Below are 57,671 nucleotides of genomic sequence, written 5' to 3' on the forward strand. Positions count from 1 at the left end.
ATGACTTTATAAAAATATCAATTGGTGAAAATATTTGCTTCTCAATAGTTATATTAGAGATTTAATTTCTACATTTCATTTCAATTAGAGACAAAAAGACAAATTTTTTCTCCGACTACCTCCTTATACTGTGCCACGTCATTAAGGCGCTACAAGCCTATGATTTAAAATAATTATTAATGAGTAGTCACCATGAATTCGAAGTCGCTAACTATCTTGCTTTTTGTCTCTGTTTGCTTAATTTGGGGAACCACTTGGTTCGCTATGGAAGTAGCATTGCATTCTATCCCACCTATTTTTGCTACTGCGTTGCGCTTTTTACTTGCAGCCCCTCTGCTTGCGGTATTGGCGAAAGTCTTCAACCAACCACTGCTGTTCCCTAAAGGTAAGCGCCAATGGCTGCTTATTGTTGCGCTGATGTATTTCGCGATTCCGTTTACGTTGATGATCTATGGCGAGCAATACATCTCTTCAGGTTTAGCGTCGATCATCTTCGCCAACATGCCTGTCGCTGTGATGCTGATGTCTGGCTTATTCTTAGGTCTACGACTGGCGAAGCACCAGATATTCGGTTTGATTACTGCTGTTGTGAGCCTATGTTTGATCCTTGGTAACGAAATGCAGATGGGCGGTGATGACTACTTTATCGGTACAGTTTGTCTGGGGCTCGCGGTTGCGATTCACGCGGTAATGTACGTATTGGTTCAAAAACACTGTAAAGGTATCGAGGTGCTGACTTACAACGCTGTACCAAGTTTTATTGCTGCGATTTTCTTGTTTGCTGTATCGGCAGTCGGTGAGAACGTGAATGTAGAATCTTTCACTTGGGATTCTATCTCAGCGGTCGTGTACCTAGGTTTTGTAGCGAGTGTCGGTGGCATTGTGGCTTACTTCAAACTAGGTCAGGTGTCGACGCCGTTCCAAGCATCCATTTGTTTCCTTATCTTCCCAGTGGTTGCACTGTTGATCTCTTGCTACATCAATGGTGAGGTGCTATCGGAACAGTCTCTGCTTATGATGATCCCTCTACTTTGTGGCATCCTGCTAACTAAAGCACCAAAGAGCATCTTCAAGCTACGTTCAACGCTTAAAACGGCAAGCAGTAACTAAGCAGCTAAATACTAAGATAAACCGCATTCAAACTACCCCAGAAGCTCACCATATGCTCCTGGGGTTTTGTTTAGTCCCAACACGCCTTCACAATTTACTGCCCCTTTACAGCCAACCCCTTCTCATATTGAACCGCTTACCAAGCGAATGACTTAAACATCGCAATCAACTACATTAGACTCAGCCATTATTGCCAGCTCTGGTTAATACCCTTAGTTATCTCTCCACAAAGGAATGTCATGAGTAATCCCATCAAACACATGCGTCTTGTCAAAGGTCAACTTTGTAGGGTTGAGGAACTGACGAATAACGATGATGCGTTCTTAGAACCGCACAGACATGAATACTGGGAGTTAGTATGGTGCGTGGATAATCATGGCAGTCAGAGCATTGATTTCGTTGACTACGACAATAAGATCGGCCGTATTTTCACCATTGCACCGGGCCAAGTACACCGCTCGGAGCTAGTCGGAGAAAGTGCTCGTTTACTGGTATTTACTCCTGGCTTTGTTAAAACCAATCACCGCAACACTCAGCTGGTCGATACTGTTTTTGCCATGCACCAAAGCCGCCCTCCCTATTTGGATTGCAGTGAAGAAGGCAACCGCTACTTGTTGCCTATTTTCGACATGCTGAAAGAAGAGTGCGCACGAGAAGAGAGTGACTGGGACCTAGTAGAATCACTCATGAATAGCTTTTTGCGCTACATCCTGCGCTTTGCTAGCCAATCCTCATTGAAAGGTGAAGTACGCGATAGCCGAGTGAACAAGGTGGTTGATTTGATTGAACAGCACTACATCACCCATAAACATTGTGATTTTTATGCGCAAGCGCTGTCGATAACCAACAAACGTATTAACGAAATTGTCAAAGCTGATAAAGGTAAAACCGTCACTCAATTGATCCACGACCGAATCATTTTAGAAGCGAATCGAGAACTGCTCTTCTCAACCAAGACCATCAAGACCATCGCTTTTGAACTAGGCTTCGAAGATCCGGCCTATTTCAGCCGTTTTTATCGCGGACAGATGAAAGAGTCACCGGCACAGTTTCGAAGCCGATGTGCAGATAGTGCAATATAATACGCAGATAATCCCTTTTTTAGCCTCCATTAAGTTCCGATAATGCTCCCTCTTTATTTCATCCATTTTGGTACATCCAAATTGTTGGGAGCTTATTCGAATGGCCATCAACCTAAAAACCGATCCAATATCTAAGTCTTTTTATCAATACCTATGGCCAGCGCTAACCGGCATGGTGATCAAATCTCTTTTCATAATGGGAGACGCTTGGTTCGTTGGGCATGGTGTCGGTCCTGATGGCTTGGGCGCTATCGCTCTCACCATCCCTGCTTTCTCAATATTCACTGCAATTGCCATGATGGTTGGTATTGGTGGTGCGGCGCTGATGTCTATTGAAGTGGGCAAAGGCAACGTAACCTCTGGGCAAACTCTGTTTAATCAATCGATGTTGATCACCGCTCTATTTAGCACGGTGACCGTCAGCATTGCCTTGTATTGGCTCGATGAGATTATTGCGCTGATGGGGGCTTCTGGATACATGGCTGAGCTGACTCACGACTACCTATCGGTAATGCTGCAGTTCTTCGTGCTCTACTCGTTAGCTTGGGTTATGTCATGCTTTGTGCGTAACGATACCAACCCAAAACTGGCGACTTACGCCATGTCGATTGGTGCTGTGGTCAACCTCGTATTGGATTACTTCTTTGTCCTAAAATGGGGCTGGGGCATGAAAGGGGCCGCCTACGGCACAGCCATCGCACAGGGTGTCATCGCGTGTATTTTATTGAGTCACTTTGTACGCAAACAAGGCACCTTAACGCTGAGTTTAAAAGGTATTGGTTTTAATAAACTACCAAGCATCCTGAAGATTGGCACTCCAACTTTCTTCATTGAAGTCACAGCCGCTATGACGATCTTGCTCTTCAACTATGTACTGTTGGATCAGTTTGGTGAGAACCACATAATCGCTTATGGTTTAACAGCCAACATCGGGGTCTTTGCTCTATTTGTGATGGTCGGTATTGCTCAAGCTTGTCAGCCTATCATTAGCTTCAATCATGGTGCTAACCAGCCAAATCGCATCGAAGAAATCTTCCGCTTAGGATTAAAAAGTGCAGTCGGCAGTGGCCTAGTATTTATGGGGATTGTGTATCTGTTCGCACCTCAAATCGCAGCGCTTTATCTGGGAGCTTCAAGTGATTTGATTGGGCTATCCGTGACCGCACTCACTTTCTTTTTCTTTGGTGTGCCGCTAATGGGAATCAACTTAGTGATTGCCAACCTGTTTCAAGCGACTGCCAAACCAAAACAGGCAACACTAATATCTCTTGCTCGCGGTTTTGTGTTCGTGGCTTTGGGTATCATCATTCTGCCAAAGCTGTTCCCAGAACAAGGGATTTGGGCAAGTATTCTATTCGCGGAAACTCTAACGGCAATCGTCAGCTTTAGCATGTTACGCAGTTATAAGAAGCGCTTTGCTGACTCTTTAGAGCAACAAATCGTTTAGACGAGCGAACAGCAGAAACTAAAAAAGCTCCAATATCGCTATTGGAGCTTTTTTATTTATCTCGCGTTAGGTGACCATGACATTAGCGCCAGCTAAACATTCGTACTTCGTTGCCCTCTTCTGGCTTCTTCGGAATATTCAAAGACAGCGCCAAAGAAACGGCCGCCATTGCTGCACCAATGTAGAACACAGTCGCAGGCGAAGAGAGCCAAATCACACCGAATACAACAGGAATAACAACCGCCGCAATATGGTTGATAGTGAAAGACACGCCCGCGGTGGAAGCCATATCAGCAGGGTCGGCAATCTTCTGGAAGTAGGTTTTGATTGCTAGAGCTAGAGCAAAGAATAGATGATCGACCACATACAATGCTGCCGCCCATTCTGCACTTTGCACCAAGCCGTAACCGACAAACACACCAATCAAACCCACATACTCGAAGATAAGCGCTTTACGCTCACCCACTACACCAATGAACTTACCGATACGCTTAGCAAACAAGAAGTTAAACAGATAGTTAATTAAGAACAGTAGCGTTATGTCAGCGGCTGAGTAACCGAACTTCTCAACCATCAAAAAGCCTGCGAATACGGTAAATATCTGTCTTCTGGCACCACTCATAAAGGTCAACGCGTAGTAAAGCCAATAACGCTTTCTCAGCACCAACTTCTTATTTTGCTGGGTCTTCGTTTGAAATTCAGGGAAGCCAAAAGTCATCACAAGCACCAGAATAAAACCTAGGCCGCCAGTAATGCCATATACCCAGGCAAAGTCGAGCTTTAACTGCTCCAACATCACCCAAATAGAACCGTATGTTAGCAAAGATGCTAAGGCACCCACCGAGATCATTTTCCCTAGCATCTCTGGCGCTTCTTCTTTGCTTAGCCATTGCAGTGACAAAGATTGCTTCAGCGTTTCAAAATAGTGGAAACCCGTCGACATCAAAATGGTGGTAAGCAAAAGGCCTGTCAGCGAAGGGAATAAACCAGTAATCGCCGTGCCCACGGTCAGCATCGCTAGCGATATCAACATGAAACGTTGCTCACGTATGAAGGCTAAAACAAACACCACAGTAAACGCTAAGAAGCCGGGTATCTCACGAACACTTTGCAGCAAGCCTATATCAGCACCGTCAAAGTTCGCTTTCTCAATCACGAAGTTATTAAGCAGAGCCATCCAGCTCGAAAACGCGATAGGTACAACAATCGAAATCAGTAATAAAAAGTTTTGCGGCGTTTTCCAGCTCGCCTTCGATGCACTCATAGCAGACAAATCCTAAATAGTAATCCAGTATCATACTCCGGTTTTATGCCGAGTAACAAATCATTAACACTTCTGAAGAGGTTAAAAGGACATGACTTTCATCGTTTGCATAGGGGAGCGTGAAAACAGCAATCGACACCTTGAAATGATGAAACATTATGTTACATTTACAGCCTACTTGATCACAACCAAGTGACGGGAATGACAACCCTGCGTAACACTCCTCTCTACTACGCGCATCCCAATATCAAAATTTCATTCTAAGCCTACCTGCACTTGCAGCGTCTGCGCTTCTGACTTTTATAATAATAACTCATTGGATTAACTATGTTTCCCATCTCTCATGAGGGGAAGTGGTTTCGATTTTTAATGGTATTCATATTCCTTGGTGCTGCCATGGAGACGGATATCTATCTACCCACATTTCCCGATATATTGAACGACTTCAACACTGACGCGGTTATGGTGCAGCGCATTCTGAGCTATAACTTTATCGGCATCTGTATTGGTTCCTTACTCTATGGACCACTATCGGATCATTTTGGTCGCCGAAAGATACTAATGTTTGGTTTTAGTGTCTTTCTTGCTGCAAGTATAGGCTGCATTTTTGCTTCAAGTATCGAGCAATTATTAGCGTTTCGACTGCTCCAAGGCTTCGGCAGTTCAGCGTGTGTAATCGTTGGTACCGCAATGATCTTTGATCTGTTCGATGAAGAACCCGCCGCCAAACTGATTGCCGATCTCAATACTTTAGTGGTCAGCTTGATGGCTTTTGCACCTCTTATTGGCGGCTGGATAAGCCTCCATATGGGTTATAAAGCAAACTTTGTCTTTATCGCCATTTTAGTACTGCTTTCTGCGACCAAATGTTTCTTCTTCTTGCCTGAATCTTTGAGTAAAGATAAACGGAAGAAGGTCGCGCCTAAGCGAATAGCAAGCGACTATAAAACCGTATTGTCTTCGTCAGCCTTTTGGTACAACACGCTAGTGACGAGCTTAATTCTTGCCGCCTACATGATTTATGTTTCCAACATGTCGTTATTGTATATAGAGCAATTAGAAGTCAGCCCTGATCAGTTCCCGTTTTTCCAAATGGCAACACTGGGCACATTCGTCTTGGTGAGTTTGAACAACGCACGCTTAATCGACAGGTTTGGCATTGATAAATTAAAAAGTACTGGGCTTGGCTTAATATTTACCACCACGCTCATCTTTTTCTTATTGCCGTCTGAACAACTTAACTCACCATTCATCCTAACAGGGACGATGTGCTTATTTTCAATAGGTGCAGGGTTATCGATTGGATTGTTCTTTGCTAAATCGATGCAAGTTTTTCCAGATCTAACAGGAATCGCAGCATCACTGGTGACGGCTATTCGCCTATTTATCGTTTCTGCAGCGATTGATTTAGGCAGTAATGCGTACGAAGGGACATCGGAGTCAGTCATACATGTGATGACCGCCGTCGTTATCTTTTTAGCGGCTATCTCCTCGCTCAATTACTGGCGTCAAAGCCGATTGAAACAGGCTGAGAATATGTAGCAAGTACCTGAGTAAAGAAGGGAGTTAGCCTCCCTTCTTTATTGATTGAATGCCTTTAAAGGGCTTTATAAAAGGTTAACCACTCACCTCGTTCTAAGCCGCTAACGTTCACTCCTGTGATGCCACTCGAGGTTGTTGCGTTAGAAGGAGAGAATGAAAGGTTAACATTTTTGAATTTATCAGAAATGCTACTTTCCGTTCCTGTTTGAGAAAGAATGTAGCCCAAGTTAGTAGAGTTCCAGCTTGAGTTTCCACTGTCTTCCCATTTTTTAAGGAGTTCTTTTGTTACCAGTTGGCTGCCAACTTTAAGAGCCGGACCACTAATATTTCGGAATTGATAGTAATCCACCCCTGAAGAAGTCAGCGCAATCACTTTTTCAGCCAATACATACAAAGAGTTGATTGCCGAACTGCTCAACACCTCTTTCACTATCAAGGTTCTATTCGTGTTATCAACGATATAGAGAATGTTCGCTGTAGCAACCGCACTTATTTTGCCATCCTTCGATGTTGCTATCTTACTGATGGTGGAATCGACATCCAACTCCCCGAGTACCGTTTGCTGAATCGAGTTTGAAACCCATTCAAGCTTGTTACTGTCTAGCCCCAACAAAATTTGCTGGTTCGCTACAATATTGGCTGTTTTCAGGTTCAACTTATCAATAGTCATCTTGGTGGATAAGTTAGTTGTGTTAATAACCTCAGCCGCTAAATTGGCGCTCGAAAAATAATTCTTATAAACAATCAAAGCTTCACTTTGGTCGTAAGATGGCATGATCTGAGGCGAAGAGGACTTGAGTGCGTGGCGCCAATTATTCATCGCTAACTTGTCAGCACTTAGTAATCTAACCTCTTGCTGCGAGTAAATCGAACTACCAGTATTTTTAACTGCCAATAACGAGCCGCTTTGCAGCAGTGGAATCACTTTTGTAAAGTTATCGTTGATACATGATTGACTAGAATCAGGAGTTTCAGCAGGTTTAGGTTTCGGCGTAGGAATTGGCGGCAGCGTTCCTCCGCTTCGGCTACTGTAGCTATCAATCTTAAACGCCTTTGCACCACTATTATTATTGGTACTCGTTAGACTCGATAAGAAGATGCCGTTGGCACCTTTACTATTACAAATATCACTCTCCGTCGGTGAGGCGTAAGACGTAGGCTTATAAACTTTATAGGCTTGGCTACCATTCAATGTAGGTACTAACTGAATGATTTCATTAGACTCTACCGGTATCTCTACGCCACCAGTTCCGCCTCCATGGTGGTCATCATCGTCGTCATCGTCATCGTCATCGTCATCATGATCGTCGTAATCGTCGTCATGAGAACGAATACTAATCAAGCCAGAATTAGCTTGGGACGCCAAACCATTATCAAGAGTCACTGGCTTATTACGTGAAGAGCTATCGATTTGCATCACGACATCATTCGCCGTTAGAAACACTACCTGACTGCTCGCTGGATTCAGAGCGATAGATTTGGCACCAGACAATTCTGGCACCGATTGAGAACCGCGAACAACCAGAGCATCCTCTATTTGCAAGTGCCTCGAAGCAGTCCCCGCGACATCGACGCCTGAAAGGTCCAACGTTTTATGCTCGATCATGAGGTCGAGAGCATGGGCAATATTTGTGTATGCAGCTTGCTTTCCGTCAGTTTGTGCCTTTTTCAGCGATTTTAGCAACACATTAGACTTATCTTTAGGTCCATATGTTGTGTCTAGTGAAGCAAAATTCACACCGACATGATCACCTAATTTACTTTGAAGTGATGCTTTAGCCTGTTCTATATCGTTGCTAATCGTTGGATTAAACATCATCTCGCTATGAATCAAAGTAGTGAAAGGCGTCACCAGATCCATACCAGGAGAAGCGGTTAAAATTGCACCATCATATTGCCTCTGTTGTGCATACCCGGAAACGTCTGTAATGAGTTTTTCTTGCTCACTGCATACACCATTCAGATCTGCATCAGCACATACTAATGAACTTTGAAAAGCATGGCCTGAAGTGGTCGCTCCAACTGGATTCTCTCCATCAGAACCCCCCCCACACCCTACGACCATTAGGGCACTAGATATAGCTAGTGACAATTTGCATACTAAAAATTTATTGCGCATTTTTTCGACCGATTCACCTAGTTTATTGTTGTATTAGTAGTATTTAATTTTGCTATTAAATCACTTAACCAAATAAAAGATCAAATGATATTGATAACTACTATCATTTAAATTAATATTCTCAGCCTTTCTAGCGGGTAATTTATAAATCTTTGGAGTTCAAGTGGTAAGGAATCCATACAAATTGGCGGGTGTTTCACTCGTTTCTACAATGCTTATTGCTTGTGGTGGTTCAGAATCAGATCCCAAGCTTAGCCAGTCACAAACTCAGCCAAAATCCTCGAATATCTCAGGCATAGCGTTAGATGGTTATTTGCACAAAGCTAAGGTCTGTTTAGACAAGAATAGCAATGCGATGTGTGATTCTGCCGATGGAGGCATTGCGACAACGGACGCCAAAGGACAATTCCAACTTGATGTCGACGATGATGTGGCTCAATACAAAGTGTTGGTTGAAGCCGTAGCAGGCATAACCGTAGATATGGATACCCCCAACCAAGCAATTGAGTCTGGGTTTACCTTAGAAGTACCAAGTAACAACTCGGACGTCGTAAGCCCAGTTACCTCACTGATTGCCAGTGTGTCAAAGTCCAGCGGTATCAGTTTCGATGATGCAACTGAGCTTGTTGCTAACGACCTAGGGATCGACAAAAGCCTAGCATTGGGTGATTACTCTGCTTCAAATTCGGTAAAAGGCCGTGAAGTGCACATGTTTGCGCGCGGTGTGACTCGCGTACTGCAAGAAGCCCAAAAAGCTTCAGTAGACGCAGGTGTCGACCAAGTTAACGCCCGTAAAGGTGCAATATACAAGCTCGCTGATCTTGATTTGGTCGAGTTCAAAGCCAAAACGGATCGACTTTCACACGGTGCGTCTGGGACAGACAGTGCTCTGCAGCAACTCGGCAAGGAGTACCGAGAGCAGCTCAAAGTCTCGCAAGAAGATATCGACGGTAGTGAAATCGTGGTTAAACCACCAGCGCCAAAACACGGTAAAGTCAATGATGCATCAGATACTTTCAACTGGCAGTTTGTGCGTGGATTCAACCAAAACACAGATTACGAATATTCCTTAGATTCCGGTAGCACCTGGTCGACTGTCATTCGCAAACCGATTGTGGTTGGAAAACAGGCATTCGATAAAGGCTCTATTCAGGTTCGAGTCGCAGCCTCTAGTGCACGGAATACTCCAGCAGGTAAACCGCTTCTTTCAAGCAAAGCATTTACGCTAACGACAGTTCCGGCAGCACCCGCTTGGGTCACAGTGGACAACGCGAGCAATGAATTTGATTGGGCGCTGGTCGATTCTTTTAATGAATTATCTCTCTACGAGTACTCTCTAGATAACGGTGCTAACTGGGTAAAAGCTACTGAAAAACCTCAACGCATTCAAGACTTAGACATTCCAGTTGGACATCTAAAAGTACGTGTCGCGAAGGATGACTCCCTAGGTCACCCGACCGGCTTAAGTGCTATGTCAGACAAACCAATGACAGTAACCCCAGCGCAACCAGTAAAACCTGCGCTGGACTTTGCAAACGACAGCACCAATCAGATCAACTGGCTTTGGGTCTCTGGATATGATGCGCCATCTTTCTACGAGATTAATCTAGGTAACGGTTGGAATACTGTCACTGAACTTCCATATGTGGTTGGCAACGTTTCACTTGCCGCTAACAGCATCTCTATCCGTGTAAAATCAAATTTGAAAGATGCTCGCCCTGCAGGCAATTCACTAGTGATTGGTACGGCTTTCACTCGCTCAGAAAACCAGCCTGTTGCGCCAACCCTGCCGATTATTGATGATGCTGAAAACACGTTTGCGTGGACAGAAGTTACAAAGTTTGCAGGCAATGACTTCTACGAATACTCACTAGACAGAGGTCTTACATTTAGCCCGGTAACTAGCAACCCACAAGCAGTCCCAGATGAGACGTTTGCTAAGGGGCAAGTCTGTGTGAGAGTGAAAGCAGGAACAGATCCTCAACATGATCCTGGTGAAACGCTGTGCTCAGATAAGCCATATTCGGTAACACCTGACAAGCCATCGGCACCAACATCTCCAATCACTCACGATGGGTTAGACACATTTGATTGGACATTCGTAACAGGCTTCTCAGAAGCTGCGAATTACGAGATCAATGTACTCAACACTGGTTGGGCAACAGTTACTCAGAAACCTTATCAGTTAAGCGATCAAGCTTACGCTATTAACTCAATTCAAGTGCGAGTCAAACGAGATCCAATTACCGGTCGTCCTAGTGGATCAGAGCTGACAAATGATGCTGCGTTTACCGTTCGTCCATCAGCACCCAATGCTCCAACGGGCCTAGTGGTTAACGATACGGACAACACGCTAGATTGGACATACTTTGGCGAATTCACACAACCAGAGCATTTCGAAGTCACGCTCGACTCAGGTTCTACTTGGACTAAAGTCACCGCAAAACCGGTTGTGATCGGTAATATCGACAAGAATATCGGTGAGGTTCAAATACGCGTCGCTCAAAACCCGACGAATGGCATGCCTCATGGCGTAGCAGCATTACCCACACAAGCCTTCACCAAAGTGTTTGAGATTCCAGCACCAACCTCGCCTGAGATTACCAACACTTTCACTGGCTCAAACCCAATCAAGACCAATGGTTTTGAGTGGGACTACTTAACGGCCAACGTTGATGGTCAATCTGTTCGCTTTGATGAAGCCGAATACTATGAGTTCACCAACGACAAAGGCTTGACTTGGCACCCTGCTGTTTCAAACCCGCATTTCATTGGTCCTGAAGCATATGACAAGGCTAGTGTTGGCATCCGACTAAAAGCACATGCGAAAGAAGGTGTAGCAAATTCAACCAGCGACACGCTTTGGGCAACAGCAGCAAGCAGCCGCTTTGTCGGCCTAAAATTCGTACCAATGAAAACTCGTTCTCAAGCTGCTGACTTTGGTTATGGTGGCTCATGGAATACGTACTCGCTCAATTGTATTGCTGAATACGATGATAAAGGGCAAGGGGAACCGACGTTTTGGGCGGAACGATTCTCTGCAGACATCAATACTGTATTCGATAAAGTCGCACAACTGGATGATTGTGGTATTGCGGGTTGGACACTTCCAGACACCAGTGAAGTAATCACGTTGTCGCAGAGAGATCCTGCAACACTGCCATCAAATCTAAGAAGTGGTTACTTGGTATCGAATCAGTCAGTGAATGTATTAGCGGATAAAAATGGCGTCGCTGTCACTATCAGCAAAGGCCAAGAATCTGTTGAGCAATATTATTCAAAATACGCATACGCTAAATGGCAATTGCCATCAGGTACAGAGTTACTCACTGGTGTAGATAGCGCGACGACTGAAATAACCGCCTTTCTGAGTACACAAGATACGAAAATTAACGCTACGGAGCTTTATCTAGAAACCTGGTTAACCGCCAACCAATCTAAGAGCAAAGGTTATGCTGCATTAGAAACGGAAGCTCAAGCTAAAATAGTAGAACTGCAGGCTTTAACCCAACCATGGTCAGATGATCTTAAGAATACGAAGCTAAAGCTGAAAGCTCTTGAATTTCAGGCCTCTGTTGCTCAAAGCCGAACTGATGCTGAGAGCCTTGAATTCATTAACAAAGTCAAAGCGTATAAGGAACAAGTCGTTAAATTAGAGCAAAACACCGTTGCACTGAGCGCATTAGTCTCTGGTTCTGAATTTGCTCAAAAATTGACGTTCATGCAGCAAAAATCCGTAAGTCTATCCAGCTCAACCAACGCACTAAGCTCTGCGTCACTGGCTAAGGATATTCACCAGGCAAGTTTAGACCTGTACAAGGCTATCTCAGATCTAAAGTATCAATATGGCATGGTTAATTCGTTCGCAAGTGAGCTGAATACATCAACACAATCGCTGGGCTCGGAGTTTGCCACCCTAACTACATTGTTCCAGAAGTTTATCAGTGAGATGAATACGACGGCCAAAATCCACAACTTAGTACAATCAAAAGTGCTAGCAAAAGATGGACTGAAACTGGCAAAAGACAATGGCTTTAGCGTTTCTCAAGCAGACGCAATGGTAAGCAGCCGCTTCGCTAAATTGGACGAGTTAGGCAACTACCTACCAAAAAGCACCACCTACCAACAAGGCTGGCGTTGTGTTGAAGACACTAACATCACAGGCAAACGCCGAGTTTGGACACTGCTCAAAGACGGTCGACCAAATGGTGCTGACGATCTTGCTTATGACGCTTCGGCATCTGGTGTAGCGAGTGTATTAGGCAGTAACGGCCTGCTGGAAAGCACTAATAATGCGAACTTATGTGGCTTCAATGATTGGCAAGTACCAGCGCTGTCTCAGCTACTTTCACTACAAACTAAAGCAATCTCTAGCTCAAACTCGACCATAACAATCGATACCGATGCATTCCCTCATCACCGAGGGCTGGATCCTGAGTATGACAAATCTAGCTATTACGGTGGCGTGATTTTTTACTACTGGTCGAATCAAGCAAAGGACACCAAACAATACATCACAAACTACAGCTCTGAACGCAGCTACCAAGATGTCCGTCGTTCGGAAGTCGGTGGTACTGAAGATGCCGTCATCTTAGGGCGTCTGGTTAGAGAGAAGGTAAACACATACCAGTACCTAGATATGCAAGGGAACGTCGTTGTCGATCGCCAAAATGCAATTTGCGCGCAAGACGCTGACAGTAAGCGCGTTTGGCAACTGTTTACCAACGGAGACAGCAGTCGTTTCAAGAAGTACGTAGAGGTAACACCTTTAATTTCAACACGAAATACACAAAAGGTGTGTGGTAAAGCAAACTGGCGCTACCCATCAAAAGCAGAACTGTACGGGCTGCTACCTATCAATTCCGATGTCTTTAAATTTAATAACGTGACGAGTGGTGGCTACTCGAACCGTGGTTCTTATATCACCAGTGATGCCGCTCCTTATGGTCGTGTCGTCGGGTTGAATATGACAACCATGGATGAAAGAGACGTGGGTACTGAAAGTTACGACGGCCGCTACCTATACCGACTCGTTGCCAAATAGGCACTCCAAATCTCTTATTAATTACTACAACAGCCTCTGCTGAGGCTGTTTTCATCTAGGAAACAAGAAATGTTGAACAAGAAAAAGCAACGCGGTGCAGCCGCAATCGAATACGCCATTCTCGCAGCAGCAATGGCAGTCGTACTACTCAATTTTGTTGGCGGTGAGAACGGTGAGCTAACAAAAGCAATCAGTGACGCCTACGGTACTGTAGTCCACAAACTAAAAGACGCACAACAAGCCTCAGAGTAAGCCCGTTTATTGCAAATTAAAGGAATAGTTATGACTGCCAAGCGACTCATGTTGCTGTCGTTATTTTGCTCGGTGCTCGGAATATCCGTTTTACTGTTGAGCCAAACCAATAGCGAGTCTGCGACCACCTCTTCTAAACAAGCCGTTAAGCAAACGGTCAAAGTGCTGGTTCCAACTCGCACGATAGAAATAGGTCAAGCCTATACACCAAACTCGTTCCGATGGAAAGAAGTTCCACAGCAAGAGTTGGAGAACTACATCGACCATGTGACACCGGAAGATATTTCTGCTGATCACTCTATGTCGGGGCTTGCACGTACCAAGCTCGTCAAAGACTCGATATTGTCGAAAGCGGATATTACCGAGCCAGAAGGCGGCTACTCGCTTTCATTAAAGCTACAACCAGGTTATCGCGCTATCTCAGTGCCTGTTGATCAGGTGACATCAAATTCGGGCTTTATTGAGCCGGGCGACCGCGTAGATATTCTCCTGCTCGGTTCACAAGATGGTGAGCTGCTTCGTTATGGCAATTCATCGCAGGGTTTGTATGTCACAACGATTGCTCATGATGTGAGAGTCTTGGCATTTAATGACAAACAAACGGCTGAGTCTTATCAAAAGGCCCGCGAATCTAATCATTATGAAAACGGTATCCCTGACGACAGCAGTGTCTCTTTAGAGGTAACCCCCGAGCAAGCAAACCAAGTTGTTTTGGCTAAACAATTAGGCAAGTTAACGCTCGTCTTACGCGGGCAAAACGAAGACCCAAATCAAACTCAGAATGCCAATTCAGCGACGCTGAAAGCCATCTCGCCAGACACTACTCAGGTATTGCCTGACGTCGGTTTGGTGGAGTTTAGAGCCGACAACAAAACGATCAACAATAAAACCGGAGCTGATAACAATGGCTAGTACCTGTCGTTGGTGGGGGATTCTCCTACTATCAAGCCTGTGCCTCTCTTTTGCATCAACAGCATCTGCACTTGATGTGACAATCAATGAGGCAAAAATGATTCGCTTACCAGAAAAAGCGAAGTCAATTTTCATATCTAGCACCCATATTGCTGATTACCAAACCTTAACCAACACCAAGGTGATGGTATTTGGTAAGCGAGCTGGCAGTGCCACTATCACCGTTTTGAACGAGCAAGAACGCGTCATCTATACCAATAAGATTCGCGTGACTCACAACAGTCGCGAATTCAATGAATTGGTCAAAAACAAGTTCCCAGAAGCGTCCGTAAACGCGGAATCTCTGGGTGGAAAGTTATGGCTAAAAGGGCAAGTGCCTTCACCTATGATGGCGCATAATATCGTGTCCTTAGCGAAAGGCTACCTGTCTCCTATTATTGACCAAACCCAGCAACAAGAAAGCTCAAACACTCAAAACAATGCAGGTACTAGCAATACGACGACTAAAGATCAGCCAATGCAATCCAATGAAGATGAGCTGATTAATCAATTGGTTGTCACTATGCCAAACCAGGTCAACATTCGAGTGAAAATCGCTGAAGTCTCGAGAAATGTTTCTAACAAATTGGGGATCAAGTGGGGCTCTATCGCAGGTGGTGTTGGACAGTTTTCATTCTCTAAACTGCCGAATGTCAGCAGCTGGGGTAAACCAAGCATTACCGCACTGATTGATGCATTAGCGACAAATGGCATGATGTCTGTACTGGCTGAGCCTAACTTGACGGCGATGTCCGGCGAAGACGCTGAGTTTCTGGTGGGTGGTCAAGTCCCATTACCATTGATTACGGCTGATACCACTCAAATCGAGTACAAAGACTTCGGGGTAAAACTGAACTTTACACCAACGGTGCTCAGCCAAAATCGTATCAGTTTAAAGGTGAACCCAGAGGTCAGTAACGTCTCCATCGAAAACCAACAAGTGGTAAACGGGACTAACTTCCCCTCTTTTACTACCCGTAGTGCCGCTACCACCATCGAATTAGCCAGTGGACAGAGCTTTGCCTTGGGCGGCTTATTGAAGTCAGAAGACATTGAACAACTGCAAAAAGTGCCGCTTATCGGTGAAGTACCTGTACTAGGAAGCCTGTTCCGTTCAACTGAATTCACTCGCCGAGAAACAGAGTTGATCATCATTGTCACGGCTTACCTAGTACAGCCAACTCGTTCAGATTCGATGCAGCTACCAACCGACGGTCTCATTCCACTAAGCGATGTAGAACGTCTTCTGGCATGGCCAAGAATTCAACGAAAAAGAACACACGACCAAGACACATACACCGACAACCACAAGCCTCGCTTGCTGGGTGACAACGGGTTCTATTACTGAGGACATCATGAATAAATTATCCTTATTGCTCCCTGCCCTATTTGTGTTTGCGGGATGCGCACCTACGCCAACCACTCAGCAACCATCAGTCGATGTGATTTCTGTGACTAACAAGTTCTCTCTGACACTTGCAGGAAAAACGCTGTCGGCTCAGGAAAAAGCGGATATTTCTGACTTTATCTCTCGTCGAGGCAGCGCGAGTAGCTTGATGGTCAAAATCGAAAAAACGACTCAGAAAGGTGAACGTCAACTAGAGAAAGTAAGGCTTCATCTTATCGAATCAGGCCTCTATCCATCACAAATTTGGGTATCAGACGAATCAACAGAAGGTAAAGGCGACATCACTATTTTAGTCGAGTCTTACCGAGCTAAAGTCACAGCCTGTGACGCGGGTAAAACGCCAAGAACCACGCTCAACGCATACCGCACTCAGCGCAATTTTGGGTGTGCAAATGCCAACGCGCTTGCACAAATGGTAGCCAACCCTAAAGACCTGATCGTCGGTCAGCCGATTAATGGTGCTCAAGGGCAGAAAGCTGTCTCTAGTATCGATAACTACTTTGCTCCACCAGCCCAAAACCAACAGACAAATAATGGTTCTTCGACGACCACGCAAGGAGGTGCGCTATGAATCAAGTACACCAGTTAACGGTACTGATCGCAGCGTCTGAGCAACTCGATACCCTAGCGCTTACGCACACACTGAATGACTTTGGTATCCACAACATCACAGTCTCTTCAAATCAAGAAGACGACGTAGTGCGACACGTGCTGAAGCATGGTATTAAGACAGTATTTCTCGATGTGTTGAATTGTGAGCTGGCTGAGTCGAAACAAGCAGTACAGCGCTTAATTAAGCGTACAGGTTGTCAAGTTATCGCTATTGGCCACTCAGATGAAATTTTCATCTACCGTGGCATGCTGGCATCAGGCGCGAGTGATTACCTAGTGCCTCCTGTGACTCCACAAGATCTGGAACACGTTTCTTTCGCGGCTTTACAAAACAACAGCGAAAAACGAAATGAAAAAGTCATCTCGGTTGTCAGTGCGAAAGGCGGTTCAGGCAGCAGTACCATTACTGCAACTCTTGCTCAACAACTCGCAGAGCTCGATAAGAAAGTGGCTTGTCTAGACCTAGACTTTTCAATGGGCGATTTGGATCTGCTACTCAATGTTGAAGGGAACTCAGCATTGATCGAGCTTTTACAATACCCAGAGAGACTAGACCCGTTAGTATTCGAACGTAGTGGGATCAGCGTATCTGTAAAGCACACTCTCTTTACTGGCTATCTACCTTTAGATGCCACACCATTCTGGCCACAAAAGAGTGCATTGGACCAATTTACTAAGTTTTGCCTACAAAACTCAGACTACCTATTAGTGGATATCCCAACTTACTCTTTGCGTGATCAAGTTGGCTTTGACGCACTGAAAAGTGCCGATATCCGAGTGATTGTCGTTGAGCCTACACTCGGCTCTATCCGCAATGCCGGCCAGATCATCAAACGACTTCAGAATCAAACCAACTCCCAAACGCTTGTTGTGCTCAATCACACCAAGTCTGATTCAGGCTCAATGATTTCAGTTAACGATGTGAAAAAGTCGTTAGGTGTACCGGTAGACGTTCTCATTCCATTCTCCCCGAACCACTTTTTAAGCAAGTCATCACTTGGTCAACCTGCCCACAAAGGCAACAGAAAAGTGAAAGTGGCGTTCAACGCTTTAGTTGAATTAATCACAGGTGAATCGCAGCAAAGCAGCCGCCGTTTTTGGAAGCGAGGTGCATAATGTTTGGTCAAAAAGCAAACACGGTTGATCCTATTGAAGTCAGCCAAGCTCGATTACGTGAAACGTTAACATCCGCTCCCTCGCTACGTGATCATTATCATGTGATTCATGAAGAGATCATCAAGGCAATCGATCCATCGGCTGTTGTGAGTTTAAGTGCGTCCGATCTTGAAGCTAGAATTTCAGAGATGGTATCGGAAATTGTAATCTCTAAACAGTTACCACTCGGTCATCAGGATGTGACTCATTCTGTAGAGCAGCTCCTACATGAATTTTTAGGTTTGGGGCCACTCCAACCTCTTATTGAAGACCAAACAGTCACTGACATCATGGTCAATGGTTACCGTGAAATTTATGTCGAGCGTTCAGGAAAACTGCAAAAAACCACGGTCCAATTTCGTAATGAAGAGCAGCTTCTCAACTTAGCGCGACGTATCGTGAGCAAAGTAGGTCGACGAATCGATGAATCGAATCCATTAGTTGATGCAAGGCTAGACGACGGCAGCCGTGTCAATGTCATGATCCCACCGCTCGCACTTGATGGAACCTACATCTCTATCCGTAAGTTCAATGAAAAGAAGCTGACACTGAGCCAATTGGCACAGTTTGGTGCGATGTCGAATTCGATGATTAAGCTTATTGATATTATCGTTCGCTCTCGTCTCAACGTTCTTGTTGCGGGTGGTACCGGTGCAGGTAAAACCACCCTGCTTAATGCGATGTCTTTCAGCATCTCACCTCAAGAGCGCATCATCACCATTGAAGACACAGCAGAACTGCGCCTGCAACAACCCCATGTGGTACGTGCAGAAACTCGCCCAGCCAATGCAGAAGGTTTAACGCCGATTACTCAAAGAGAGTTAGTGAGAAATTCGCTACGTATGCGACCAGATCGCATCATTTTAGGCGAAGTTCGTGGCGATGAAGCCTTTGAAATGATGCAAGCGATGAACACAGGCCACGATGGTTCGCTGTGTACACTTCACGCCAACTCTGCAACGGACGCACTGGTGCGAATGGAGAACATGCTAATGATGAGCCAGGCGACACTGCCTCTATTTTCACTGCGTCGCCAAATCGCAAACACCATTGATGTGGTTATCCAAGTAGAACGAATGCGCGATGGTAAGCGACGCATTGTTTCAATAACCGAAGTGCAAGGGTTAGAGGGCGAGCAATACGTCACTCAGGAACTGTTCGCCTTTAAAACGTTATCGGAAGACCAGCAAGGCAACCTAATTGGTGAATATAAGAGTGCCAAGTGCGTACCAAGCTTCAACGAAAAAGCGAAATATCACCAGTTAGACGCTCAACTAAGGGTGGCAATGGAGCTTGAAGCCGGATGATTTTTGTTCTTACTATTTCTGCGCTGCTGGCTACGGTTTGGCTAATAAAGCTCAACTCAAAACAAGCCATTGTTAATAAGCGACTGTCCTTGGTATCTGGTTCATACAAAGCAAGCCCTGCAGACGTTTCTATCAAAAAGTCGAGCCACCAGCGCACCAACAAACTGCATGCGTTTTTCCTGCGAATAAATGCTTTGCTACCTGCTTGGGATAAGTATTTTATCGCCTCAATGGTTGTTGGTTTGCCAGTTGCTGGTTACCTGTTAGTGCCAGAGCTTCCAGTACACCTTCGATTACTTGCAGCGGTTGGGCTGTGGCTCATATGTACCTGCGCCATTGTGTTTTATCGCAGAAAGAGACAAGTAGAAGAGTTTGAAAAAGACATCATCAACGTCCTTGGATTAATTTCTAGAGCGGTATCAGCAGGGTTATCCATCCCACAAGCGATTGATCAAGTGGCACAAACGCAACCTGGTTTGCTAGGACGAGAGTTCTCTTACCTTCGCGATAATCTCGCGCTTGGCCTTAGTCTTCGTCAGAGTCTCGATGATACGTGCATTCGTCTTCCTTACAGCAGCTTTCGTTATTTCTCTGTTGCACTGATCCTTAACCAGTCGAATGGTGGTCAACTGCGCGACATTCTTCATAGCTTAAGCCGAACCATGCATGACAACCGAGCGATGAGAAAGAAGGTGAAGAGCCTAACCTCAGAGCCTCGCATCACAGCGTTATTTCTCTCTGTCTTACCCATTGGGTTGCTAGGTGGCATCTATTTAATTGAGCCCTACATGATTAAGCAGCTGTTTAACACTGAACTAGGTCAACGAGTGCTGACCTATGCATTGATTAGCATCAGCATCGGCACCTTAATTTTGAATGCTCTGACTCGTAATAAGAGGTTCTCATCATGATGTATTTTGCCATGCTGCTGTTGGGATTAGCTGTTCTTCTCACGCTGATCGCACATCTATCTTCGTTCAAACGAGACGTTGTGGCTGAGCGACTGAATCGCGTATCAAGCTATTCCTCAAAGTACAAAAACACGTCGAGTAAGTGGCACTTCCAAGGTGAGAAGTCTCGACGTCAAAAGCTCGTTCTGATTGGCTGGCTGAACCCTAATGCAGAGATCTACTTTTTAGGACTTAGGTTGCTCACCATGGCCGCAGGTACTGTTACTTGGTATGCCACTCGCATCCAAGTGCTAACGATGAATTCGGCGGCAGAGTGTATCGCTATCGGCATCGTGGTCGGCATCCTATTCGATCGTATTCTTGAATGGCGTGTGAACCAAGTTCGAATGCAGATCAGCCGAGTAATACCCGATGCCGTCGACCTAATGGTGGTGTGTGTTGCATCTGGCTTAACACTCGAAGCGGTATTTCGCTGTGTCGGTGAAGAGATGCGTTCTATCTCTCCAGCATTGTCACGCGAATGGCTACTCACAGCAACTGAGATATCGGTTCTTGATTCACCACAAACGGCACTCAACAACTTAGACAAACGCGTACAACTGTCTGACATCAACAACGTTGTCACTACCATGAACCAAGCGCTGCAATACGGTACGCCTATCGCTGACGCCCTCAAACTGATCGCTTCGGATAGCCGTCAATACCACTTCTTAGAACTGGAAGAATGGGTGGGGAAAATACCAGCCAAAATGTCATTCCCTTTGGTGGTTTTCATCATGCTACCTGTGGTGGGCATCATCGTTGTGCCAATCATGTTGTCTCTTACACAAACTCTGGGGGGCTTATGAGAACCATCCCGTTATTCTTTTTGTCGCTGATATTGTTCGGCTGTCAATCCACTAACCACGTTGAAAAAGATACCGCCGAAAACATGAAAGTGGCAGAAGTTGCGTTAATGAACGGTAAGCCAGAGAGCGCCATGGATCTCTACCGAAAAATGTTGGTATCGAAACCCAATGACCCGCAGTTACTGCTGTTGATGGGCTCTGCAGCCAATCAAGCCAGTCGTTATGACGAAGCACTGCATTACTTAAAGCGTGGTATCGAGCTTAATCAATCCAGTGCGATTTACCGTGAGCTAGGTCGTTCATGGTTAGCTTTAGGAGAGCTTGAACAAGCGACTTCAGCTCTTGAAGAGTCTGTTCAACTGGAGGCGTCCGATGACGTTGCTCAAAATAGCTTAGGAGTCAGTTACTCGCTCAATAAACAGTATTCCAAGGCAAGAGAGTGTTACTCAAATGCCCTTAGCTTAATGCCTTCAAGCAACGAATACCGAAACAACCTCGCTATGGCTTGGATACTCGATGGTAAACCAGATCAAGGGATTCGTATTCTGCACCCGATCTTTGTCAGAGGTGAAGCTAGCGTAAAACTCCAGCTTAACCTTGCGTTGGCTTACGCGCTTTCTGGCGACAGCGAGTCTGCAAAAGCGATCGCTCGTGAACACTTATCGCAACCGGAATACGCTAACAATAGCTTGTATTATCAAGCCCTAGCCGCTCACGCTGATCGAGGAGAACAATAATGCTCTCTCGTCAGAAAGGTGCGAATAGCGTTGAGTTTCTAATGATCACCCTACCGTTTCTATTGCTGATAATAGGGGTCTTTGAGATCTGCCGCCTGCTGCTAGTCAGCATCATCTTCGATGTCGCCGTTCATGCAGGAGCTCGAGAAGTCAAAATTCGACCAGTTGGTCCCATAGCAAACCAAGTTTTCATCGACACTATCGACAAGTTCCCACTGCTCGATCGCAGCAAGATCAAGTTGTCTCAACCTTTATACGTTGAAAACCTACCGGACTTAGTTAACAGGAAAGCGGCACCGATAAGCAAAGCAGTATTGGGGGAGTACACGGTGTCCTACGCATTCTCATTCGCTCTGCTGCCGAGCCTTTCGACCCAGTTTTTAGAACGTAGCGGGAAAATGACAACCTTGGAAAAAAAGGTATTGGTGAGCTATGACGGTTAATAAAACACACCCGAGAAAACAAGCGGGATCAGCTGCTGTTGAGTTTCCATTTGTCGTACTCGCGATGATGATCATTCTGTGGGGGTTCGTTGCTATCTACCGCTTATTCAGTATGCAGACTCAGTTAGACAATGTTACCTACAACCTAGTGAATGCGATTTCTTCAACTCAACTCAAACCTGAGCAAGGTAAGAATGGTTTACCCGAGACTCTTAAAGGTCCATTACTCGTGCTCGCTGAACGTTATCTGCCGAGTAGCATTGCTCGTGGCGATATTGGGCTTTTACTTGAAAGTCGTGTCTTTGATACTGCCGCTTCGACGTGGGAATACGAATATCTTTATGCGGGAAGCAACTGCCAAAGTGATCCACCTATTGAGGACCTTACGGACATGCTTGTTGTAGGCAACGGTGATCCTGCATTGAATGGAAAACCATCAACTTTGATTCAGCTGACCTTATGCGTAAAGACACCATTTGACTACGAACGGCTCGATCTTCCAAAAAGCCTAAAGAGCTCATCTGTAGTGATAGGTAAGCACTATGGTTAAGTCAATGTTTAGCAGCCTAGCCCGTCAGCAAAAAGGTTCGATCACCCTTTCTTTCTTGGCACTGCTGCTCCCTGCACTATTTATCGCCGTCGGCACTTTGATGATATCGGCGCAAGTGATGGTTTCTAATCGAGCCGCGCAAGCCGCTGATTCTGCCGCACTGGCTTGTGCTTTTGCTGATGAGGCGACTCCGAGAATGATGCGAGTATACCAAGATTACTATCACCCAACACTGAAAGGTGTGAGTGGATTAACGCCAGAAAACCAAGGCTGCCGAATTAGCCTAGGTTACTCCGTTACACCGCTACTACCGCATTTCAGCTATGAACGCTACGACCAAAATGTGACTGCAACAGGTGGTGGCTTTAAGGGGGGGGTTGAAAGCAAACACTCTGCGATTCCAACAGAGTTGGTATTGGTACTCGACGTATCTGGCTCCATGGGCTCAAACATGTCATCACTAAAATCTATTTTGTCCAACGCATTGAATACGATTCAATCTCAGAGCAATAACGCTAACGATTTAGATTCAGTAAGTATCTCGATCGTTCCTTTTGACTCTGGGGTGGCAACACATCGCCCGCCCTGGTTATCCAAAGAAGCAGCCGGAATCTACTGTATCGATGGACTTAGCTATCGTAATGGCGATTTCTCTGCGGCGCTGACCGTAGATAACCTCGCGACGCTGCATTCAGAGCGACCTGTGAAGTTTACGCCGCCAAGTAAGTGGTTAAGCGACTGCAATCAAGACTCACCAATGTTGCCATTGACCAACGTATTTTCCAGAGTCCAAAACTCGATAAACAGCCTAACTGCAAACGGTGGTACTCGCTCTTATCAAGGTTTGGTATGGGGAGTGAGACAGCTTATCCCAAGTTGGCAACAAGCATGGGGAATAAACGTAAGCACTGTACCCGAAACTAGAAGAAAACTGGTGTTATTCACCGATGGCGCTGACGAAGGAGACGCGTTCAATCAATTGGTGAACGCTGGTTTTTGCACTACGGCTATCAAGCAATACGGCATTGAAATGAATTTCATCGGCTATGGCGTCAGCCCATCTCGAATTACTCAATTCGAGAACTGTGCAGGAAATCCTTTACGCGTATTCAGTGCCACCAATACGACACAACTTAACGAGTACTTCTCCGACATTTTGGCGGTTGAATACTCGGCAAGCATCCGACTCACTCGCTAATTCAAACAAAGCGCTTGATTCAAAAGCATCGAATTTAAAACAGATAAATTAAAAACAATATGGAGAAACACATGTTTACACGAGCCCTAGCGTTATTGGCGCTGTGCCTTTCTTTACCTGCATTGGCTTATCAAGAAGGCGATTCTTTATCGCAAGACGTTATCAAGAAACTGCAACTCAACAACGAGGAGCTCACCATTGTCGACTTCTTTGCTGAATGGTGCGTTTCTTGCCGAGAAGAGCTTCCAGAAGTAAACCAACTCTACAAAGAACTTAAAGGCACTGGCGTGACGTTCAAAGGCGTTGATGTCGATGAAGATGTTGAAGTTGGCCTTGAGTTTCAAAAGCGGCTCGGATTGGAATTCCCAGTAGTGAACGATCCAGAGCAAGCATTGATCGCTGAGTTTAAACCTATCGGTATGCCTGCACTTTATTACATCTACCAAGGCAAGGTTATCAAGATTCGCTTTGGTGCCATTAACCACATTGGCGACGTCATTACTGACGACCTCACCAAGATGGGAGTGCAACTGTAATGCTAATCAAAGCCTCCCTTATTGGGCTACTTGCTATTCCAATGACCGCTAACGCAGCTCTCGAACTCGACCTTAGTGGTTTGGGAAAAAAGCCCGTTGAGCAGCAAGCCAGTAATAACAGCACTAACAGCACTAACAGCGATGGTCCCATCGTAGAAGAAGAGATCATCTCCAGCACGGTTTACTCCAGTAGCGGCACGCACTCAAACCAAACCACCAAGAGCGCAACAAGACGCAACATCGACATGGTCACACCAAAGGCAAAGCAGCTGGTTATCAAAGAGAAAGCGCCAGAAGAGACTAACAAGCCTTCAGCGTTAGCGTTTGTCGATGAATTTCTTGGCATTGAGCCGGTAAAGCCTTGGGAGAAAGGAACGCTAGCTCAAAAAGAGATGAAACCGGGCGGTCCAGTACCGGAATTCGATGTGTTCTCCGAAAAAGTCTTCGCCTACAAACAAGGCTCTGTGGGTGGCAGCGGTGTTGGCGGTGGCGGATGTGGCTGTAACTAACCATTAAATCGACAAAAAACACTCAATCAATAAAAAATATTCAGTACTTCAAAAACAAAATAAGAACAAAATGAAAAAACTACCAATTACGCTGCTCAGTGCAGCGGCAGTGGCTAATGTGGCATTAGCTGAAGATCATGTCTCTGTTCATTACCTTAGCTATGAGGAATACGATGACAGAGTATCAGCCAATGACACCATGGTTTCGATTGAAAAAAGTATCGGCTTAGATTGGACCCTAAACGCAGAAATAAGCTACGACAGTGTTTCAGGTGCTTCTCCAGCTTGGGGCCCTACGACACCTCCAGGTTCGGATGCCGACAAGATAAATCGCGCCGTGAAAACTCAGCAAGCCCAGAATAAAACTAATGAGGTCATCCGTGCGGGTTACGATCCTCACCGTGACAGTTATGAGGTCCAGAAGGTCGGCCTAGAAGACACAAGAAAAGCACTCAGCTTGAGTGCCACCTACCGTGACAGGCTGCGTAATGAATGGACCTTTGGCGGTAACGTATCTCAAGAAGAAGACTACGAAAGCATTGGTATCAATGGTAAAGGCTTGATTTATGCTGATAGCGCTAAAAACCGTTCGTACAGCTTAGGGGGCTCTGCTCTTTTCGACCAAACTCAGGCATTTGGCAAATACGTTTTAGGCTCTTCTAACAGCCAGAGCTGGGAAGACATTTTCACAGGCAGCTTAGAAGCGGGGTTATCTCAAACCTTTACACCAAATCTGTACAGCATTTTTACCGCTTATGCAGGCTACCGTAGCGGTTACTTGAGCAACCACTATTTAACGGTTCTTCGCGAAGTCGATATTAACGACGATGGCAAAATCGATGATGACGAAGTGTTCTTGGGGCAAGACTCTAGACCCGATACCCGAGTCTCTGGCGGTATTAATCTTCAGGCCTTTTACTCTTTGTCAGACAGTATAAAAATCCGACCTCGATACAAATGGTTCATAGATGACTGGGGCGTGATGTCTCATCAGTTGGGCGGAAAATTATCTTGGCGTGTCAGTGAGTGGCTAACCCTTGCACCCGGTTATTTCTGGTATACGCAAGATGCGGCAGATTTCTATCGCGATCCTAGTAGCGCAGATCCTTCTTTTGCTTCGACAGGTTACGCGACTTCTGACCTTCGCCTAGGTAACTTCACTGCGAATGCTTATGAGCTTGGCGCGAGCGTTAAGGTCCATAAAACCGTGCGTTTAAATGCGCTTGCGGCTTACTACGAACAGAGCAACGGGTTTGAAGCACAGTGGTGGGCGATTGGAGCAACTTATGAATTCTAAGCAGCCCTTTGTCCATCGCTTTCATGCCATGACAGTACCTTGCGAAGTACAGATCTTATCGCTTGATTTGACTCACTTTCCAAAGGCGTGCGCAAAAGACATCGCTGATGAGATAGAGCAGAACACACATCGATTAGAGGGCAAATATAACTTCTACAGCGATGATTCATGGCTAACGCGACATATTAATCAGCGCACAACCAGTGAAGTCGAACTCGATTCGGAGTCTGCGGAAGTTTTTGAGCATCTCGATCGATTAAGCCAACTGACATTTGACACATTTGATACCACCGTTGGCAGCATCAAGCATCTTTTAAAACAGAAGCCGAAGATGTCACACAGCCATGCGTTTCAAGCTCTCTCTTCCGCACTGGGCAAGCAGGCTTGGGAGCTAAAAGAGACAATGTTTCTAGAAGGGACAATCGTTCGACAAAGAAAAGTCGATCAACAAAAGACAAGGCTGCACGTTCCAGATTCACGCACCCGCTTCGATTTTGGCGGCGTCATCAAAGAGTACTCGGTCGCTCAAGCAGTAAAGATAGGTAAGCGACTTGGTGCAACTTCAATGTTGGTGAATTTTGGCGGCGATATCTATGCATTGGGTACAAAGCCAGATGGTTCGCCATTTAACATTGCGGTTCTGGATCCAAGAGACAACAAGACACCTTTTTTTGCCGTTCCGATTACGGACGCGGCGCTGACTACATCAGCCCACAGTGAACGTCAGATGCAGTTCGGCGATAAAACCACATCTCATATTTTTTCGAAACAAGACGTAGAAAAGAAGATTTTGTCGGTTACTGCAATAGCTTCCTCCACTTTGGAAGCAGGTGTACTTAGCACTTCCTTGACGCTCAACCCAAACATTTCAGTGCCGGAAGAGAGCGCCGTTATTTACATCGACGATCAATTACACATTCACCAAAACACGGAGTTTTTGCATTCATGAAAAGCTATCTACTCACGTTAATTCTATTGTTTAGCGGCTTTTTGCATGCTCAAGACAGCGAGTTTCTTCCGGTTGAAGAAGCCTTCCCCGTTACATGGGAAGCCACGGACCAAGGTGCGGTTATCCGCTTTGATACACACCCGGGGTACTATCTTTACCAATCTCGCTTCTCGTTTAAAGAAGAGTCCTCATTATCGACACTAGCTCCTCAATACTCTCTGCCAGGTGAAGAAAAACAAGACCCTAACTTCGGTAATGTAGTGGTATTTCACGAACCGCTTACCGTTACCGTGCCTTACACAGGAAGTGGCAAGCTCACTGTCCGCTATCAGGGCTGTGCAGACAAAGGGCTTTGCTATCTACCACAAAAACTAGTGCTGGATTTACCTACGCTCAAGGCGTTGACAGAAATCACTAGTGAGAAGCCATCAAGCTCTCTGGTTCAAACACTAGGTGAGATCAGTGATGATACCAATGGCTTGTCGTCGTTCCTCTCTCAAGCAGGTAAGTTACAGGCTCTGCTTGTGTTCTTCTTGCTCGGTTTGGGCTTGTCCCTCACGCCATGTGTACTGCCGATGATTCCAATTTTAGCCAGTATCATCGGTGGCGAAAAAGCAATGACAGGTAAGAAAGGTGCGGCACTTTCTAGCTCTTATGTTCTGGGTATGGCAACCAGTTACGCGATGACTGGAATCCTAGTCACCACATTGGCAAAAGGGGTCAACCTGCAAGCCGCGATGCAACAACCTTGGTTGTTAAGTAGCTTTGCAGCGATTTTTGTTCTGCTTGCATTGGCAATGTTCGGCTTCTATGAACTTCAATTACCAGCCGCACTGCAGCAAAAACTCAACAACGGTTCAGACAAGTTGGGCGGTGGCAAGATCGCCAGCGTGTTCGCAATGGGCGCAATATCTGCCTTGGTTGTGTCACCTTGCGTCAGTGCCCCATTAGCAGGGGCACTGCTGTACGTTTCAACGACTCAAGATTGGATGTTTGGCGGAGCGACTTTGTTCGTTATGGCACTAGGTATGGGCGTTCCACTTATAGCGATTGGAGCGAGTGGTGGACGTCTGTTGCTAAGAAGTGGCGCGTGGATGGTATCCGTAAAACAAGTGTTTGGCGTGCTGCTATTGGCGGTCGCTATCGTGTTGTTAAGCCGCTTTATTGATCCTTCGATCATCATGATCTTATGGGCACTACTTACTATTGGAACAGGTGTCCATTTCGGCGCTTTAGAAGCGGCACAACCGGGCTGGGCGCGCACTCGCAAATTCTCCGCTCTGCTGCCACTGAGCTATGGCTTGATTCTGTTTGTGGGTTATTTCCTAGGAAATTCCGATCCTCTCAACCCGCTTGCAAACCGAGAATCAGCCCAACCTATTGCGGCTACTCCCTTTGAGAAAACAGACTCGATTGATCAGCTAAAGAAACAGATACAAACCGCTGCCAACGCTAAACAGAAAGTACTGGTCGACCTTTATGCGGATTGGTGTGTCTCTTGCAAAGTGATTGAAACAAATGTGTTCAATGACCAACAAGTGAGCCAAAAACTGAAAGAGTGGCAGACCATAAAGCTTGATGTGACTGAAAGCTCACCAGAACAAATGGCATGGCTTAACGACAAAAATGTGTTCGGCCCACCCGCTATTTTCTTTTACTCCCCCGATAGTGGTGAAATAGAGCCTGCGCGTGTGATGGGAGATATTGATAAAGAAGGTTTCAATAACAAGCTCAAACTTGCTAATCAGCTTGTAGCAGCCCGCACAGCAGAGCCAGACAACCTGACAAACTAGACAATCACTCAATGACCTAAACGCCCAATCAATGATTGGGCGTTTTTATTTGGTTTACTTATTGCACCCCAGTTACTTGGCTTTTTCTAACGGTTGGATGACCATTTGAGTCAGCTGTTCAGTGTAAGAATTGATCTTCCAATGCTCAGGGCTCCAACCTTTCACGAAACGTTGGAAATCAGCCCATGCCACGTAAAACATTGGTCGCCATGCGGCTTCAACATCATCGAAAGAAAGGTGTGGCTGATAGTGCGCGAGTGCATCTTTCAAGTGTTGGAAGTAAATATCTAATACCTTTTGCTCGTACTCTTGGCAATCTTGCGGCCTAATTGCGCTGCTCATAAATAGAGCCACATCTTTCATCGCACAGCCGTGACCCACATATTGGAAATCGACGGCAGCGGCGTTTTCGCTCTCTAGATCAAAACAGAAGTTGGCTAGCTTAGCGTCACCATGGACCAAGGTTTGATATGGACACTCTTTTAATAAACGGTCGATGTACTTAGCTTGCTTCTTCAGTGGGACATCAGCCAAAGCATTCAGCTCATCGGGGCGAGTGTCTAGGTGCCAATATGTACCGACTTGCCACAATGACGACGACTGTTGTTGATTGATATTGATGTGTTTTGCGTGAAAATTAGCGAGCCATTTAAGGCAAGCATCGCGTTGTTTTTGCTCTTCTCGTGTGTAACTAGATGCCTGATAGTCAGAAACAGCAGGCACATCAAACTGAGAGGTTAACGGAAAACCTATATCTGCTAGGTCTTGCATCACGATAAGCCACTCATCCTCTTGTAGCTCACAATGCAGCCCAACTGGAACAGGACAACGCTCGTCCCATTGTTGAGTGAAGGACTGATACCATGCAGTTTCCACTTTGTAAGAGTGAACTTTGCGTTGATGAGAGAGTTTAGTATTCCAGCCTTTAGGGTGTTCCGCTTTATCTGGCAGCGCGACATGTTTAACGATAACGCTGTTCATCGAAGCGCTATTATCTTTAGCAAAGACCAAGCGAACTAACTCGCCATACCCGCCCCACAGGCGTTGAATCACTTGGACATCAAATCCTTGGTTACAACCCAACGAGATCGCTATTTTTTGATAAAGCTCATTTTGATAAAACTCTTGTTGATAACGCTCTGGCTGATTTTGACTTGAACTCGCTTCAGGTTGAGCTCGATTATTTGACGATATTGATTGAGACATATTACTCGTTGTTATGCTTTTTCGGATAGAAGATGTGACCACTGTGGCTGCCTATTCATGTAGTGAACCACATAGCTACAAACCGGCACAATTTTGAAGCCAGCTTGTTCAATTTCAGGCAATACCGACTCCATCATCACCTTACCAAAGCCCTTGCCTTGCAGTTCATCAGGAATGCGTGTCGACGTGATATGTAGTACATCTCCGTCCTTTTGATACTTAACGACCGCGAACTGGTTGGGTTCTAACTCTACCGTGATCTGGTTCACTTCTTGATCCCATTTTACTGCCTGCATTCTCAACTCCTGCAAATAATTGATACGACAAACAATAAAAGTTTGAAGTATGAGTTCCTTGTAATAGACTAACGCAAGTGCATATAAATAAAACTAAGTACTTACAAACACAGCAAATAATTCAGTGCAATCGGCTTAATATAAAATCAGCAATGATAAAAGGCACTCTATAAATCTATGTGAGTACGTCCACTAAATCTAGCACGTAATAACCCCTTGTTAGCAAGTTACCAATATAACTAACAGACGCATGTTGGCGCATGGAGAACATATAATGAACGCACCCCTGAAGAAGCCTTTGGAGCATAATCAGGCACTTCAAGACCCTCGTAATCGCACCGTTTCCACCATCAATAGCACTGATGCGCTGGCCATGATTGAGCACGGCAGTGAGCTGACATTAAATGTCTCGACTCCCGTTGGCACGAAGTTTCTCGCCACCACCAAGTTTATCGGTACGCACAGTGATAACTGTATTGTGGTTGAGGTTCCCGAGGTATCCAATGAAGATCTGAACTTTTTCTTTCAAGAAGGCTTTTGGATGACCGCTCGTGCGTATTCTCTGCGAGGTGAAGGGGCGCTTATCCACTTTAGAAGCCAAATTCACCATAGGATTGGCGAACCCTTTCCGATTTTAGTGCTCTCTACACCAAGTACCATGCAAGTGACTCAACTGCGTAAAGAGACCCGATATGAAGTGAATCTAGCTTCAAGAATCATCTTCAACGACCAACGAGCAAACTGTGAGATAAGAGACTTATCGAAAAGTGGTTGTCGTTTTGTGACCTCACCGACTTCTCGCGCGATTCAGATTGCCGATCGAGTGTCGATTGAGATTACGCCTGAAAACTACAATGGCCCGCTGATTCCGCCATTGAGGGGCATCATTTGTAATCTGCAAAAATCGACGCACTACGCTCGATACGGTGTCGAATTTGATGATATTGGCCGAGCCAACGCTAAGCACTTGTTGGCAAAATTAAAGTTCGATGGCACCAAGCTCTGCTTACGAAACGGTTAACGCCTTTTAAGACGCGACTTTCTCCGAATACCGTAAGCTGACCAAAAACAAATGGCTCCTAGCGAGCCAAACCTCAACCAATAAAAAAGCCATCGACTCTAAACGATGGCTTTTGCGTTTTGGCTGCTATTTATTTGTTTAGCTATTAAACTTTGTATTTAGCTATTTACGCAGTGCGTTCAGTTTCGCTTGAGCGATACCAAAAATAGTATCAATTGGGTAGCTACCCTCATCACTTGCCTCACCTGCGGCTTTGCCTGTGAACAGCTCAATCGCTTCTGTTACATGGTCAATCGCCCAGATATTAAACTCGCCCTTTTCAACCGCTTTTACGATGTCGCTACGCAGCATCAGGTTGTGAACATTTGAACGCGGGATGATCACTCCTTGTTCGTTTGAACGCCCTTTGATTTCACACACATCAAAGAAACCTTCAATTTTCTCGTTTACACCACCTATGGGTTGAGACTCACCAAACTGGTTCATCGAACCCGTAATCGCAATATCTTGACGGTTTGGTTGCTTAGAAAATGCAGATACCACCGCACAGAACTCGGCCATACTCGCACTGTCACCATCGACGCCACCATACGACTGCTCGAAGGTAATGTTAGTAGTGAGTGGTACTTTGGCCGTTTTACCAAACACAGAAGAAAGGTAAGCCGACAAGATCATCACACCCTTCGAGTGAATACTGCCACCTAGGTCTACGTTTCTTTCAATATCAATCACTTCACCATCACCGTAAGCGGTGGTTGCCGTGATTCGGTTCGGCGCACCAAACATATGATCCGTCGTGCTAAGTACAGAAAGCGCATTCACTTGCCCAACCGCCTGACCATCGACATGAATCAGCGTTGTGCCATTAGTAAAGGTTTCCATCACACTGTCTTGCAGTCGTCCAACACGCATCTGTTGGTTAGATAACGCTTGGTCGACGTGCGTTGCACGAATCAGATTCGATTTTGAGCCTCTCGCAACGTAGTTTGACTCACGAAGCAGATTGGCAATGTGTGCCGAGTGCAGAGACAATTTACCTTGGTCACCCGCCTGACGAGAACTGTGCTCAATGATGCGAGCAATCGCTTTGCGGTCACAATGCAACATGTTGTTGTCATGTACGATGCTCGAAATAAAGCGCGCGTAATGCATTTCAGAATCGGGAGTGCGCTTCATCTCATCTTCAAAATCGGCTGTCACACGGAACAGTTCACCAAACTCCGCATCGTAATGTTGCAGCAGTTGGTAAGTTCGGTAATCACCAAACAGAATGATCTTAACGTCCAATGGAATCGGTTCAGGATCAAGCGATACCGCCCCCGTTAAGGTCACCTCTTTTTCTAATGAAGTGAAACTCAATTGACGTGAACGCAGCGCTCGCTTCAAGCCTTCCCAAACGTACGGCTGCTCAAGCACCTTGACCGCATCCATCAACAATACGCCGCCGTTTGCTCTGTGCAAGCTACCTGCGCGAATCAAGGAGAAATCGGTAAATACGGTACCTTTAAAAGTCGCTGTTTCCACATGGCCAAACAGAGAGTGGTAATTTGGGTTTTCCTCTACCACGATCGGCATCGCCTCCTCCTTCTGGCTAACAATCACATTAACCTTGTAGCGACGCGGCATTTTCTTATCCAAAGAAGCAGTCGCCACTTCGGCTTGCTCGGTGCTCTCTTCTAAGAAGATGTCAGCGTTATCGACAATGTCTTTACGCAGTGCCGTTAGGTACTTCTTGATCTCTGGATATTGACTGTAATCCTGCTTTAACTGCTTGATAAAGTGAGTAATCACATCTCGCGCCGTATCATCATTTAGCTTTTGAATTTTCTCTGTGTACGTCTCTTCAAGTTCCGTCAATTCACGAGAAATGGTTCGCAGCCCGACTTCCAATCCATCAATGGTTTTATCAAATTGATCTTGTTCTTCCGGCGAAAGCAGATCAAAGCTCTCTTCGGTATGAAGATCATCACCATTCATTGCCACAAATTGGTAATCACCCTGAGTGGTGATCGTCAGGTTAATGCCCTTGTCTTTGGCTTCTTGGCTAATGCTTTCTAACGCGGCTTGTTGCTTAGCTGCTAATTGGTTTTTAAGCCTGTCAGCGCGGCTAAAGTACATCTCGTTATCAAACGCTAGAGGCATACCTTTCAGCAATTTACGCATTAGCTTTTCAATATCTTGCTTTAAGCTGCTGCCAACGCCACGAGGCAATTTCAGTACCTTAGGTGTACGAATATCTTCAAAGTTCGCGATATAACACCAATCAAAAAGCTCCTGAACCTCTTGAGGGTGTCGGTTTAGATAGCGCAAGATCATGGTGCGTTTACCCAGACCATTTCGCCCTATCGCATAAATGTTGTAACCCTTTTCCTTGATTGACATCGCGAACTCAACGGCCTTTTGAGCACGTTCTTGCCCGACGATCTCGTCAATTGGAGCCAGTTCTTTGGTCGACTTACATGGTAACTTCTCGAGTTCTGCTACCTGATACAGCTGTTCTGTATTGAGTCTTTGCATCGCCATCGCCGCCTCCTTAGTCCTTCATTACTTAGGTGTAGATAAAATCAGTGTAGATGTAATTTCCTACAAATTTAGTGACTTACGCTACACAGCTGTTCAACTGAACAAATAACACACAATTTAAGCCATTTTTAGGAATAGCCCGTCATTTAATTCATCAACTTAACATGTGAATGATTTTAATTTGCAATTGATAATAAATATCATTAACATTTTCAGATATTATGAATTGAGGATGTGGATATGGAAATTGAACGATGCTGGATGCACTACCTAAAAGCTGAACAGTTAATGGAACAAGGTCACTGGCCTGAAGCACAGCGCCTGTATGGTGATGTTCTAACATCACTTCCTCATCACATACAAGATGCAGCATACCAAAGCGATATCAAGCCTTGCCAATTTGCCTGCCTGCTTGCCGGGTTGAGAGATGCGAGTGTTGCTCAATCTGAGATTCTCAACCGTTTAGGGCAGCACCAACAAGCCTTCGACACCTTGAATCAATCTTATGCACTGATGCAATTTATCTCGCTTGAAAGCACTGATCTGATTCAACGTACCTATGGGCTATTGGAAAAGCAGAGTGAAGACCTGCTCAATCATTTAATTGCTTTTTGCAGTGCACAGCGCAGTTCACATTGGATGCTCGAACTAGAACAAATTCAACGAGCTCATCACCATTTTGGGCAACTAAAAACAACGTCAGAAGTTCAATCTTCACCTAATGTCTTAAATTGATAAGGATATATCATGTCGGACCGGGCCATACTTAAAGTCAATAACCTCTCCGTTAGCTTCACAACCAACGATGGAATCGTTGACGCGGTAAAAAAGGTTAACTTTACCCTTAACTCAAGCGAAACCTTAGCCATTGTTGGTGAATCAGGTTCAGGTAAATCCGTCTCTTCCAACGCGCTGATGCGTTTACTTCCTGATAACGCGATTATTGATCAACAGTCAGACATCGAGTTTGAAGGTCAATCGATTCTTGGCAAGACTGAGCGAGAAATGCAGTCGATTCGTGGCGATAGAATCGGCATGATTTTTCAGGAGCCAATGACATCTTTGAATCCATACCTGCGTGTCGGCACTCAAGTGGCAGAAGCCATTATGTGTCACCGTAAGGTATCGAAATCAAAAGCAAAACAGCGCGTATTAGAGCTCTTCAATCTGGTGCATTTACCAATGCCAGAGCAGGCTTACACCAAGTACCCGCATGAATTTTCGGGTGGTCAGTTACAGCGCATCATGATCGCAATGGCACTGATCAATGAACCGGATATTCTGATTGCCGATGAACCCACCACCGCATTGGATGTGACCGTTCAAGCGGAAGTACTTTCTCTTATCAAAGAGATTCAAAGCAAGATGGGCATGGCGATTTTATTTATCACCCATGACCTTGGCGTAGTAAAACACTTTGCAGACCGTGTTCTGGTGATGTGTAAAGGTGAACTGGTTGAAGAAGGGGTGACTCAAGCCTTATTCGAAAACCCAAGACACGACTACACACGCATGCTGATTAACTCGATTCCGAAAGGCGCTAAGGTTCCTGTTGAGGCATCAGCCCCAGAGCTATTGTGTGCGGACGACATCCGAGTTCAATTCTTGGTTAAATCACATTTTATCAAGAGCAAAAATCAGTACTTCGAAGCCGTAAAAGGCATTTCGCTAAACCTTAAACAGGGCGAAACCTTGGGTATTGTTGGTGAATCCGGCTCAGGAAAATCAACACTGGGACGAGCGTTAATCGGCTTGCTGCCAAGTACCGGACGTATTGTTTATAAAGGCCAAGATGTCAGTTTATTAACCGACAAAGAACGCCATAAGCTTAAGAAAGATGTTCAGATGGTGTTCCAAGACCCTTATGGTTCTTTATCACCACGTATGACGGTTGGGGAAATCATCACCGAAGGCTTAACGGTACATCAACCTCATTTGTCAAAACAAGAACGTTTAGAAAGAGCGCGCAAAGCACTGATTGAGGTTCGCTTGGAGCCAAACTCAATTAACCGCTACCCGCACGAATTCTCAGGTGGACAAAGACAACGTATCGCGATTGCTCGCGCGTTGATTCTTGAACCTTCTTTCATTTTGCTGGATGAACCAACTTCGGCACTCGATCGCTCAGTACAACTGACCGTGATCGATCTACTGAAAGACATTCAAGCTAAGCACAATATCGGCTTCCTATTCATCAGCCACGATCTCTCGGTAGTGAAAGCTCTGTCGGATCGCGTGCTGGTGATGCAGAAGGGCGAAGTGATGGAAGAAGGGTCTGCAGAAGAGATTTTCAATGCGCCGAAAAACGACTACACCAAGAAACTGATCGCAGCGTCATTCGACTTAGAAAATAAATCGAAAAAAAATGCCGCGTAAAGGGAACTAATCAAGATTAACAGCGTCTTATATGTACATTCTGAATAATCTCCTAATGGATTGAAATCTAGAATGGATATAGCAAAACTGGTTTGGCCGCCAAAAGAAAAATGTCGCATGGATGCGGCATTTTTCGTTTCTGAAAGGAAATAATTTATCTTTAAATCTCACTCCCTACGATTCAATCACTTCACAATTAACGATACAAAGACTTGGTTGACTCTCTGACGATTAAGTCAATCGGTGGCAGTCGAGCTTCATGTCGCTCGCCAGATAACAAGTTCAAAATCGACTGAGCACACACCTCTCCAATCTCTTCAATCGGCTGTCTCAGCGTCGTCAGGGCTGGCGTGAAATACTTAGACGTCGGCAAGTCATCAAATCCAATCACCGACACGTCTTCTGGAACTTTATAACCGTGATCGTGTAGCGCCTTAATCGCCCCGTAAGCGGTTTGGTCATTGGCTGCGAACAGAGCCGAAAAATGAACCTTTGACTCTATTAATTCAACGGTTTTCTCATAACCAGATTCACTACTGAAGTCACCCTGTTTGACGAGTTTTGGCATCACTTTTATACCCGCCTCTTGCAGCGCTTTCTTGTAGCCTTCAAAGCGGTTCCCCGCATCAGGTTGACTTGAAAGCCCTTTAATATGAGCGATATTCACATGCCCTTGTTGCAGTAAGTGCAGGGTCGCCATGTAGCCGCCCAGCACATTATCAATGTTGAGCGTGCGGATGTTGTCATCAATAATGTCGTACCCCACCGCCACGACCGGGATGTCTTGTGCATATTTGGCGATATCTTCTTTACTCACGCTTCCGGTCACAATGATCATGCCATCAACATTACTTTTCGCCAGATACTCCAGTGCATGTAATTCCAGTTTTTTCTGCCAATGTCCTGTCGCAATCACCAAAGAGTAACCTTGAGCAATCAAAGTTTTCTCCATGTCGTTGAGAATACGACTGGTGTAAGGGCTGTCAGGGTGTTGCACCAATACACCGATTGTCAATGAACGGCGATTGATGTTCTCTTGCATTTGAAAATTGGGTTTGTAGCCCGTGTCTTTGATTGCTTGCTCGATGTTCTGGCTTTTATCATCCGACACATAAGTGGTTCGATTAAGAAAACGAGAAACCGTGCTTGGGGAAACACCAGCGAGTCTCGCTACATCGTATACGGTTGTTTTTTTAGTTTTAGTGCGCATCTCGATACCCTAATCCAGTGACATTTGGGGAGCCCGAAAGCTCCCCACCTATTTCAACCTGCATACCACAGCTTTCGTTGAAACTCGTATCATTAAGTTAATACATGTAGGCGAAGATCATCCCCGGTCTGAAATAACGACCTGCGGTGTATTTCAACCCGGTGCTCAGTAGCCATTTGTGAAGAATCATGGCTTGTTCCGCTGAAATTTCGCCTTGCAACATACTAACAAATTTATCACTGTCTTTAGTCAGGTCAGGACTAACTCGACCGTCAGACAGCACACACTTTTGCAATTTAAGTGCAGTAAGCCACTTTTTCGCATCATTTTGTGACAATTTAAAAGACTCTGAAAGATCTTTCTCATCAAATGAGACTGAGCAATTGAACCCTTCTGGCGCGGCAAATGGAATTTTTGAATAGTCATACAGCGCGGTATACACGGTGTCCATCAATGTTTCTGCTTGCTGCGATTTGCCCGCTAAACTCAACGCTGTTGCGACACTAAATTGCACACCAATCCAAACATCTTGTGCCTGAAAAGCCTCATGTGGTGAACCATCTGCCAATGTCATATTCGCCACACCCAGCTTAGGGCTGTTGATCTCAAAGTTATGTTTATAAACATAGTCCAATGCGCGTTGAATACGCTCTTGCGGGAAAATGCCCTCCAAACCAATCAGCTTGAGATAGCTGTCTGCAAGCAGTGCATCACCAAAGCTGTTGTCTGAATCTGGTACTAGTTCTAGATATTCTTGAGTAAAGGCTTGAGGCGCGGTCTCACTCAGTAAGCGTTTCTTAGAGACTCTTTGAGATACCTTATTGATGTTAATGGAGGTATCGGTCTCATTGAGATAGGCATTGAGCGTATTCTTGTCAGCAATCGTATCACCCGTCAAAGTCAGGCCTAAGGTTTCCAGGCTTTGGTAGCCTTCGCCCGTTAGATGCTTGGCTTGAACTGGCGTCACGAAGAAATGGTAGTAGCCTTCTTTCTCATCCCACAAGCTTTGCTCAACTGTTGCTAATGCCTTTTTCGAACGTGTTAGGTAATCCGAACCCAGATCGTTTTCGCCCATCAATTGTGCAAGTTCACTCGCGGCTTGAAGGCCAGCAACCCAAAGGCTCGCGCAGTAAATTGAAATACCATGAGAAGCCAGGTTATCAAAGGTATCGTCTGTGCCTCGGGTTAGCGGTAAATCATCGCCCTCAGCGACCAAGTTCGATAAGAAATCGATGCTCTCAGTCACAGCCTGCCAGCACTCTTTAACTACAGAAATATCTTGCGTGTTTTGATAGTGACGGTACACCATCAGAATGTATTTCGGTGCTAAGTCCTTCCACTCTTTCACGTTGTGCCAGCTGTACGCGTCAGGCTGGATGTCGAACGGGCTACCCAAGTCATGAATAACCGCACCTCGAATAGCACGCACGCCTTGGTACTTCTCATCGATCAATTCAGCATTCGGTGTTGCTTCATATTCCCAGTATCGGCGCTGAGTAAAGTCTTCGGCCAAAATGGCTTTCGAAAACTCTTTCATCACGCAGCCATCAAGCTCCGGCAATAAATAAAGAAGCGAAAATGAGCCGTAGAAATACACATCCAGAGAGTTAAAGAACGGATAATCAACACACTCCTTCACCAGGAATTTGTCTTCTTTATCCCATACCGTTGATTCTGCCAAGAACGACAATGAGTTCATCGCCATCGTCGCATAACGCAGTGCAGAATCATGCTGCGAAATCTTGCTTTGAGCTTGATCTAGGAAAGCCGTTTGTTGTTCGACAATTCGTTGCTCAATCGCTTCTAGCTCTGGCAATACCTCTTCTAACATCGGCAGAGCAGGTTTCGCTTGCGGGTAGAATTGTGTGTAGGCCTTCTCTGAATGCCAACCATTTAGCATGATTTTGCTGTGTGCCATCACCTGTGTAAAACGCAGATCAACAGACTCCCCCGGCTCCAACTCAACCTGAACCACAACCAATGCACTCAGAGCTTCACGCCCAGTGTAGATACCTGTTTGGAATTCAGCGTTTGTGCGGCCTGTTCTCAGTGCGAACTCTGTCTGCTCCGCTGCCTTAGAGGTATAAAGTGTTGGCTTCACTGACACCGATATCTTGCCAGATTCGGTCAGGTGGTTATTCGCTTGAACACCAAACACCACTTCACCTTCAATATCACTTTGATAAGGGGACTGACTAGTGAGCTGGACACCCGTAAAACCGTGGCTTTCGCCGTTTACGCTAACCGCTTGATGCTGCTGGGCGATTGGATTTTGAGACAAGGTACACGCCGAATCTTGAATGCCATCGCGACCTTTGCGATAAGTTGAGCCAATCAAGTTTTGTAGCGGCTGAGCAAGCGTAACCACGCGTGTTTGCGCCGAATGATTGGTTAATTCGAAGTGATTCCAGTGCATCGGTAAAGAGCACAGGCGTTTGTCGTTTTTAACGATTGGAGAAACCACTTTACGTTTTATTTTAATGTCATCAAAACTGTTATATTTATATTCAGCTAATGGATACAAAGCTTGATATTCGATATCCTTACCGTTGACACTATCTATATCACTGCCATTGAGACTATCCATATCATTATTATCACCAGCAGTAAGTGATAATAACTTAACTGTATCATTTATTAATAAACCATTAAAGAAATCTAAGGCTACATATAATTGACAAATAATTGAAGATGAATCTGAGTCAATCAATAATAGAGTCTTATTTGAAAACTCAATGTTCCATTTTGTAAAGTTAGCTTTATTCTCTTGGTAGAAGCCACCATTTTTTAATGCCGAACGAATGTGGTTAATCGCATTCGACATGTCTGTATTATCAATCTTCTTACCATCGAACAAAGCAGGGTAAAAGTTCAGGTGAACGCCCAGATCTTGCTCATCAATGACTTGCAGCGTGTCGATGGTTGGCACATCCATCACTGAAGCATAAAAATCATTAAAATTAACAACTTGCTCTGAACAATCAACAAATATACCAGGGATAAAGCTAAAGTTTGGCGTGTTGCCATTTGGCGTCAGTGTAAATGTATTACCAATACCACCCACTGCCATGCCGGTATTTTCTGGTGTGGTAGAAATTGGCGTGTACCAAGGTTGAATAAATTCAACTGCATCACCTTTTTTGCAAAGGTGTTTTGAATTTCCTGAATAGCTTGTATATGGAATTTTATTATTCATTTTAAAACCGCCATTGAATATTTTTTTCTTCTTGTTAATATCTTTCAAAAATGGAGACATCAACATGTTTAAAATTATAAATGAAAAATTTGGAAGTATTGACTCTGTCACATTAATAAACCACCAACATGGTATAGAACTTCAAATAATCAATGAATTTGGTGCTATTATTAATAAATATATCGTAAATAACAGTCCGTTCTCTTTTATTTGTGGTTATCAGAATTATGATGAACTGATCAACCAACATCCGTTCTTTTCCCGCAGTGCTAAATTATTCCCTTTTCCAAACCGTTTAAACTTAGGTCGTTACAGTTTCGATAACCAAAACCATCAACTCCCGGCCAACTTTCCTTGGTCTGATCACGCCGTACATGGCCTGCTCTATAACCAACCTTTTTCAATCACAAACAGCGTAGCCAACGAAGAGTTAGCCAGTGTGACAATGCAGTATCAAACGTCTTCTTTGCACCCTGCTTTCCCATTTGCTTTTAACCTTGAAGTCACCTTCACTATCGACATAACAGGCAAGCTCTCTTGCTCAACAACCGCTTCTAATCTTGGTGATTCTGCCTTCCCATTCGGTGATGCTTGGCACCCTTACTTTTCACTGGGTACGGATCTGACACAATGTGCGCTGTCCATGTCGCAGTGCTCCGAAGTCATACACGTGAACGACCTACCTAATGGTGAAAAACAGGTTTTTGACCGTTTGTCTTTAGGTGACTCCCTGACGAATCAAAGCCTAAATCACTGCTTTGAATTTGATTCGAAGACAACCAACCAACTGACTTTGACGCGCTCAGATTCATCAGCTGCGATTCACTATCAACAAGATGCAAGCTACCCATTCGTTCAGCTGTACACGCCGGCTAGCGAGCAAAGCATTGCAATAGAGCCAATGACTTGCCCTGCAGATGCATTCAATAACCAAATTGGCTTACTGACGCTTAGCCCGAACCAGTCTCAAACCTTCAATTGGCAATGCCAGGCCAGCTATCAACCAAAATAAAACAACACTAAAGAGAAACCAAAAAGCAATAAAGGGCGCATAAAGCGCCCTTCTCTTTGTTAGCCTAATACCACTTCTACCATGTGCTCACCCGATGTAAATACCGGTGCTTTGTTGCCTGAAATCAGGTCACCATTGACCTTCATTTCAACCACACCTTTACACACATTGTTCGGGTTCGAGACATGGATGATATATGTTGCGCCACGGAACTGACGACGGACTTTGAATTCAGGCCACTCAGCCGGAATACAAGGGTCCACCAGCAAACCATCCACTTCAGGACGAACACCCAGAATCCACTGCGTACCTGCAACGTATGTCCAAGATGAAGTACCAGACAGCCATGCATTACGACCTAAGCCGAACTGTTTATGTTCGTCACCCAAGATGTTTTGTGGGTAGCAGTATGGCTCTGACTCGAAGGTATCAATATCGTCGTTCTTCGAAGCCGGATTAATTTGACGGTAGTACTCATAAGCACGCTCGCCGTTGCCCATTTTCGCTTCTGCGATCATCACCCATGGGTTTGAATGCAGGAAGATACCGCCGTTCTCTTTCGCACCCGGTGGGTATGTTGATACGCCACCTAGCTGTGGATTAAAGCCGTTGTAACCCGGTGTTGAAAGTTTGATGCCATTGGTGGTGTTCAGTTTGTTGTAAACCGAATCTAGCGCTTGCGTTGCACGTTCTTGAGTCGCGAAACCAGAAATTACAGGCCAGCTTTGACCGTTAGTGTAGATCTGCCCTTGCTCATTTTTATGAGAACCGATTGGCAAACCTTGCTCATCAAAGTAACGCACAAACCACTCGCCATCCCAACCGCACTCATTCACCGTACTCTGCATCTGTTGGTACTGATCTTTAAACTTAGCCGTCAGTTGCGCTTCGCCACGCAGCTCACAAAGGTCCAGCATATCGAGCAGGGCTTTGCCGTACATGTTGGCGACCATCATCGACTCAGCACCGGTTGGCAGGTTCACCGTGTCGTTCCAGTCAGCAAAACCTAGCAGCGGTAGACCGTGCTCACCAGTATTGGTGTAGGTAAATTCAATCGCGCGGCACAGGTGGTTCCAAACTGTTCCCGTTTCGATTGGGTTGCCCGCTTTGTCTTTTTGATAGAACGGGATCTCTTTATTCAAGAAGTCTGCATTGCCCGTTTCTTTCACATATTGCGTCACCGCGTAGATGATCCACAGGTGATCATCACCGTAGTAATCCGGGCGATCTTCTTCTTCACGCGAGTCACCCGCGTTCGCTTCCATCGTTGATGGGAAGAACTGATGCATCGCAGAACCGTTGGTGTTCTGAACAGACAACAGACGCTCGATAAACTCGCGCGCCTCTTCTGGCATATGAGTAATCACACCCAATGTGTCTTGCGAAGAGTCACGGAAACCAATACCACGAGCGCCATAGCCAAGCTGATACAGAGACAGGTAACGAGACCAGTTTTTGGTTGTGTGGCATTGACGTGGGTTGTGTACGTTAAGCATCGAGTTCATTGCCGGGTCTGGCGTTTCAACCTGAACCGCTTGTAGGTAACTATCCCAGTGTTCAACCAGTTCAGCGAACGCCGAATCGACCACTTGATGGTCACGGTATTTGGCCAATAGAGGCAATGCAGATTCTAGGCCCTCTTCTTGTGCAATTTGTACAACCGTACGCTCTGTCTGCTCTGGAGATAACCAACCCAGACGTAGGTTAAGTGCACCAATGTTATCGCCACGCAAACACTCAGTGTTGCCAAGCTCATCGTTTTCTAACGCTTGCGGTGCAGCCCAAGTTCCGTAGCCAAACTGACCTAGGAATGATTGGCGGTCACCATCAAATGATGTCACAGGACGATCAGCAGTCATCAAGTTCACCGCGTAGTCGCGCTTCATGAAGGCATACTGCTCAAGCACGGTATGACCCGATTCTTGCTGGTGTGCTTTCAGTGTCATGGTTTGTGGAACCCAATCCGCATTCAATAGCTGCTTAAGCGCATCGAAGTGCGTGAATTCATACACCGGTACCACATCAACGTGCAGCGCTTTGTCTGAAATGTTGGTGACTTTGATGTCTTGCAGCAATACTTGGTCTGCTTTTGGTACGAAGAACGTTGCTTCACAACGCACACCAAACGCTTCTGCAATGATGGTGGTGTAAGACAGGCCTGTATGGTTTTCAAACTTATCTAGCGGCTTCAGAGTCGGAGTGTAGAAGGGTGAGAACACCTCTACATTACCCGCTTCGTCACGCACCTTGAGGTACATGGTCGAACCTTTGAAATCTGAGTTTGGCAGTTGTGCAATGTACTTGGTGATACGGTTCAGTGCCGGGTCGCCCTTACACAACAGCACACCGCCGTTGCTATCGACAATGCCACCGAAATCTAATGTGCCCACATAGTTACACCATTTAATCGGTGTACACGGTGTCGTTGCTACGTATTCTTTGTTTTTATCGTCAAAATATCCGAATTTCATCATCACTATCCCTAGCCCCTCCCAAATCAGGAGGAGCCAAAACAATTTGTCGTAAGTTAGTTGGTATCAGCTCAATGGCTGATTTAAATTGGTTGGCTAGCTCGTAATTGACTAGCTCGCTAGCGAGTTTTCACTAAGTGCATCGAACAGGTGGAAAGCATCCAAATCCAAGTAAAGTGTCAGCTCTTTCACGTCCACTTCAGCGGCTTGGGTCTCAACCATCAGCGGTTGACCGCCGATTTCTGTTTTCAGAAGAATGCTCGCACCCAGCAGTTCCTTGTCTTTTATTTTCACAGGGAATGGCAGCACACGGTCGTGGTCGACTTGCTCAGCACGTAGGTGGATGTCTGTTGGACGAACACCAAAATGAAGCGCTAGGTTTTTAGATGCTAGAGACTTAAAGCGCTCTGGCAGTGGGATATGAACATCGCCAAGTTCAACGAAGTACTCGCCTTCTTTTTCAATCAGCTTTGCTTCCAACATGTTCATTGACGGGTTACCAATGAATTGTGCGACAAACTTGTTAGCTGGGCGCTGGAACACCTCGGTTGGCGTACCTACTTGAGCAACATAACCGTCTTTCAGGATCACGATGCGATCCGCCAATGTCATCGCTTCGATTTGATCGTGAGTTACGTAGATCGTGGTAGTTTTAAGCTCGCGGTGTAGGTGTTTGATCTCTTCACGCATCACGCCACGAAGTTTTGCATCTAGGTTAGATAGCGGCTCATCAAACAAGAACACTTTCGGCGTACGAACCATCGCACGGCCCATTGCCACACGCTGACGTTGACCACCAGAAAGCTCTTTTGGTTTACGATTCAGTAGTGGGTCAAGCTCTAGCATTTTCGCGGCTTTTAGTACCTCTACGTCGATTTCCGCTTTCGGCATGCCTTTCAGTTTTAGTGCGAAGGCGATGTTCTCGTAAACCGTCATATGTGGGTACAGCGCGTAGCTTTGGAATACCATCGCTAAGTCACGGTCTTTAGCATCGACTTTGTTCATCACTTTGCCACCAACCACGATGTCACCAGAGCTGATGCTTTCAAGTCCGGCAAGCATACGTAACGTGGTCGATTTACCACAGCCAGATGGGCCAAGGAAAACCACGAACTCGCCGTCTTCAACCGTAAAATCAAACTCTTTGACGACTTCAACATCACCGAATGATTTTTTGATGTTCTTAAATTCTACTTTAGCCATTATCTGTTCTCCTCAGCGCGCTCTAGAAGCATATTTCGATACGCAATTGCGCTCTGTTTCAGTGTTCTTTCTTGGGTGGTGTAATCAACATGGACAATGCCAAAACGCTGGCAGTAACCGAATGCCCACTCAAAGTTATCCATCAGACTCCAAGCGAAGTAACCATCCACTTTCACACCGGCTTCAACTGCGTTGTGAACCGCTTCGATATGACCTTGGAAGTAGCGAACACGTTGCTCATCCATCACTTGTCCATTAACGCGCTCGTCGTTACCTGCAGCACCGTTCTCCGTAATGTAGATAGGCGGCATATTTTCGTAGCGAACATCCAGTCTTACCAATAAATCAGTTAGGCCTTGTGGGTTGATCTCCCAACCGATGTAAGTGTGTTCAGCATCGGTTTGCTTGACTGATTCAATGTCACCATTCTCGTTAAAGCGAGCGACATTGCGTGTGTAGTAGTTGATACCAATGTAGTCGACTGGTGCGCTGATGATGTCTAAATCACCTTCAAGGATCATTGGCATGTTCATCGCTTGACGCTCAACCACTAACTGCGGATATTCACCCTTCAATACTGGGTCGATAAACCAGTGGTAGTTCTCCGCTTCGCAGTAGTCTGCGGCGCCTTGATCTTGTGGTGTTAATGGGTAAGCCGGAGTCGCGTTAAATACCACGCCATGCTTAGCATGAGGCGCATTCTTACGAAGAATCGGCATCGCCAAACCGTGTGCCAACATTAGGTGGTGAGATGCTAAGTAGCCCTCTTTCTCACCCTTGATGCCTGGCGCGTGTTCGCCCCAACGGTAACCAAGGAATGCAGACACAAACGGTTCGTTCAATGTTGTGTAAACATCAATCTTGTCGCCAAAGTAGTTACTCACGACTTCTGCGTATTCCGCAAATTTGTAAGACGTTTCACGGTTTAGCCAACCGCCTTTGTCTTCAAGGTATTGTGGCAGATCCCAGTGATACAAAGTCACATACACCTTCATGCCACGAGCATGACACTCATCGATGATCTGCTCATAAAACTCTAGGCCTTGCTGATTCACCTCACCGTCTTGCGGCAGAATACGTGGCCATGCAATTGATAGGCGGTAAGCATCAACGCCTAAGCCTTGAATCATCTCGATGTCTTGCTTCCATAGGTGGTAGTGATCACATGCCACATCACCATTGTCGCCGTTATCTACCTTACCTGGCGTCTTACAAAACGTGTCCCAGATAGACGGTGTACGACCGCCCTCTTCAACGCCGCCTTCAATTTGGTATGAAGATGTCGCGACACCGAATACAAATTCCTTACTGCGTAACTTTGAATCACTTGGAAGTTGAAATTTATTCATTGTTATAACCCTTAAACCTAACCTTTAACTGCGCCGGACGTTAAACCACTGATCATCTGTTTCGATGCGAACAGGTATGTAATTACGAGTGGTAAAATTGAAATTGTGGTGCCTAGCATTACCGCACCCCATGGCGTATTCGGAATACCTTGAACGCTTCGTAGCGCCTGTGTAATCACATAATTGTCTGGGTTATTTAGCACCACAAGAGGTTGCATAAACATGTTCCAGAAGAAGACGAACTGCACGATAGCCAATGTTGCAAGTGCTGGCTTCATTAGTGGCAGTACCACGCTCCAGTACGTTCTGAACTCGCCTGCGCCATCTAGTTTCGCCGCTTCTAATAGCTCTTTAGGAATCGATGCAATCACGTGCTGACGCATCAAGAAGATACCAAATGGCGTGGTTGTGAACGGTAGCCATACAGCCATGTGGTTATCTAGCAAGCCTAAGAATTTCACGATCATGAAGTAAGGGATCAAGCTAAGCACAGGCGGAATCGCCATTGAGCCAACCAGCATACCGAACAACACGTTCTTACCGCGGAACTTAAACACAGCAAACGCGTAGCCACCCATGCTACAGAACAGCAGTGAGATGGTGGTGCCTAAGAAAGCCACGTAAATCGAGTTAAACATCGCTTTCCAAAACGGCATGATTTCCAGCAGTTTTGCGTAGTTCACCATTAGGCTATCGCCAATCGCAAAGCTGATGCCTGAACCGAAGATCTCCGAACGGTCACGTGTTGAAAGCAGTGCTGACCACACAAACGGGAACACCGTAATGATTGCGGAAACAATCAGTAATATGCCGAGCATAACCATCAAGATCTTAGTCATGATGTACATGGTGCGTTCACTTGGCATTAGGCCACTTAGTGGTGAGGTATTTGTCTTAATTGATGTCGACATCTTAATGTTCCCCTAAGCCTTTCTTACCGAAGAATAAAAATTGAACCAAGGTACACGTTGCGATGAGTGCAAACAGGAGCCATGAAATCGCTGACGCTGTGCCCATTTCTAACCATTCCCAACCCACTTTGTAGAGGTACATAGAGATAGTTAGACCTGATTGACCCGTACCACCTGTACCACGCGTTAGAACGAACGGTTCTTCAAACATTTGCAGGTTACCGATGATGGTCATCGTGATAGCAAAGAAGATAAATGGACGAATCATTGGTAGTGAAATATTCCAGAAGCGGCGAAAGGCGTTGGCACCATCCATACGAGCAGCTTCTAAAATATCTTTAGGAATCGTCATTAAACCTGTGGTGTAAAGGACGATGTTAAAACCGGTGTATTTCCAGAAAACCATGATCGCGATAGACGGCTTCACCATAGTGGCATCGTCTAACCAGCGGATTGGTTGGAAATCGTTAACCCAAGCAAATGCCCAACCAAACAGCGTGCTATCGGCCAGTGCCATTAGCGTTTGGTTAATGATTCCTGAGTTAGGAGAATACATGTTGAAGAAAATCAGTGACGCTGCGACCGTTGATGTGATGAACGGTAGAAAATACGCCGATGTTAACCAGTGACGCATACGGTCACCCATTGAAACCAACATGTAAGCCACTGGAATTGCGACTAAGTGCTGAGCCACACCCGATGTGATTGCTAGCCACAATGTGTTCTTTAATGAACGCCATAACCACGGGTCAGTCAATGCAATGTGATAGTTCTCAAAACCAACGAACTGCATTGCGTCCATGCCCTGTACTGGGTTCCATTCGTGGAACGACAGGTAAACAGAGAACAACAGCGGGAAGATCCCAAATACAGAAAAAATGATCAGAAACGGCAGAAGGAATCCATACGGTGTAAGCGCTTTCAAATTCAGACGAGAAAAAAGGCTTTTGTCCGCAGGTTCTATCGTTGTGCTCGCTGTATGATTCATAGTAACGACCTCTTAAAAAAGGAAGCGCGTTATCCACGCTTCCTCACTTACTCAAAATAAAAACAAATTAAAGATTACGCGTACGACGCTTGATTAGGCGCTCTGCCTCTTTCAATGCAGTCTCGATGTCCTTACCTTCATCAAGCACTTCCATCAATGCGTTCTCTAAAATTATAGAACGTGCTACGTGGTCGCCTTGAGCTGGAGATACTGGTTTGATGTTTTGTGCCACTTCAGCAAATAGAAGGCGCGCTTTCTGCCCACCTAGGAACTCCATCTCTTCTTGGAACAACTCATCGTCATACGTCGTTACGTTCGCAGGGAAAGCCGCAATCGTTTCGAAGTGCTTAAGTTGAACTTCACGGTCAGTCGTCATGTATTCAATAAGTGCCCAAGCTTCATCTGGGTTGTCTGACTGAGTTGGGATAGATAGGAATGAACCACCCCAGCTGCCGTAGATGCCATCAGGAAGGTTCTCTACTGCCCACTTACCTTTGGTTTCAGGTGCAATCCAGTTGTTTAGGTGACCAAGTAGCCAAGCGCCAGAAAGTTGAGTTGCAAATGTGCCGTTGCGGAAGCCTTCGTACCATTCGTTAGACCAAGCCAGAATGCGGCCATCTAAGCCTTTGTCGCGAATCTCTTTTGCCACTTCAAAAGCGTGAACAAAACGCTCAGATGTCACCACTGGGTTGCCATCTTTATCGAAGTAAAGACCTTCACCTTCAGGAACTGTTGTGAAGATGATCGCTTGTGCCACGTCGGCTGCTGAAGCGATAAGTTGTACGTTTTGCTCTTTCAGTTTTTCACCCGCAGCGATGTATGAATCCCAATCTTTGATTGCGTCTTCTACATTGATGCCTGCTTTTTCAAACACGTCGGTGCGGTAGTACATAACACCTGGACCAAGATCGACAGGGATGCCGTACATGTCGCCGTCAGCGCCTTTGCCTTGCGCCCATGCGTATGGAGCGAATCGTTCTTCGTATTTATCTGCACCATAGTTTTCAGACAGGTTAACTAGGCCGCCAGAACCAACGAATGGGCCGATTTTCTCTACGTCCACAACAATCACGTCACCCGCACCTGAGCCAGTTGCTAGGTTAGTGGTTAGTTTTGTGTGGTGGTCACCGTGGTTGTTCATAAGGTAATCAACTTTAATCCCTGTTTTCTTTTCGAAATCAGGCAGTAATACCTTCAGGCTGCTATCGAAATCAGGGAAGCCATCGAAACGAATCTCTTTGTCAGCCGCATTAACAGCCGTTGTACCTAATCCTAAAGCAACCGCGCATGAGAGCGCTAAGGTCTTAAATTTCATGTTCTATCCTTAATGTTTTTATAGGGTAACGAGTAAATCCGATACCGAGTTTCTAGTGACCAACGTCGGCAGCAATTTAAAGTTCACGTCATGTTTGATTTTTTTTAGCTTTTGCAGAGTGAGCTGCACTGCTTCAATGCTCATCTCTTCAATAGGGAAATTAATGGTGGTCAAACTAGGGGTCAGATAGCGCGCGAAGATAGTGTTATCGAAGCCAACAAGAGAAACATCTTTCGGAACAGACAATCCCTCTTGATGCAGAACTTCGAAGGCGCCAAATGCCATGTGATCATTAGAAGCAAACACCGCCGTAAACTTACACTTACGGTTGATTAGCTTCTTCATAGCACTGATGCCAGTCTCTTCAGTAAAGCCCGCTTCCGAGACTAAAGCTTCATCGTAAGGCACACCCGCTTCTTCCAAGGCCTTTCGATACCCCTGTAAACGCCCCCTAGCGTCTGCTTTATCTAAAGGCCCGGTAATACACGCGATATCTGTATGTCCCTTTTGCAAAAGGTATTGAGTAGCGAGTAGCCCCCCGACTTCGTTATCAATATCAATGCAACTCATCGCCATTTCTGGGATGAAGCGGTTAATTAAAACCACAGGAGTCCCCTGTTCTTCCAATTCAATTAAATAGTCATCACTGAGCAGTTGAGTATGAAGAATCAAAGCATCAACACGACGCCCCAACAGAAACTCCACCGACTCGCGCTGCCCTTGTTCGGTGTTCGAGCCCGCCGCAACAACAGCGTGGTAACCAAAGCGGCGTAGGTTTTCTTCTATGCTATGCAAGATGCCTGAATAGAAAGAGCCACCAAGTTCTGGAACAACAACGCCAACACTACCGGTACGACTTGAAGCTAAGGCTTGAGCGATAGAATTCGGGCGATAACCCAACTCCTTGATCGCTTTTTCAACCTTTAATTTCTTGTCATGACTCACTCTACTGGTGCCGTTGATCACTCTAGACACTGTCGCTTGAGACACACCTGCATGTTCTGATACGTGTTTAATTGTCGCCACTCGAACCTCGATACTTCATTAGCTTGTAACCGCTTACAAAACGATTATTAAGGAATTAAGTCTCAGTAGGCGTGAGTAACATCACACTAAACTTGGAGGTAAAAAGGTCAGTTCTGGAAATCATGAAAGCGCTTACAGATTACCTTTACGCCATGAAACTGTTTCATGGGATTATTGTTAATACTATCAGGACGCCTATCGGTTACTTGTTCTTCAGATCAAACAAGCACGTCTAAACTCAGTTTTTCTATCAGCGCGATTGGGTGATGTTTTCGATTCGAGTCGTTATGTCTTTATTGCTACTGATGCTTAACCATGCATAATCACGCTCAGTACAGAGAAACCTAAATAAACTCGAGACACGATGGAAGAAAGTCTCATGGTGAATCCTTGATTTAGTGGCGAAAAAAAGGGCACAAAGAATGTGCCCAAGAATGGAGTTATATAACATGCCCTAATCAATCTGCCTTTAGGGCTAAAATGGACAGTATTACTTGCTCGTTAAAAGCATAGGTATTTCAACGTATGCCCTTAACAAGCTTGGATATTCGAAAGTATCGCTCCTTGAAAATATGCCGAATTCAAAGAGCTGCGCTTTCTATATCGGTGATTACCACCAGGCTTCAAACATTGCGCCGAACGACAATGTATCAACATTCGTTGTCTTCACTGTGTTACCTTTCGTTTCTACATCACCCACCGTTGTGTAGAAGCGAAGCATTGGACGGCTCCAAGGTAAACCACCTAGAGAAACGTTTTGAGACAGCGTTACTTTCCACGCGTTCTCTTCACCATCGTCATCGTAATCAACCATGCCGTAGCCAGCTTCTAACCATGTAGAGTGAACATCATCCCATTGGTACTGTGGACGAACGATACCCGCGTATTCTGTGTTCTCACGGTCTAGATCTGAGCCAGAATTGTCTTTGTACGACACTAAGTAATCAATGATGAAGTTGTCTGTCGCTGCGTAGCTACCTTCAACACTTGCGTACAAAGTTTGGTAATCACCTTTCAGTTCAAATACAGATGAGTCTGCACCGTCACCGTACTTAACAACCAATTTGTTAGACTCACCCAAGCCCAATGTTGCACCTACTAAGTATGCCGTTTCATCACTGACTTTTTGACCTGCAGTCACGACAGGCTGCATTGAATCTGTTACTGGATCGTATACATACTCAGTCGTCGTAGACGTATCCGCTTCGCTCGATGCAAAACCGTAGTTCGCGTAAAAATCCAGATTACCTATGCCAGCATCAATACTGTGTAGCTTCGCGGTCACTGCGTATCGACCATTGTCATTTACTAGGCCACCTTTCACTTGACCAACAAAGCCCATGTCTAGCTTGGCGCCACCGAAGTCTAAGTTGTTAAAACCAGCACCTTGACCATCATGTGTCATCCAGAAGTAATCGTTCAAACCTTGTTGCGGACGTTGATGGAAGTCGCGACCAGCCCACATGTAAAGTTCTGGCTGGCTTTCAAAGACGTTGGTTACACCAGCGTACATTTTTTTCATGCTTAGACCGCCGTCTTCAGCCCACGCGTCTGCTTCCCAGTGGTCAGCCATGAATACGACGTCCCAGATAGCGCCATTGTCAGCTTGGAAAAGTTTAGCTAACTGAACTTCACCACCATTGGCTTCATTACCTAAACGACCAACTGAGCGACCTGTTGTACCGATGTCTACATAACGCTCATCACCGCTTTTATAGTGAGCGCCGTAACGAGCATAACCAGAGAAGACGATACCGTCTGGTACATTCGTGTCTGAAGTTAGAACCGCTTGTTGTTGGTCATCAGTGTACTTGATATCTCCAACCTGAGACTCCAACTCTTGGATTCGTTGTTCCAAAGCAGCAAGATCCGTCTCTGCAGCGAAAGAAGAGAGTGAAGCAAGCGAAGCCGCCACTGCGACTGTTATTGGCAAAAGCTTAAATTTTTGCATTGTAATTCCCTATTATTTTTTTGAGTTTTCATCGAACAGGGAAATATTAAGCAATGAAAGCGTTGAAAAGTTAGTCGCTGTTCACACTGATAAATCAGCTTAAAACCCATGAAACTTTTAGAAAGTTCACAGCCAAAAGTATTAATTAAATATCAGTGAGTTAGATTGAATAATGCGTAAAACAGCAGCTTGAAATCGCTTTCATTTCATCAATAATGGCGGGGTCTATCACGGAAAACAGAGTGTAAAAGTGAGGGAAACATGATGCAGTTTTGATTGGTTTTCATATATATGAAAAACCTCAAAATCTAAGGCAGATTTTGAGGTTTTTTGGTCTTAGTCAAATACCCAGTTATCTAAAATCAAGTATTCGCTAAAGTGAATCTAGGGACTCTATTCCCATATTGAATAGAGTAAATGCATAGATATTAGCAGTGAGATCGACAGCTTTACTCTGCGGCATCCCCCGCAGTTATCATGATCCTTCTTTTATATGCTGTAACGCTATGACTCGACTCATCAAAACATGGCGAAAACTCATAACATTAAAAATAATGTGAAATCGTCAGGTAACGCGCTCTGATGTGTTCGATCAGTAGCTTAATTTTGTTTGGTGGCTGGCGAGTAAAAGGGTACACCGCATAAATGCCCAACTTTTTCCCGACCAAATCAGGGAAAATATCCACCAGCTGACCGTTGCGAATATCGTGATAAACCAGACAGCGCGGCACGTAAGCAACGCCATGTCCACCCAGCGCCGCTTTTCTTAATGCCGTCGCGTTGTCAGTCGAGAAAGAGCCTGAGACACGCACAATGTATTTATCGTTGTCGGTACAGCCATCTTTACTGTGCAGAAACTGCCACTCGCTAGCGCCTGTTGTTTGATAGGCGTATTGCAAGCAATTGTGCTGCACCAAGTCTTTAGGCAGCATTGGCTTGCCGTTTTTAGCAATATAAGATGGCGATGCACACACCACCCATTGTGAATCCAATATATGACGAGCAATTAGGCTGGAATCTTCCAGGTATCCAGTTCTAATCACCAAGTCGAGACCATCCTCTACCAAGTCGACAAAGCGATTGTTCAGAGACATATCGACCGTTAAACCTGGGTGCATATTACAAAACTCGGCAACAGCGTCTGCGAGTATCAAATCTCCGGAGATAGTAGGCACTGACATTTTGATATGACCACTGACATTTTCACCAAAGCCTGAAACTGCGTCCATAGCCTCTTGCGCCGCCTGCTTCACATTTTTGGCGCTATGTAACATTGCCTTACCTGCCTCGGTCAGGGTCAATTTACGCGTAGTTCGATATAATAATTGCACGCCAATTTCTTCCTCTAGGCGTGCAATTCTCTTACTAACTACCGAATTTGTAAGGTTATTTTGTTCTGCCACCTTACTAAAACTACCCAGTTCAACTACCTGTGAAAACAGGATCAAATCGTCTGCTCGCATTTGATTATGCCAATTTTGGAATTAATTATTTTCATTATTTCCCTATATCAATAAAAAATAAAGGGGTAAATTCACGCCAAATTAACAAAACAATTACAAAAACAGTCATTCCAATTACAAGAGTCGCCCAAACAAGGTTCCCGTTTAGAGGCCAAAGCGATTCAAATGACGACAAACCATAACGTGATCTTTACTTCAAACATGAACGTTTGAAAACAGTACGAGGAAGTACCCATGAGTGAAACTCTACTAGCTTTATTGGCCTTTTCGCCAATAGTTGTTGCAGCGATTCTATTGGTTGGCCTGAACTGGCCAGCGAAAAAAGCGATGCCAGTGGCATTTGCACTAACCGTTGCTATTGCCCTATTTGCTTGGGATATGTCTAGCACTCGCGTGTTGGCTTCTGTATTCCAAGGTTTCGGCATAACCGTGTCGGTTCTCTGGATTGTGTTCGGCGCTATCTTCTTATTAAACACTTTGAAACACACCGGAGCTATCACCACTATCCGCAACGGCTTCACGGACATATCCGCTGACCGTCGCGTTCAGGCAATCATCATTGCTTGGTGTTTTGGTTCATTCATTGAGGGCGCATCTGGCTTCGGCACACCTGCAGCTATTGCCGCACCGCTACTGGTTGCTATCGGCTTCCCTGCGCTTGCTGCGGTATTGATGGGCATGATGATCCAATCTACGCCAGTATCATTCGGCGCGGTTGGCACTCCAATTATCGTAGGTGTGAACAAAGGCTTGGATACACACAACATCGGTGAAAGCTTGATTGCTCACGGCTCTACTTGGGATGCTTACCTACAACAAATCACGTCAAGTGTCGCGCTGATTCACGCTTCTGTCGGTGTAATGATGCCTGTGCTGATGGCAATGATGCTGACTCGTTTCTTCGGTAAGAACAAAAGCTGGACTGAAGGTTTAGATATCCTACCGTTCGCACTGTTCGCAGGTGCGGCTTTCACTATTCCTTACGCACTAACGGGTGTCTTCCTAGGTGCTGAATTCCCATCACTGATTGGTGGTCTAGTTGGCTTAGCGATTGTGGTTACGGCGGCAAAACGTGGCTTCCTAGTTCCTAAATCAAAATGGGATTTTGAAAGCGAAGACAAGTGGCCAGCAGAATGGCTAGGTTCGCTGAAAATCGACCTTGACGACAACAACCACAATCATAAGAAGATGAGCATGGCGATGGCATGGGCACCTTACGTGCTGCTAGCTGTAACTCTGGTTGCTAGCCGTGTGAGTCCTGAGTTCAAAGGCCTACTCAAGAGCGTTAGCCTTTCATTCAGCAACATCCTTGGTGAGACAGGCGTCAGCACAGCGATTCAACCTCTGTACCTACCGGGCGGCATCTTAGTCTTCGTCGCGCTGGTTGCGGTTCTGATGCAATCTCGCAGCGCAGCTCCACTGGCTAAAGCCTTTGGTGAGTCGAGCAAGACACTGATTGGTGCAGGCTTTGTGTTGGTGTTCACCATCCCAATGGTACGTATCTTCATTAACTCTGGTGTAAACGGTGCAGATTTGGCAAGTATGCCAGTAACGACGGCAAACTTTGCAGCAGACCTCGTTGGCGGCGCATTCCCAGCATTGAGTGCCACGGTGGGTGCGCTAGGTGCCTTCATTGCAGGTTCGAACACGGTTTCAAACATGATGTTCAGCCAGTTCCAATTCGAAGTAGCGCAAACTCTGACTATCTCTAGTGCGGTGGTTGTTGCTCTTCAAGCCGTTGGTGCAGCAGCAGGTAACATGATTGCGATTCACAACGTGGTAGCCGCTTCAGCAACCGTGGGCTTACTAGGACGCGAAGGCGCAACCCTACGTAAGACAATCATCCCAACGTTCTACTACTTGGTGATGACAGGAATCATCGGCCTAGTGGTTATCTACGGCTTCAAAATGACAGACGCACTTATGTAAACCATAAGTCGTTACAAAAGCACTTGGCGTTAATACTCAATTCCCCGACTGCAACACCGTCTAATAAGACAGTTGATGAGTTTCGGAATGGATACTAAAACACATCAACACCCTCGGGTATTAACGCCATTTTATTGCTTATCTGTTTCACTGTTTCACTGTTTAAGAAACAACCAACGCTTACTTTTTCAAGAATTAAAGCAGCCCAAGCCAAGCTCTCATAGAAGGGCAACATCCCAAGAATTTAGGACTGAAATTATGATCATATCCGCATCGACTGATTACCGCGCCGCAGCAAAAGCGAAATTACCACCGTTTCTTTTCCACTACATTGACGGCGGTTCTTACGGTGAACATACCCTACGCCGCAACACAGCCGATCTTGCAGAGATCGCGCTCAAGCAGCGTGTCCTCAATGACATGTCAGATCTGAATTTGGAAACTGAGCTGTTTGGCGAAAAACTAGCGATGCCGATTGCCTTAGCACCCGTTGGTCTAACAGGCATGTACGCACGACGTGGCGAAGTACAAGCTGCTAAAGCCGCAGACAATAAAGGCATCCCTTTTACCATGTCGACCGTATCGGTATGCCCGATTGAAGAAGTCGCACCTAAAATTGAACGCCCAATGTGGTTCCAACTTTACGTGCTAAAAGATCGCGGCTTCATGAAGAACGTTCTTGAACGTGCAAAAGCAGCGGGCGTGACCACCTTAGTCTTCACGGTTGATATGCCGGTACCCGGCGCGCGCTACCGTGACATGCATTCCGGAATGAGTGGTCCAAACGCCGCTGTTCGTCGTGTATTCCAATCTATGCGTCATCCTAGTTGGGCGGTGGATGTTGGTTTGCTGGGTAAACCACACGACTTAGGAAACATCTCAACTTATCGTGGTTCTCCTACCAAACTGGAAGACTACATCGGTTGGTTAGGTGATAACTTCGACCCATCAATTTCTTGGAAAGACCTAGAGTGGATCCGTGATTTCTGGGACGGCCCGATGGTCATCAAAGGCATTCTTGATGAAGAAGATGCGAAAGACGCCGTGAGATTTGGCGCAGACGGCATTGTGGTTTCAAACCACGGCGGCCGCCAGCTTGATGGTGTGTTATCAAGTGCTAAAGCACTACCCGCAATTGCAGACGCAGTAAAAGGCGACACT

The 57,671-nt window shown here is 45.5% G+C and carries 44 protein-coding genes (1 of these 44 only partly in view); 28 read left to right on the forward strand and 16 right to left on the reverse strand.

What is annotated here, in order from left to right; all coding sequences use genetic code 11:
* Positions 1 to 192: 192 nt before the first annotated feature.
* The 3 genes from BCU34_RS15465 (at position 193) to BCU34_RS15475 (ending at position 3,639) form a co-directional block, all read left to right on the forward strand.
* Entirely contained in the window at positions 193 to 1,110 is a 918-nt protein-coding gene (locus BCU34_RS15465; protein ID WP_102433260.1) for a DMT family transporter, read from the forward strand.
* A gap of 239 nt (positions 1,111 to 1,349) precedes the next feature.
* On the forward strand, positions 1,350 to 2,192 hold the full coding sequence (locus BCU34_RS15470; RefSeq protein ID WP_102478722.1) for a helix-turn-helix domain-containing protein: 843 nt from the start codon (positions 1,350 to 1,352) through the stop codon (positions 2,190 to 2,192).
* A 100-nt stretch (positions 2,193 to 2,292) separates the two neighbouring features.
* Positions 2,293 to 3,639, forward strand: a complete 1,347-nt coding sequence (locus BCU34_RS15475; protein ID WP_102478721.1) for an MATE family efflux transporter — start codon at positions 2,293 to 2,295, stop codon at positions 3,637 to 3,639.
* Between the two features lie 82 nt (positions 3,640 to 3,721).
* Here BCU34_RS15475 and BCU34_RS15480 read toward each other — a convergent pair whose 3' ends face one another.
* On the reverse strand, positions 3,722 to 4,903 hold the full coding sequence (locus BCU34_RS15480) for an MFS transporter (RefSeq protein WP_102433263.1): 1,182 nt from the start codon (positions 4,901 to 4,903) through the stop codon (positions 3,722 to 3,724).
* A 327-nt stretch (positions 4,904 to 5,230) separates the two neighbouring features.
* Here BCU34_RS15480 and BCU34_RS15485 point away from each other — a divergent pair, with 327 nt between their 5' ends.
* Complete coding sequence (locus BCU34_RS15485) at positions 5,231 to 6,445, forward strand: multidrug effflux MFS transporter (protein ID WP_102478720.1); 1,215 nt, start codon at positions 5,231 to 5,233, stop codon at positions 6,443 to 6,445.
* A 55-nt stretch (positions 6,446 to 6,500) separates the two neighbouring features.
* Here the strand turns inward: BCU34_RS15485 and BCU34_RS15490 are convergent, their stop codons facing one another.
* Positions 6,501 to 8,510 (reverse strand): hypothetical protein, encoded by a 2,010-nt coding sequence (locus BCU34_RS15490; protein ID WP_102478719.1) that lies wholly within the window; start codon positions 8,508 to 8,510, stop codon positions 6,501 to 6,503.
* A 265-nt stretch (positions 8,511 to 8,775) separates the two neighbouring features.
* Between BCU34_RS15490 and BCU34_RS15495 the strand changes: the two genes are divergently transcribed.
* The 18 genes from BCU34_RS15495 (at position 8,776) to dsbD (ending at position 29,064) form a co-directional block, all read left to right on the forward strand.
* Complete coding sequence (locus BCU34_RS15495) at positions 8,776 to 13,608, forward strand: DUF1566 domain-containing protein (protein ID WP_102478723.1); 4,833 nt, start codon at positions 8,776 to 8,778, stop codon at positions 13,606 to 13,608.
* Positions 13,609 to 13,677: 69 nt separating this feature from the next.
* Positions 13,678 to 13,860 (forward strand): Flp family type IVb pilin, encoded by a 183-nt coding sequence (locus tag BCU34_RS15500; RefSeq protein WP_102433266.1) that lies wholly within the window; start codon positions 13,678 to 13,680, stop codon positions 13,858 to 13,860.
* Between the two features lie 30 nt (positions 13,861 to 13,890).
* Positions 13,891 to 14,772 carry a Flp pilus assembly protein CpaB gene (gene cpaB / locus BCU34_RS15505; protein ID WP_102433267.1) on the forward strand — a complete coding sequence of 294 codons (882 nt, stop codon included), beginning with the start codon at positions 13,891 to 13,893 and terminating at the stop codon, positions 14,770 to 14,772.
* Positions 14,765 to 16,159, forward strand: coding sequence for a type II and III secretion system protein family protein (locus BCU34_RS15510; RefSeq protein WP_102478718.1), 1,395 nt, complete (start codon positions 14,765 to 14,767; stop codon positions 16,157 to 16,159). Before cpaB ends, BCU34_RS15510 begins: the two co-directional genes overlap by 8 nt.
* 7 nt (positions 16,160 to 16,166) lie before the next feature.
* Complete coding sequence (locus BCU34_RS15515) at positions 16,167 to 16,790, forward strand: CpaD family pilus assembly lipoprotein (RefSeq protein WP_102433269.1); 624 nt, start codon at positions 16,167 to 16,169, stop codon at positions 16,788 to 16,790.
* Positions 16,787 to 17,947 (forward strand): P-loop NTPase, encoded by a 1,161-nt coding sequence (locus tag BCU34_RS15520; RefSeq protein WP_102433270.1) that lies wholly within the window; start codon positions 16,787 to 16,789, stop codon positions 17,945 to 17,947. The genes BCU34_RS15515 and BCU34_RS15520 overlap by 4 nt, the downstream gene beginning before the upstream one ends.
* Complete coding sequence (locus tag BCU34_RS15525; protein ID WP_102433271.1) at positions 17,947 to 19,293, forward strand: CpaF family protein; 1,347 nt, start codon at positions 17,947 to 17,949, stop codon at positions 19,291 to 19,293. Before BCU34_RS15520 ends, BCU34_RS15525 begins: the two co-directional genes overlap by 1 nt.
* Positions 19,290 to 20,204, forward strand: coding sequence for a type II secretion system F family protein (locus BCU34_RS15530; RefSeq protein WP_102433272.1), 915 nt, complete (start codon positions 19,290 to 19,292; stop codon positions 20,202 to 20,204). Before BCU34_RS15525 ends, BCU34_RS15530 begins: the two co-directional genes overlap by 4 nt.
* Positions 20,201 to 21,052, forward strand: a complete 852-nt coding sequence (locus tag BCU34_RS15535; protein WP_102433273.1) for a type II secretion system F family protein — start codon at positions 20,201 to 20,203, stop codon at positions 21,050 to 21,052. Before BCU34_RS15530 ends, BCU34_RS15535 begins: the two co-directional genes overlap by 4 nt.
* Positions 21,049 to 21,789: a tetratricopeptide repeat protein gene (locus tag BCU34_RS15540; protein WP_102433274.1), complete on the forward strand. Its 741-nt coding sequence runs from the start codon at positions 21,049 to 21,051 to the stop codon at positions 21,787 to 21,789. Before BCU34_RS15535 ends, BCU34_RS15540 begins: the two co-directional genes overlap by 4 nt.
* The gene (locus BCU34_RS15545; protein ID WP_102433275.1) at positions 21,789 to 22,232 is read left to right on the forward strand and encodes a TadE/TadG family type IV pilus assembly protein; all 444 of its coding nucleotides are present in this window, start codon (positions 21,789 to 21,791) and stop codon (positions 22,230 to 22,232) included. The genes BCU34_RS15540 and BCU34_RS15545 overlap by 1 nt, the downstream gene beginning before the upstream one ends.
* Positions 22,222 to 22,782 carry a tight adherence pilus pseudopilin TadF gene (gene tadF / locus BCU34_RS15550; RefSeq protein WP_102433276.1) on the forward strand — a complete coding sequence of 187 codons (561 nt, stop codon included), beginning with the start codon at positions 22,222 to 22,224 and terminating at the stop codon, positions 22,780 to 22,782. The genes BCU34_RS15545 and tadF overlap by 11 nt, the downstream gene beginning before the upstream one ends.
* Positions 22,775 to 23,980, forward strand: a complete 1,206-nt coding sequence (locus BCU34_RS15555) for a hypothetical protein (protein ID WP_102478717.1) — start codon at positions 22,775 to 22,777, stop codon at positions 23,978 to 23,980. Before tadF ends, BCU34_RS15555 begins: the two co-directional genes overlap by 8 nt.
* A gap of 71 nt (positions 23,981 to 24,051) precedes the next feature.
* A complete protein-coding gene (locus BCU34_RS15560) occupies positions 24,052 to 24,516 on the forward strand; it encodes a TlpA family protein disulfide reductase (RefSeq protein ID WP_102433278.1) in 465 nt (154 codons plus the stop codon).
* Positions 24,516 to 25,025, forward strand: a complete 510-nt coding sequence (locus BCU34_RS15565) for a DUF4266 domain-containing protein (protein WP_102478716.1) — start codon at positions 24,516 to 24,518, stop codon at positions 25,023 to 25,025. Before BCU34_RS15560 ends, BCU34_RS15565 begins: the two co-directional genes overlap by 1 nt.
* A 70-nt stretch (positions 25,026 to 25,095) precedes the next feature.
* A complete protein-coding gene (locus tag BCU34_RS15570) occupies positions 25,096 to 26,322 on the forward strand; it encodes a DUF3570 domain-containing protein (RefSeq protein ID WP_102530222.1) in 1,227 nt (408 codons plus the stop codon).
* Positions 26,312 to 27,271, forward strand: coding sequence for an FAD:protein FMN transferase (locus BCU34_RS15575; RefSeq protein WP_102478271.1), 960 nt, complete (start codon positions 26,312 to 26,314; stop codon positions 27,269 to 27,271). Before BCU34_RS15570 ends, BCU34_RS15575 begins: the two co-directional genes overlap by 11 nt.
* Positions 27,268 to 29,064, forward strand: a complete 1,797-nt coding sequence (dsbD, locus tag BCU34_RS15580; RefSeq protein WP_102478270.1) for a protein-disulfide reductase DsbD — start codon at positions 27,268 to 27,270, stop codon at positions 29,062 to 29,064. The genes BCU34_RS15575 and dsbD overlap by 4 nt, the downstream gene beginning before the upstream one ends.
* A 72-nt stretch (positions 29,065 to 29,136) precedes the next feature.
* On the opposite strand, the gene BCU34_RS15585 is transcribed toward dsbD, so the two are convergent.
* Positions 29,137 to 30,270, reverse strand: a complete 1,134-nt coding sequence (locus BCU34_RS15585) for a phosphotransferase (protein ID WP_102478269.1) — start codon at positions 30,268 to 30,270, stop codon at positions 29,137 to 29,139.
* 11 nt (positions 30,271 to 30,281) lie between these two features.
* Positions 30,282 to 30,566 (reverse strand): GNAT family N-acetyltransferase, encoded by a 285-nt coding sequence (locus BCU34_RS15590; protein ID WP_102397885.1) that lies wholly within the window; start codon positions 30,564 to 30,566, stop codon positions 30,282 to 30,284.
* Positions 30,567 to 30,840: 274 nt separating this feature from the next.
* On the opposite strand from BCU34_RS15590, the gene BCU34_RS15595 reads away from it, so the two are divergent.
* Positions 30,841 to 31,587, forward strand: coding sequence for a flagellar brake protein (locus BCU34_RS15595; protein ID WP_048663874.1), 747 nt, complete (start codon positions 30,841 to 30,843; stop codon positions 31,585 to 31,587).
* Between the two features lie 162 nt (positions 31,588 to 31,749).
* Here BCU34_RS15595 and BCU34_RS15600 read toward each other — a convergent pair whose 3' ends face one another.
* A complete protein-coding gene (locus BCU34_RS15600) occupies positions 31,750 to 34,110 on the reverse strand; it encodes a Lon protease family protein (RefSeq protein WP_102433284.1) in 2,361 nt (786 codons plus the stop codon).
* A gap of 240 nt (positions 34,111 to 34,350) precedes the next feature.
* On the opposite strand from BCU34_RS15600, the gene BCU34_RS15605 reads away from it, so the two are divergent.
* Both BCU34_RS15605 and BCU34_RS15610 read left to right on the forward strand, forming a co-directional pair.
* The gene (locus tag BCU34_RS15605; RefSeq protein ID WP_048663875.1) at positions 34,351 to 34,845 is read left to right on the forward strand and encodes a hypothetical protein; all 495 of its coding nucleotides are present in this window, start codon (positions 34,351 to 34,353) and stop codon (positions 34,843 to 34,845) included.
* 12 nt (positions 34,846 to 34,857) lie between these two features.
* Positions 34,858 to 36,486 (forward strand): ABC transporter ATP-binding protein, encoded by a 1,629-nt coding sequence (locus tag BCU34_RS15610; protein WP_102478268.1) that lies wholly within the window; start codon positions 34,858 to 34,860, stop codon positions 36,484 to 36,486.
* A gap of 196 nt (positions 36,487 to 36,682) precedes the next feature.
* On the opposite strand, the gene BCU34_RS15615 is transcribed toward BCU34_RS15610, so the two are convergent.
* On the reverse strand, positions 36,683 to 37,696 hold the full coding sequence (locus tag BCU34_RS15615) for a LacI family DNA-binding transcriptional regulator (protein ID WP_048660661.1): 1,014 nt from the start codon (positions 37,694 to 37,696) through the stop codon (positions 36,683 to 36,685).
* Positions 37,697 to 37,793: 97 nt separating this feature from the next.
* Complete coding sequence (locus BCU34_RS15620; protein ID WP_102478267.1) at positions 37,794 to 40,892, reverse strand: GH116 family glycosyl hydrolase; 3,099 nt, start codon at positions 40,890 to 40,892, stop codon at positions 37,794 to 37,796.
* A gap of 64 nt (positions 40,893 to 40,956) precedes the next feature.
* Here BCU34_RS15620 and BCU34_RS15625 point away from each other — a divergent pair, with 64 nt between their 5' ends.
* Complete coding sequence (locus BCU34_RS15625) at positions 40,957 to 41,904, forward strand: aldose 1-epimerase (RefSeq protein ID WP_102530220.1); 948 nt, start codon at positions 40,957 to 40,959, stop codon at positions 41,902 to 41,904.
* A gap of 59 nt (positions 41,905 to 41,963) precedes the next feature.
* On the opposite strand, the gene BCU34_RS15630 is transcribed toward BCU34_RS15625, so the two are convergent.
* The 9 genes from BCU34_RS15630 to BCU34_RS15670 form a co-directional block, all read right to left on the reverse strand.
* Positions 41,964 to 44,378: a GH36-type glycosyl hydrolase domain-containing protein gene (locus BCU34_RS15630; RefSeq protein WP_102480631.1), complete on the reverse strand. Its 2,415-nt coding sequence runs from the start codon at positions 44,376 to 44,378 to the stop codon at positions 41,964 to 41,966.
* Positions 44,379 to 44,486: 108 nt separating this feature from the next.
* Positions 44,487 to 45,578 carry an ABC transporter ATP-binding protein gene (locus BCU34_RS15635; RefSeq protein ID WP_008216689.1) on the reverse strand — a complete coding sequence of 364 codons (1,092 nt, stop codon included), beginning with the start codon at positions 45,576 to 45,578 and terminating at the stop codon, positions 44,487 to 44,489.
* A complete protein-coding gene (locus BCU34_RS15640; protein WP_102478991.1) occupies positions 45,578 to 46,927 on the reverse strand; it encodes a GH1 family beta-glucosidase in 1,350 nt (449 codons plus the stop codon). Before BCU34_RS15640 ends, BCU34_RS15635 begins: the two co-directional genes overlap by 1 nt.
* A 17-nt stretch (positions 46,928 to 46,944) precedes the next feature.
* Positions 46,945 to 47,793 (reverse strand): carbohydrate ABC transporter permease, encoded by an 849-nt coding sequence (locus BCU34_RS15645; RefSeq protein ID WP_017061568.1) that lies wholly within the window; start codon positions 47,791 to 47,793, stop codon positions 46,945 to 46,947.
* Positions 47,794 to 47,839: 46 nt separating this feature from the next.
* Positions 47,840 to 48,826: a carbohydrate ABC transporter permease gene (locus BCU34_RS15650; protein WP_017068577.1), complete on the reverse strand. Its 987-nt coding sequence runs from the start codon at positions 48,824 to 48,826 to the stop codon at positions 47,840 to 47,842.
* A 67-nt stretch (positions 48,827 to 48,893) separates the two neighbouring features.
* A complete protein-coding gene (locus BCU34_RS15655) occupies positions 48,894 to 50,141 on the reverse strand; it encodes an ABC transporter substrate-binding protein (protein ID WP_102432085.1) in 1,248 nt (415 codons plus the stop codon).
* Positions 50,142 to 50,159: 18 nt separating this feature from the next.
* Positions 50,160 to 51,167: a LacI family DNA-binding transcriptional regulator gene (locus BCU34_RS15660; protein ID WP_048660655.1), complete on the reverse strand. Its 1,008-nt coding sequence runs from the start codon at positions 51,165 to 51,167 to the stop codon at positions 50,160 to 50,162.
* Between the two features lie 610 nt (positions 51,168 to 51,777).
* The gene (locus BCU34_RS15665; protein WP_102478990.1) at positions 51,778 to 53,118 is read right to left on the reverse strand and encodes a carbohydrate porin; all 1,341 of its coding nucleotides are present in this window, start codon (positions 53,116 to 53,118) and stop codon (positions 51,778 to 51,780) included.
* Positions 53,119 to 53,663: 545 nt separating this feature from the next.
* Positions 53,664 to 54,581, reverse strand: coding sequence for a LysR family transcriptional regulator (locus tag BCU34_RS15670; RefSeq protein WP_055319193.1), 918 nt, complete (start codon positions 54,579 to 54,581; stop codon positions 53,664 to 53,666).
* Positions 54,582 to 54,815: 234 nt separating this feature from the next.
* Between BCU34_RS15670 and BCU34_RS15675 the strand changes: the two genes are divergently transcribed.
* Both BCU34_RS15675 and lldD read left to right on the forward strand, forming a co-directional pair.
* Positions 54,816 to 56,510: an L-lactate permease gene (locus BCU34_RS15675; protein ID WP_102478989.1), complete on the forward strand. Its 1,695-nt coding sequence runs from the start codon at positions 54,816 to 54,818 to the stop codon at positions 56,508 to 56,510.
* Positions 56,511 to 56,768: 258 nt separating this feature from the next.
* A protein-coding gene (gene lldD / locus BCU34_RS15680; RefSeq protein WP_102478988.1) for an FMN-dependent L-lactate dehydrogenase LldD crosses the window boundary here: on the forward strand, positions 56,769 to 57,671 show its 5' portion. It continues 237 nt past the right edge of the window; 903 of the gene's 1,140 nt are visible here — the first part of the coding sequence; the start codon lies at positions 56,769 to 56,771; its stop codon lies off the right edge, out of view.

The organism is Vibrio sp. 10N.286.45.E10 (genome assembly GCF_002874195.2).
Taxonomy (GTDB): Bacteria; Pseudomonadota; Gammaproteobacteria; order Enterobacterales; family Vibrionaceae; genus Vibrio; species Vibrio crassostreae.

Coding starts and splice junctions, on each gene's coding strand:
- BCU34_RS15595 (WP_048663874.1), top strand. CDS start 30,841: ATGAACGCACCCCTGAAGAAGCCTTTGGAGCATAATCAGGCACTTCAA.
- BCU34_RS15555 (WP_102478717.1), top strand. CDS start 22,775: ATGGTTAAGTCAATGTTTAGCAGCCTAGCCCGTCAGCAAAAAGGTTCG.
- BCU34_RS15490 (WP_102478719.1), bottom strand. CDS start 8,510: ATGGTCGTAGGGTGTGGGGGGGGTTCTGATGGAGAGAATCCAGTTGGA.
- tadF (WP_102433276.1), top strand. CDS start 22,222: ATGACGGTTAATAAAACACACCCGAGAAAACAAGCGGGATCAGCTGCT.
- BCU34_RS15520 (WP_102433270.1), top strand. CDS start 16,787: ATGAATCAAGTACACCAGTTAACGGTACTGATCGCAGCGTCTGAGCAA.
- cpaB (WP_102433267.1), top strand. CDS start 13,891: ATGACTGCCAAGCGACTCATGTTGCTGTCGTTATTTTGCTCGGTGCTC.
- dsbD (WP_102478270.1), top strand. CDS start 27,268: ATGAAAAGCTATCTACTCACGTTAATTCTATTGTTTAGCGGCTTTTTG.
- BCU34_RS15465 (WP_102433260.1), top strand. CDS start 193: ATGAATTCGAAGTCGCTAACTATCTTGCTTTTTGTCTCTGTTTGCTTA.
- BCU34_RS15605 (WP_048663875.1), top strand. CDS start 34,351: ATGGAAATTGAACGATGCTGGATGCACTACCTAAAAGCTGAACAGTTA.
- BCU34_RS15525 (WP_102433271.1), top strand. CDS start 17,947: ATGTTTGGTCAAAAAGCAAACACGGTTGATCCTATTGAAGTCAGCCAA.
- BCU34_RS15585 (WP_102478269.1), bottom strand. CDS start 30,270: ATGTCTCAATCAATATCGTCAAATAATCGAGCTCAACCTGAAGCGAGT.
- BCU34_RS15530 (WP_102433272.1), top strand. CDS start 19,290: ATGATTTTTGTTCTTACTATTTCTGCGCTGCTGGCTACGGTTTGGCTA.
- BCU34_RS15635 (WP_008216689.1), bottom strand. CDS start 45,578: ATGGCTAAAGTAGAATTTAAGAACATCAAAAAATCATTCGGTGATGTT.
- BCU34_RS15645 (WP_017061568.1), bottom strand. CDS start 47,793: ATGCCAAGTGAACGCACCATGTACATCATGACTAAGATCTTGATGGTT.
- BCU34_RS15470 (WP_102478722.1), top strand. CDS start 1,350: ATGAGTAATCCCATCAAACACATGCGTCTTGTCAAAGGTCAACTTTGT.
- BCU34_RS15510 (WP_102478718.1), top strand. CDS start 14,765: ATGGCTAGTACCTGTCGTTGGTGGGGGATTCTCCTACTATCAAGCCTG.
- BCU34_RS15600 (WP_102433284.1), bottom strand. CDS start 34,110: ATGGCGATGCAAAGACTCAATACAGAACAGCTGTATCAGGTAGCAGAA.
- BCU34_RS15570 (WP_102530222.1), top strand. CDS start 25,096: ATGAAAAAACTACCAATTACGCTGCTCAGTGCAGCGGCAGTGGCTAAT.
- BCU34_RS15665 (WP_102478990.1), bottom strand. CDS start 53,118: ATGCAAAAATTTAAGCTTTTGCCAATAACAGTCGCAGTGGCGGCTTCG.
- BCU34_RS15560 (WP_102433278.1), top strand. CDS start 24,052: ATGTTTACACGAGCCCTAGCGTTATTGGCGCTGTGCCTTTCTTTACCT.
- BCU34_RS15625 (WP_102530220.1), top strand. CDS start 40,957: ATGTTTAAAATTATAAATGAAAAATTTGGAAGTATTGACTCTGTCACA.
- BCU34_RS15675 (WP_102478989.1), top strand. CDS start 54,816: ATGAGTGAAACTCTACTAGCTTTATTGGCCTTTTCGCCAATAGTTGTT.
- BCU34_RS15480 (WP_102433263.1), bottom strand. CDS start 4,903: ATGAGTGCATCGAAGGCGAGCTGGAAAACGCCGCAAAACTTTTTATTA.
- BCU34_RS15575 (WP_102478271.1), top strand. CDS start 26,312: ATGAATTCTAAGCAGCCCTTTGTCCATCGCTTTCATGCCATGACAGTA.
- BCU34_RS15500 (WP_102433266.1), top strand. CDS start 13,678: ATGTTGAACAAGAAAAAGCAACGCGGTGCAGCCGCAATCGAATACGCC.
- BCU34_RS15640 (WP_102478991.1), bottom strand. CDS start 46,927: ATGAATAAATTTCAACTTCCAAGTGATTCAAAGTTACGCAGTAAGGAA.
- BCU34_RS15540 (WP_102433274.1), top strand. CDS start 21,049: ATGAGAACCATCCCGTTATTCTTTTTGTCGCTGATATTGTTCGGCTGT.
- BCU34_RS15515 (WP_102433269.1), top strand. CDS start 16,167: ATGAATAAATTATCCTTATTGCTCCCTGCCCTATTTGTGTTTGCGGGA.
- BCU34_RS15535 (WP_102433273.1), top strand. CDS start 20,201: ATGATGTATTTTGCCATGCTGCTGTTGGGATTAGCTGTTCTTCTCACG.
- BCU34_RS15655 (WP_102432085.1), bottom strand. CDS start 50,141: ATGAAATTTAAGACCTTAGCGCTCTCATGCGCGGTTGCTTTAGGATTA.
- BCU34_RS15610 (WP_102478268.1), top strand. CDS start 34,858: ATGTCGGACCGGGCCATACTTAAAGTCAATAACCTCTCCGTTAGCTTC.
- BCU34_RS15545 (WP_102433275.1), top strand. CDS start 21,789: ATGCTCTCTCGTCAGAAAGGTGCGAATAGCGTTGAGTTTCTAATGATC.
- BCU34_RS15670 (WP_055319193.1), bottom strand. CDS start 54,581: ATGCGAGCAGACGATTTGATCCTGTTTTCACAGGTAGTTGAACTGGGT.
- BCU34_RS15475 (WP_102478721.1), top strand. CDS start 2,293: ATGGCCATCAACCTAAAAACCGATCCAATATCTAAGTCTTTTTATCAA.
- BCU34_RS15620 (WP_102478267.1), bottom strand. CDS start 40,892: ATGAATAATAAAATTCCATATACAAGCTATTCAGGAAATTCAAAACAC.
- BCU34_RS15495 (WP_102478723.1), top strand. CDS start 8,776: ATGCTTATTGCTTGTGGTGGTTCAGAATCAGATCCCAAGCTTAGCCAG.
- BCU34_RS15485 (WP_102478720.1), top strand. CDS start 5,231: ATGTTTCCCATCTCTCATGAGGGGAAGTGGTTTCGATTTTTAATGGTA.
- BCU34_RS15650 (WP_017068577.1), bottom strand. CDS start 48,826: ATGAATCATACAGCGAGCACAACGATAGAACCTGCGGACAAAAGCCTT.
- BCU34_RS15565 (WP_102478716.1), top strand. CDS start 24,516: ATGCTAATCAAAGCCTCCCTTATTGGGCTACTTGCTATTCCAATGACC.
- BCU34_RS15590 (WP_102397885.1), bottom strand. CDS start 30,566: ATGCAGGCAGTAAAATGGGATCAAGAAGTGAACCAGATCACGGTAGAG.
- BCU34_RS15630 (WP_102480631.1), bottom strand. CDS start 44,378: ATGATGAAATTCGGATATTTTGACGATAAAAACAAAGAATACGTAGCA.
- BCU34_RS15615 (WP_048660661.1), bottom strand. CDS start 37,696: ATGCGCACTAAAACTAAAAAAACAACCGTATACGATGTAGCGAGACTC.